The organism is Kouleothrix sp. (assembly GCF_046328425.1).
Classification (GTDB): domain Bacteria; phylum Chloroflexota; class Chloroflexia; order Chloroflexales; family Roseiflexaceae; genus Kouleothrix.
The window spans coordinates 229,144-285,825 of record NZ_JAXLWP010000007.1; the positions used below are offsets into that span (position 1 = coordinate 229,144).

Genomic DNA, 56,682 nt, shown 5'->3' on the forward strand with positions numbered 1-56,682 from the left:
CCCGGCGTGATACATACGATATGTCGCCGGGCATATACCTGAGGAACGTTTCAGCAGTAGGAACGAAGAACGGCTCGGCAGCCTGTTGAATAGCAACCCAGGTTTGTATGTCGCCTTCAGCGTAGAAGCGCATCCGGTAACCGCGCGGCAGCGAGAAGACAGGCGCGCGCTGCAAATGATGATGGATCATCCAGACGTCAATATTTGGCAATTGCTCGTTCATATTGAGTGGCGTGTTAGCCTGGCGCTTTGGCAAGGATTTGTAGCCTACTCTGATCACGCTATTCGAGGCGGCTACTGCTCAATACTCGGCCGATAAGGCTCTTCGCGAACGACATGCCCATACACAATCTTGATGAATAGTGCTGGCATCATCCATGCAAACCCTTGAACTGGCACAAGCAAGGATGCATTCACCAGAATTGCGGCGAGGATGCAAAGCATGGCCATCGGGCGCCGCAAATACAACGGGCTCTTGAGAACGAGCACGGTGCTGCCGATAAGCGCAAGGTACCACCCGAGGCCAAATCGCCAGTTTGGCGTATTGTACAGTAGGCCAATCAGCAACGAGTGGATGTGCAAAGCTGCAAAGATCAGCGGATTTTTTATGAGCTGGCTGAAGCGTGAATCCGACGGTTGTGCCGGGGTCAGATAGAACCGCTTGCATGAATTGAGGCTATTGCAGACGAGGCCACCTGCGACATCAAACCCGAGAAATGCAGCAAGGAGGTATTGCCAGAAAGCCCAGGGCAGAGCCTGCAGCAGGTAGAGGTAGCTATAGAAGAGGAAGCCGAGAGCAGCTGCGCCCCAGCCGAGGAGATACTCAGCACGGGTGGCGCCCGCTCCCACACTGTAGTCGGTTTTGCCGTGGTAGTGCCAATTAATGATCACGCTATCATCGCGCATCGTTGCCTCTGCAGAAGATCGCCCGAATCCAAAGCACGTAAGTGCAACCCCGTTCCCGCCCTCAGTCTGCCTTTGGCCCCATATACACAATCTCAAACAAAATATGGTCGGGGCTCTCGAACATCACCTGGTAGTACGTGCGCTCGGCGCTGCTAAACTCGGGGTTGTGGCGCGGAGTCCCGAACAGCGCCGGCACGCCGCGCTCGGCCAGGTAGGCCGCCGCCGCGTCGACATCCGACTGCGCCGGGACTTCCAGCGCCAGGTGGTTCATGCCTGGCCCGTCGTAGTCGTTTGCCACATCCTTGGCCGGCGCGCTAAACCACATGCTGGTCTCGTTCTCATCGCCGACGCCCAGGATGCCCTCGCCTTCGTGAAGCGTCTGCAAGCCGACGAAGGCCAGCAGATCGGTGTAGAACGGCAGATTGGCGGCCTGAACGTTGAACTGGAGGTGGCTAATTTTGCTTTGCATCGTTTTTCATTTCCACTGATGGTGCCATGCATCGAGCGAGAGCTTACGCAGTTGGCGCGCTCAGCCTTCGGCAGAGCGGTACTTTCCTTTTGGATGTGTCGATTTTCGTGCTGCGCGCGGAAAATCAACACACGATGCTGCCGCTGGCAACCTGCACGGCTTCGCGAAGCCGGATCACGCAAGTGCGTAGCTCCTATGATCTACGCCCCGGCCCTCGTGTTGGCACGGCGACGGAGCAAGCATAGCACAGTTTCGCGCAATGACAAGCGCCCTGGCTGCCAAACGCCGGCAGGAGGACGCGTGGTGCGCGCCAGGCGCCTGCGCTCCATGCGGCGCGTCAGCCGGTCGCCTCGGCCGCCCGCGCGCCAGGCGCCGTACCACGCGGCGATGTTCGCCTTTGTGCCGAGGTTGCCAGCACGGCCAGGAGTTTTGTGTAGGCTGCTCTTCCAAAGAAGTTGGCCGCTCTTCCAAACATGTAGGCTGCTCTTCCAAACATGTAGCAGTTCGCTCCAAACGTATCGCGCTACTCTTCAAAGCGCGCAGGCGAGCCATGATCATTGGCGCGCCCGGCGCACACTCGCGCGTGCGCGGCAGCGAGCTGCATACGCAAGGCCAGGCGGCGTGTCGACGCCCACTCTTCAACTATCAGGCGAAAAACCGAACAGGCTCGCCTGCGTAGCGGCTCGCATACCGCCCCACGATCAAAAACAGGATGCCGCCAAGCAAAAACCAGGGGTTCCAGATCAGCAGGCTCGCACCGATCAGCTCTCTGACCGCCTCCGCCGACATGGGCGTCGCCGGCGCCCCTGCCATCTGCTGCACCTGCGCCCAGCTGAGCATGCCAAGCGCTGCGAGCCCATGGACGACGTAGCCGTAGAGCGCGTGCAGGCTCAGCACGGCCCCTCCCGCCCAGGTGAAGAGCAGCATAAGCCGGCGTGGTAGGTGCTGGCCCCATGAATGGGTGAGCGCCAGCGCCACCAGCGCGCCAACAACACAGAGAACACCAGGCGCCAACGCCCAGTGGAAGCCATTCACGAAAAAGCTAAATAACACATAGGCGATGACCAGGGCGCCGCCCCCGAGGTTGGCTGCCCGCATGAGCCAGCGCGGGAAACACTGCGCGCGCGACTGAATGAGCGCCAGCGCGGCGATCGTGCCGATCACGCAAAGTGTGCCGATGCACAGCCACCAGGCCAGAGGGTCGACCTGCATGCCCTGGCTCTCGCGAGTGGCGGGTGACTGCTGCAATTCCGAGGCGAAGTGCAGGTACGCGAATAATAGCGACCAGGCACACATCAAGTGCCCTGCCCATCGCGCCCATCGCGGCGCACGCAGGCTGCCGGCCGGTTCAATATCGTAGCGGTGTCGATCGCTCCTCGTTGCCATGTGCGTCTCCTTCTGCGCGAGGTCACAGTCTTGCTAGCTTTATCACGAGCATACTGCAAGGACACCTGCCGAAAGCCTTTTGTGACAAGTTTGCGCTCGGCATGCCGGCAAGATACATCGCAGGTATGATCATTGTGTATCCTGTCACAAAACCAGGCCCATTTCTGTCTGTATATCAGGAGGTGAGTGATGATAGTTTCGAGGATCATGTTCGCCATCCTCCTGATGGCAGCCACCACACGCGCGCCCACGCCCAGCAGCGCGGCGGCTGCGCCCGACACCGGCGCGATCGATCGTTATGTGGCCGCGCAGCTTGCCGCGCAGCGGGTGCCGGGCCTGGCGCTGGCGATCGTCCACAACGACCGCGTGGTCTACGCCAAAGGCTACGGCTCCGCCGCCGACGGCCAGCCGGCTACCCCGCAGACCCAGTTCTTCATCGCCTCGCTCAGCAAATCGATCACCGCGCTGGCGGTGATGCAGCTCGCCGAAGCCGGCGCGCTCGACCTCGACGCGCCAGTGCAGCACTATCTGCCGGAGTTCACACTCGCCAACCCCGATCACGCCGCCCGGCTGACGCTTCGCCAGCTGCTGAACCAGGTCAGCGGCCTATCCGACGCAAGTTTCGCCGAAAGCGTGCTGCCGCAGCCGGCCAACCTGAGCGAGCGCGTGGCCGGCCTGCGGCGCGCTCGCCCGGTCGCGCCGCCGGGCGCGGAGTTTCACTACTTCAACCCAAACTACCAGGTGCTGGCGAGGGTTGTGGAGGTTGTGAGCGGCCAGCCATTCTCAAGCTATCTGCAGAGCCATATTTTCGCGCCGCTGCATATGAACGACACATTCAACGCCGACACGACTGCGGCGGGGATGCAGCGCGCCGTTCGCCTGGCGCAAGGCCACCTGGTGATCTTCGGGCAGCCCGTCGCGGCGCGCGAGCTTCATGGCTTTGTGAGCGGCGAGGGCGGCGTGATCTCGACGGCCGCAGACATGGCGCGCTTCCTGGTGATGCAGCTGAACGGCGGGCGCCTCGACGGCGCAGCCCTGGCGTCGCCTGCCGCAATAGCGGCGATGCACACCCCGCCACAACAGCCCGACAGCCACTACGCGATGGGCTGGTTCGCCCAGGGCGCGGGCAAATCGCGGACGATCGAGCACAACGGCGTGCTATCGACCTTCTACAGCGAAGCGGTGCTTCTGCCCGAAAGTGGGTATGGCTTTGTGCTGCTCGCGAATGCCAATGGCGCAAGCTCGGCGTTTGTCGGGTATTCCGAGATCAAGCGTGGGCTCATAGCCCTGCTGTCTGGCGCCACTCCCACGAGCGCGCCGGTCGGCGTAGGCACGCTCGGTTTGCTGCTGGGCCTGATCACGCTGATTGGCGGCGCGCTGGCGCTGCGCAGCCTGCTGCGCGCGCCGGGCTGGCTGCAGCGAGCGCGCGACAAGCCCTGGTACTGGCTGGCCGCCGCGATCGTGTGGCCATTGGTGCCGGGGATCGTGCTGCTCGCGCTGCCGGCGCTGCTGGTTCCGCTGGCCGACCGCTCCTTCGGCCACGGCATCCTGGCGCGCTCGATGCCGATGTGTTCATCTGGCTTGCGCTGTGTGGCACGCTCGGCGCGCTTCAACGCGGGCATCTGCCTTGTGCTGCTAGGCCGCGCCCGGAGCACGCGGCGCGTAGAGGCCCAGCAGCGAGCAATAGCAGTCTAATCACAAACTGCACACCTACAGGCAGCTTGTCTCTGGCTCAACAGATGACCGCTTACGAAATGCAGCGGCATAGCCACATCCTGGCAAGGTATGGATGCTCCTAGGGACTTCGGAAAGCCCACATCATCCCGCTTGGTGGAGGCGCGGGCGGCTTTGCCGCCTCGAGATGCCAGTTGTGGCAGAGCCGCGGCTCTGCCACAACGCGAAAAACGAATACCTTGAGGGTCTGCGACTCTCCAAACCTTCCGCTGGATGATTATCAATTTCAAGTCCCCTGGCTCTTGGCAGTACACAACGTCATCGACTGGAGTGGCGGGTGAGTAGCGTGATTTGAGGACTTTATTGGGAATAAAGCTGATCCAAAGATAACAAAATATTCACCGAACTATACTTACTAGTTTGTCTACAATAATATCTGCATATATTAGCACATATTTTCATTGCTTCACCCACTTAATATTAAAAATATTATAAGATTTACAAACAACATAGGCTTTTATGACCAACAATCGATTGAGGCCACTATGACTAGGCATTCAATATATCTCATCGTATTATTCATCGAATTATGTACGATCCCCACATCGGCCCATATACAACCAGTCGTTAAAACGCAATCGATATTGGCGCAGGCACAGCACCACCGCCGCGCCGACTATTTCAACAATGTTCGGTGATGGTCGTGATGGCGATATGCCTACCAGCGGCAATCTCGACAATATCAAGGTTGGCCTCGGCTCAGTCAACGCATCGGCTGGCTCCATGCGATCTCTGTATTAGACAAATATGCTATTTGGCGTATTAATCCCCTGGTGATTACGTGTTCCTGTACCAAACCCGGTGCTGGAGCAGGGTCATGGGAGCTTAACGTAGCGGTTTCGATATTACAGGTAATGGCGCCTTCCAATTGCTAAATCCCGCTTGTGTACACCTACACAACTAGTGGATATCAGTACCAAGCTCAGATCATGCGGGTAAGCTCCACAGTATGCCACCTGTAACGTTACAGGGCAATTGCTACCTTGCGCGCCTGGGATGGAGCGGTCGGCGGGATACCAGCGTCATGTGCCAATCTACGCTATACTGGCGAAATCAACGCCGATGGGTATGGGATTTCGGGGTGGATTGCCGGTAATGGCTATGCGACTGATCAATGGCAGGGTGAAGGCATCAAAGCCCCAGCGATCAGATTGTACATTACTACCAGACGCCAAATATCACACCTTCACCGCGTGGTGAAGCGCCGGAGCGGACGCCCGGCGGCGCGGTGGTGGCGGCGGCTATGGTGTTCATGCCGACGGCGATCATATTGGCGGCAGCACGTGGGGCCAAGGCGGGGAAGGCAAGGGGCGCCGGATCTTCCACAATGTTTTTTGTGGCGGTGGCGCAGGCGCGACCAGTATAAACCTGCAGTTGAAGTGCTCAAGGTGGCAGCGGCGGAAGCCATTCCATCTGTATTGCTCGGTCGCTTTCGTTGTCCGGGAAATCAGCACACAGGGCCTGCCATCGTCGGGAGTGATTTACGACGACGCGGGAACCAACCGGCGCGTGACGGCTGGGTCGGGCGGCGGCGGCAAGTGTTTACGCGTGAATAGCGCTAACCTTGGCAGCACCGGGGTGATTGCAATGGGCGGGCTATTAGCTCGTCCCACCAGTTGGCGGAACTGGCCGTTTTGGCGGCGGAGCGGCGGCGATGGACGTATTCGGATCGAATATTGTAGTGGCTTTCCTGCCGGCTCGAGTACGCCGCCAGCGAGCGTTCAGCCAATTGAAAGATGTATTGACGATCGCCTGGCGATTACTGGCGGCTGGTCGACGCAAATAACAACCGATTGCAGATGCGACTGTTAGCGTGGAGGTGGCCCATCAACGATGACAGCTGCGGATGGATCGTATAGCTTGAATAGCTTGATGCTCAGGCACATACACACTTACGGCGGCAAAATCTAATTACCGCTTGCGCCAACTTTACGCATTGTCACTGTGCCGCCAAGTGTATCCCAGCAGAATTTACTGGCACGGCTGCACACTTACTAATCTCAAATAAGTAGTGGATACGAATAATAACCCGATCGCTGATGACTATTACCACCGAGGGTGGCCCGACAGCATTAACTACCACGACGGATTTTATAGTGTCAATGGGCTATCGCCGGGCACATACACCCTCACAGCTACACAAGCAAAAGTATGAGTTTACACCAGCCTCACGTAGCGTTACCGTGCCCCCGAGCAAGGCCCAACACAATTTTGTTGGTACCAACGTATCCGCTACTGAAACATGGACATTTATTCTTTATCTAGCTGGAGATAATAACCTCGATACTGGATGCGCGCAGCAATTAAATCGCTCGAAGCAATGCCAGCCAATAATCGAATGAACATCATTGTCTTCGTATGATGGTGACGGCAATAATGACTGCGTCGTTTAGTGATCCAACCCTTAGGTAAGTATACCAAAGACGTAAATCAATGGGATATGGGCGAACTCAACATGGGCAACGCTCAGACACTAGCCGATCTGATTAGCTGGTCGTTTCAAAATTACCCGGCGCAATACTATTTATCCATTGCCGATCATGGTCGCGGCACAACAGGTACAGCATGGGATGAAACCAGTAATAATGATTATCTAACTCCGTCTGAACTACGTACAGCATTGAGTGCAGTGACAAACTTTGGCAACCGAAAGATTGATGTCTTGCACTTTGATGCTTGTCTCATGGGTTTGATCGAAGATGTATACCAAGTTAAAGAGTATGCAAACTACATGGTAACCATGGAAAACCTTGGTTGGTCGGTATTTGCCTACGACAAGTATATACAATCAGCGATTTCGGCTTCAGGGAGAATAGCGAGCCCACGCGAGCTAGCAATACATATTGCGGCGATGTATCATAGCCACGCTCAAATAACAAATTACCCACATACCATCGCAGCACTGGATCTATCCAAGACTGACGAACTAATGCAGGCGCTGAATATATTTTCTGAAGATGTACGTGGCGTTATTGACTCGAATCAAAAAACACTTCAAGATATTCGAACTGCAACGCAGAAGTTTGACTCTAGAGATTATATGGATATTACGCAAAAAGATGAATATCTAGATTTGTATGATTTAGCACAACGAACTTATCAGCGTATCAATAATTCCGCGCTGAGAATTCTGGCTCAAAAAGTAATGGATATCATCAGCGGCCAGTTTGTTATAGCCGAGTATCGCCAAAGTGCAGTGTATCAGAATAAATATATAGATTTAAACGATAGTCATGGAGTATCGATTTACTTTCCACAAAGTATCGACAAGATTACAGGCATGTGAATAGCCGCCTTTTTACCTTTACGAGCGATAGCACCTGGGACGAATTTTCACAGGAATATCCAGTACGATAGCATTGCCACCACATACTGATCCAGGTCGTGCGCTCATGCTTGCTCCACTAAAGCGAACACGTATATTCCACATCTTAAATATTGACCAAACACTCCAGGCGTCGGTCACATGTCAAGACGAATAGTTGCTCTGCTCTACTGTCTTAGCAGTTTAGTTGTCGCCAATTTCTTCATCGGCGAACGATCCGGCCCGGCCAGTTCATCGCGTCTGGCTATTAGCGAGGCGCAATCAACACCTGGCTTAGAGCCTTTGCGACGAAGATGTACTACGACACTCCCGCCTGACCAAGGCATCGTGTGCTGCGTATTTGGGTACATCATTGCGGATGGGCAAGTGATTCAAGGCGCACAGGTCACTGCACATACACCAGCGCATAGTATATCGACAACCTCCTCCACCGATGCAGAACAAGAACAACCGATCTACAGCCTTGAGCTTAACCCTGCGCTCGACATCCACCCCGGCGAAAACCTGGCTTTATCGGTTGAATATGCCGGCCACACTCACAGTATGTCGTACACTGTACAGGCTGATGGGCAGCAAGTCGATATCGTTATACCAATGACCGGCCAGCATGACTATATCTTCGAGCGTGCAATCCAGGTACAGCCCGAAACCCTCGTCGGCAATCTGCTGGGAGTTGCGGTCGATAGCAGCGGTACTACCTACATACTCGACAGTGGCGACGATAGCATAAGCGTCTTTGATTACAGCGCCAGCTCATTCGTAAAATCGATCTCATGGATCGTGTGCCCGACCAGTTTAACGCCAGTAGCATCGCCGTAGATACCACCGGCTGGATCTATGTGACTGATACAACGGCCAAAGAGTTCTCATCTTTACAGTCAAGGTACCTTCTTATCTGAGCTTACAAGCGGTTATAGCTCAGTCATCGCTCAATATTCCCAAAGGTATCGTGGTTGACACGCAGAAAAATGTGTGACTGATACCGGTAACAATCGAATCGTGATATTTACACCTAACCAGAACATACCTGGTATGGGGCAGTGCTGGGAATGAACCAGGGCAGTTTCAAACGCCAACCACTATTGCGATTGCGCCAGACAACACACTTGCGATCAGTGACCGTGGGAATAACCGCATTCAATTTTTTAACAAAGATGGCGGCTTTCTTGGCGCCATTGGGGAACCTGGTAGTGGCCCTGCCACCCGACGGGCCATATGGCGTTGCAGTTGATAGCGCGGGGAATATCTATGTGGCAGATACTGGCAATAACTGGAACTGAACTTCACGGCCCTGCGCATGCTGCTCGCAGCCTGGGGTACAAATCCGGGCCAGATATTGGTGAGTTTAATAGCCCGTACGGTATCGCAGTCGATCACAATGGTTTAGTCTATCTGGCTGACGCCGGAAAATCATCGCGTCCAGGTGTCGTCATCGACCCAACATCGCCCAAATTGCAACGATTACGCATCTCGCGCCGAGCGAAATACTGGCTGGTGACGTCGCCGGGACTGCGCTCGGCTTGGGGCAAGTCAGCGATAGCGCCAGCACTATTCAAACATATCGCTGGACTTTAGACCAGAAAATATTGCCAGGGAGTGATGCTACATCACAATCCTGCCAGAGGCTGTCACTTGGCGATCACGTGCTGCGCCTTGATGTCCAGGATAGCCAGGGGCAGTGGTCAGAGTTTCCAGTCAGTACCACGCATATACATAGCCATAATATTTATTCCGACAATCTTTTTAGATAGATAAATGGAAGTGATCGCATTAATTGCCTGTTCGAGCGTCAGTATAGGCTTTTCCTCGGCTACTTGATTTTCCTTGGATAGATTTTCTACTGGCTGAACAGCAATATTCGCTTTCATTTCCTGATAAGCATGTTTTCAGGACATGGTCTTGAGCTCCATGCCTCACGCTCGCTGTCTGCGATAAATAGCAGCTTATTCGCTAAGTTAAACCGTTTCTGGGCATATGCAACAGCAACAAATCCTTCTATTATACAGATTATGCCCCTCGCTGTCGTGCATCTCCTGAGCCAGTTGCAGGCCTTCTGGGAAGTATTGGCGGGCGTGCTCTATCTCATTCTGCAATAATGCATCAGACCCGCAGCTTTCAAGGGCCGCAGCAATAATCCAGGGTCATCTTGGGCACGGCTGCGCCCTGAAGCGATAGCATGGATTTCAACAGCTTGTTCGAGGTTACCTTGGTATCGATACACATCGCCAAGGCTTGTCTGGCACATCGCCAAGCTATGCTGATCATCCAATTGCTGGAGGATTGCAATCCCTTCACGCAGCTGGGTTTCAGCCAATTCATATAGGCATCGGTCGAGAGCGAGTATGCCCAGGTGGCAGAGCAAAAATCTCTACACCGTGTTGATTATTGAGCGCTCGATACAACTGTAAGCTTTGATTATAGTATTGCTCGGCTTCAGCTCGCCGCCCTTGATAAAATGCAACTGGTTCTTAAATTATTGTAAGTCGCAGCACAGCGAAGCTCGTCTTTCGCGATACACCACAAATGCCAACTGGCTTCAAATAGCTTTCTTGCCGTCGCATAATCTGCACGTTCGACGATAAACCGATTTCCGCCGAATGCCTGGGCTTGACGTATAACCACGGATATCGGTAGAGTATTGTTCTTAATCGAGATGACGATTTCCGCCACCTGCTTTAGATGCACCAACAAGGACTGTAGCTGTTCAACACTATTTGCTCGACCAAAGCACAAATATGTGCGAGAACTACTTCTCGGCTCGCATTTTCAGCTTCTACGTGATCCACAACCATAGCATTGGCAAACACGCTAATCAGCTGGTGCATACGCAACACCGCATTGTCGGCTACCTCCAGCAACCCAAGCGCTATTAAGCGGTCTAGCGCATTGGCACGTAGGCGGGTAATCGCTTCATCATCAGTAGGTTCGCCAAGTGTGGCGCAAAAAGCTCGCGCGGGAAGGGTTCGCCCGGCGCAAGCTGGGCAGCGCGCGCCAGCGCCGCCAGCGCCAAAGCATCAAGCGGATGCGGCTGGATCCAGGCGCATAAAGCCCAGCTGGAATGTGGCTCGGATACCTGCTCGTGCAGGGTGGGCGAGGGAAGCGGAGCCAGCGCCTGCCATTGAGCCAGCGGCGCAGCTCACGCTGAAGATTGGCATAATACTCTCCCGGCTTACCAAACGGATCGTCGCAGTATACTTCAGGATAACTGCCAGCCAGACTGAGCGCCAGGCAAATCGCCCAGCAGCTTGGCGATCGAGGCAGCCTCGGCCTTGCCCAAAGCAGGCTGGTAACACCGCAGGAGATCAATACTTTCAGGGCGGCTAAACGCACCCAACGGGTGCACTGTCAGAGCTCAGCCGCGTGACCAGCGCCCACGGCGGCTGGTAACCAGCAACGCGGCAGCCGCCGCCGATGGGCCGGTGTGCAGCCAGCAATTGCTCGGCAGTGGTGTCTTTGGTATCGTCGCAGTTGTCAAAGATCAGCGTTATGGCACATCTTCGTCCCAGGCCCGGCGCACCTTTGGCGACCTGCTCAGCCAGCGATAGACCTGCCGCGTCGGTGTAGAGTTCAAGTGCGCCGGCTCCTCCACACGCAGCGATCGCGGCGTCAACGCCGATGGATCGGCGAATCTGGCATCCAGAACACGCCACCAGCGAAGCGCTGGGCCGTAGCGATGAGCAAACTCGGCGGCCAGCTGGGTTTTGCCAACCCCGCCAATGCCGGTGGCGATCACAGCCGTTCGGCTGCTTGTGAACGCCTGTGCGAGCGCGCGTAGATCAGCATCACGGCCGGTGAAGAACGGATTAGGCCGCAGCGGCAGGCGCGAGCCGGCCGGCAGCGCTGTGGCCGGCGCCGGTACGGCATCCACTGAGAGGGCCGCAGAGGCGTGCGACACGCCTTCGGCATTGCCGCTCAGGTTGCGCACCAGCCGGGCCATCTCAGCTTCCCAGCGACTCGGATCGGTAAAATCTGCTGCTTCCAAATGTGCAAAGTATGCTGGCAGCTGGCACTTTTCGAGCAGAAGTGGAATGAGGCGCCGCTGGCGGCCACTCGGATTGAGCGACTGCGCCAGGAAGGCCTCAAACATGCTCCACTCGCCTGCAAGATAACGTGGTGTAAGCACAACCAGGGTATGGCGGCTGTTCTTCAGCGCCTGCTCACGATTGACCGACTTGGGCCACCCGATAGCTGCGTCGCGCTGATCTACATACATCTTGAAGCCAGCAGCTTCAAGCCGTGGCAGCAACCATTCCAGCGCCCAGCAATCGTCTGGGTCGTGGGAAAGGACAATATCATACTGCTTTGCGTCGTTAGTCATCTTTGGTTGAGCCACTATGCTGCCTGCGTTACCTCTTAAGAAGAACGAGCGTGTTGCCTTGAAAGATACGCCGAAAACAAAGCAACGCTGCTGGCAGGGCTTTCATCTTTTTCTCAGCGGCATGTGCTACCAGGCGCCCCAGCTCTCGCTCGGCGAGAACAATACTTTTCGATCGAAAAGCGCCTTGCTTGGCAGCCCATGGTATACTCTAGCGCATGACCATACCGCAGATTGTGCAGCAGCGCCTGCATAACCAACATCTGCTCGGGGCGCCGTTCGCACGGCCGGAAGCTGTGGTTCAGTGGCTCGGCGCAGTGCAAGCGCAGGAGTATCCCGGCGCGGCCTGGGGCATCGCCCAGCGCACTGGCGGCCTGACGCAGGCGGCGATCGACCAGGCCTATGCCGACGGCGCGATCCTACGCACCCACGCCATGCGCCCGACCTGGCATTTTGTCGCTCCCGCCGATATCCGCTGGCTGCTCAAGCTCACCTCGCCGCGCGTCCATGCCATAAACGCCTCGTACTACCGCAAGCTCGCGCTCGATGCTGCCGTGCTGGCGCGGGCTCACAGCGTGCTCGCCAACGCCTTGCAGGGCGGCACGCACCTGACGCGCAGCGAGCTGGCGGTGGCGCTCGAGCAGGCCGGCCTCCTGCGCCCGAGCGATGATCGCATGCGCCTGACCTACCTTGTGATGCATGCCGAGCTGGAGGGCTTGATCTGCAGCGGCACGATGCGCGGCAAGCAGCATACCTACGCCCTGCTCGACGAGCGCGTGCCGCCGGCCACAGCACTGGAGCGTGATCAGGCGCTGGCCGAGCTGGCCCGGCGCTACTTCACCAGCCATGGGCCGGCGACAATCAAGGATTGTGCCTGGTGGTCGGGCCTTACGGCTGCCGATGTCCGGGCCGGGCTGGAGCTGAGCCGGTCGCAGCTTGAGATGACTGTGATCGCGGGCGATACGTATTGGTCTGGGCCGTCCACCGAGCATACCAGAGCGGCAGCGCCGATCGCGCACCTGCTGCCGGCCTACGACGAGTACACGATCGCCTATAAAGACCACCGCGCCATCCTCGACCCAGCCTACCGCGAACTGGTGGTGGCTGCGTTCGGCATTGTGATCGTAATCGACGGCCGGATTGCCGGAATCTGGAAGCGGGTCGTCGAGAAAGACCATGTCCAGCTGACGCTCAGCCCATTCCGAGCGCTGGATGCGGCCGAGCAGCAGGCGCTGGCACAGGCGGTGCAGCGCTATGCCGCATTTCTCGGCAAGGCGATCATTCTGGCGGAGGCGCAGGCACCCTGACGACGGGTGAGCATGGAAGGCGCAAAGAGAAGGACGCACGTAGTCGCAACCCCGCGGCGGTGGGCTGATACGGGCATTCGTGAGAATAGGAGAACATTCGATGGCGCAGCCAACGCGTGACCAGCCGACGAGCGACTTTCCGGACGGGCTGGCGCGGCCGGCCCTACGAGCGCTCAGCGCGGCCGGCTACACCCAGCTAGCGCAGCTCAGCAAGGTCACCGAAGCGCAACTTCTGGCACTCCACGGCATGGGGCCGAAAGCGGTTGGCCTGCTCCGGGGCGCGCTGCAGGCCAGGGGCCTCGCGTTTGCCGACGCCGACAAGGGCTGAGGCACTGGGCAGCCCGAAACCTACGCCAACCGGCGGCTGGTCTAGGGTACCTGCGCGCCGATCGCCTCGACATACACCGCATACAGCGACTGCGTCGCGGTCATGAATAGGCGGTTCTTCTTCGCGCCGCCGAAGCAGATATTCGAGCAGGCCTCGGGCAGGTGGATCTGGCCAATCAGCGCGCCGTCGGGCGCGTAGCAGTGCACGCCGTCGAAGCCGGCCCCGCCCCACCCCGCAGCCGACCACAGATTGCCGTCGCGGTCGGTGCGGATGCCGTCGGATCCGCCCGGGCGCATGGTCACAAACACGCGGCCATTGCTCAGGCGCCCGTCGTGCACATCGAACACGCGAATATGCCCTGGCGCGCCGGTATCGACAACATAGAGCAGCCGCTCGTCAGGCGAGAAGCACAGGCCATTTGGCCGGTCGAAATCGCCGGCAACCACCGTCGCCACGCCGCTGTCAGGTTCGAGCCGGTACACATTGCGCGGCAGCTCGAAAGGCGCCTTGCCGCCCTCGTAGTCCATCAGAATGCCGTAGCCGGGGTCGGTGAACCAGACCGAGCCATCGGAGTGAACGACCACGTCGTTTGGCGCGTTGAGGCGCTTGCCTGCGAACTGGTCGAGCAGCACGGTGACACGGCCATCGTGCTCGGTGCGCGTCACGCGCCGCGCGCCGTGCTCGCAGCTCACCAGCCGCCCCTGGCGGTCGCGGGTGTGGCCATTGCTATAGTTCGAAGGCGCGCGGAACACCGTCACCGTGCCGGTTTCTTCGCTCCAGCGCAGAATTCGATTATTGGGGATATCCGAAAACAGCAGAAAGCGTCCGTCGCCAAACCAGACCGGCCCCTCCGCCCAGCGCGCGCCGGTCCACAGCCGCTCGACCACGGCCGAGCCGAGGCGATATGGCTCGAAGCGCGGGTCGTGGATCTCGATCGCCGGGTCGGGGCAGCGAACAATAGTGCGATCCTGGTGCCAGGCCAGCGCACCGGGGCTAGGGGCTGTCATACTGTGCTCCTTCGGCAATAGGGTGTACAGCGGGCAAAAAAAGAAAACCTCAGAGGTAGTATTACAACTACTCTAAGGCTTCTCGGTGCTTGGGGTGCCTGACGGGTTTCGAACCCGCAACCTCCTGAGCCACAGTCAGGCGCTCTGCCATTGAGCTACAGGCACCACGATTCAGGCGCAAAGAGTATAGCATAGCCGGTTACGATCGTCAAACCATGGCGAAATTGCACGAGCACCGGCATTGCGCAGGGCCAATCGCAGATTGTAACTGCGCGGTTGTACGATCAGGCCAACGCTGGGCCTGGAAGATACCGTATAATGGGCCGCTATGAACATCCATGTTTCGCCAGTTCCCGACGACGACGCGGTAGCCGCAGTGCTGGCCGCGCTCGAGCACTACCTGGCCGCCGAGCAGGCCGACGACGAGGCGCCCGCCGGCCCGCACGAGCCCTGGCGTACGGCCGGCAAGCTGGCCGCGCAGGGGCTGCCGCCGTCGCGCGCCGTGGCCGCCCGCTGGGGCAGCGCCGACCGCGCGCGCCGCGGCGAGCGCTGGAGCCACGGCATCGTTGGGCTCTAGAGCCAGTATTTTAGAAACTACGCACCTGCTCGAAACAACCGCGCACAGAATCATGGCGCGGCTTTCTTCCAGCGCCCGCGCGCCCCATTGGTAGGGTACGCTTTTCTGCAAAACGGAAGCGCATATGTTCGACACTGTTTTAATTGCCAACCGCGGCGAGATCGCACTGCGCGTAATGCGCGCCTGTAAAGAGCTGGGCCTGCGCACGGCCGCGGTGTACAGCGAGGCCGATCGCGACGCGCCGCACGCGCGCTATGCCGACGCAGCATTTCTGATCGGCCCGCCGCCCGCGCCCCAGAGCTACCTCAACGGCGAGGCGATCATCGCCGCAGCACGCTCGGCCGGAGCCGGCGCAGTGCACCCCGGCTACGGCTTTCTGGCCGAGAACGCCCCCTTTGCCCAGGCCTGCGCCGACGCCGGGCTGGTGTTCGTTGGCCCGCCGCCCGAGGCCATGGAGCGCATGGGCGGCAAAGTCGCGGCGCGCCGCGAGGCCACCACTGCCGGCGTTCCGCTGGTGCCCGGCTCGCTCGAGCCAGTCGAGTCGCCCGCGCAGGTCGCCACGCTGGCCGCGCAGTTCGGCTACCCCGTGGCGATCAAGGCGGTGGGCGGCGGCGGCGGGCGCGGGCTGCGCGTGGTGCGCGCGCCCGACGAGATCGCCGCAGCGTTCGAGAGCGCCCGCCGCGAGGCGGTCTCGGCCTTTAAAAACCCCGAGCTGTATGTCGAGAAATACCTCGAGAACCCGCGCCATATCGAGATCCAGGTGCTCGCCGATGCCTACGGCAATGTGCTGCACCTGGGCGAGCGCGACTGCTCGGTGCAGCGCCGCCACCAGAAGCTGATCGAAGAGTGCCCCTCCTCGGTGCTCACCCCGGCGCTGCGCGCGCGCATGGGCGAGGCCGCCGTCGCGCTCGCCAAGTCGGTTGGCTATGTCGGCGCCGGCACGCTCGAGTTTCTGTTCCAGGACGGCCAGTTCTACTTCCTCGAGATGAACACGCGCATCCAGGTCGAGCACACCGTCACCGAGATGGTCACCGGCATCGACCTGGTGCAGGCCCAGCTGCGCGTGGCGCGCGGCGAGCGGCTGTGGCTCACGCAGGAGCAGGTGACGCTGCGCGGCCACGCGATCGAGTGCCGTATCAACGCCGAAGATCCAGCCCACGGCTTTCGCCCGTCGCTCGGCACGCTGACCGAGTACGCCGAGCCGACCGGCTACGGCGTGCGGATCGACAGCGGCGTGCGGCCTGGCTACACCATCCCGCAGTTCTACGACTCGATGATCGCCAAGCTGGTGGCCTGGGGCGCCGACCGCGCCGAAGCGATCGGGCGCATGCGCCGCGCGCTGGCCGACTACCACATCGCCGGCATGGCCACGACGATCCCGTTTCACCAGGTGGCGCTGGCGCACCCGGCGTTCGCCGCCGGCGACGTGACCGTCAACTTCATACCGCGCTACCTGAACGACCAGCTCGCCAACCTGGCCTCGGGCGCGCCGACGCTCGCCGAGACGGGCGAGGCCGCCGCGCGCACATTTCTGGTCGAGGTCAACGGCAAGCGCTTCGACGTGCGCGTGGCCGAAACCGGCGCCGCCGCGCGCCCGCAGGCCGCCAACGGCAAGCGCCCGGCCGGCGGCGCGCGCGCTGGCGCGGCGCTCAAGCCAGCCGTCGCCGACGGCGTGCTCAGCTCGATCCAGGGCGCGGTGCTGGCGGTGAAGGCCACGCCCGGCCAGGCGGTCGAGGCCGGCCAGGTGCTGTTCATCATCGAGGCCATGAAGATGGAGAACGAGATCACCGCGCCACACGCCGGCGCCATCGGCGAGGTGCGCGTCCAGGTGGGCCAGGTGGTCGAGGCCGGCGCGGTGCTGGCGACGTACGCGCACGCGGGATAGGCGACATCCTGTATAATCTGGCGCATGCGTACCCCGCGCCGCGCGGGGCGATCAGGCCGTCTGCCGCATCCGGGCAGCCAGCACCCTGCGAGGACGATGAGCATCGCGCCACTGCCGGCATCATTCGATTGGCTCGGCCGGGCCGTCGCCGCACGGCTGCCCGGCCGCCCCAGGCTCGCCGCGATGTTCCGGCGCTGCTTCGCCAACACGCTCGAGACCACCGTGCGCCGCCAGCCCGATGGCTCGACGTTCGTGATCACCGGCGACATCCCGGCGATGTGGCTGCGCGACTCGGCCTGCCAGCTGCGGCCCTACCTCGCGCTCGCCCCCCACGACCCGGGGCTGGCCGCGCTGATCGCCGGGGCGATCCGCCGCCAGGCCGAGCTCATCCTGCTCGACCCATACGCCAACGCCTTCAACGAGCATCCTGGCGGCCAGCACTACAACGCCGCCGACGTGACCGACCTCCCGCTGCATCCGCAGGTGTGGGAGCGCAAGTACGAGCTCGACTCGCTATGCTTCCCCATCCAGCTGGCCTGGCTGCTCTGGCGCGCCACTGGCCAGACGGGCCACCTCGACGCCACATTCGCGCGCGCGGCGCACGCGATCGTCGCGCTGTTCCGCCGCGAGCAGCGCCACGCCGCCGAGTCGCGCTATTTCTTCCAGCGCACGGGCTGCCCGCCCTCCGATACGCTCTCGCACGGCGGCTATGGCGCGCCCGTGGCCGAGACCGGCATGATCTGGTCGGGGTTCCGCCCCAGCGACGACGCCTGCGTGTACGGCTACCTCATCCCCGCGAATATGTTCGCCGTGGTCGTACTCGGCTACCTGGCCGAGATCGCCCGCGCGGTGCTGCGCGACAGCGCGCTGGCCGACGCGGCCCTGGCGCTGCGCGCCGAGGTCGAGGCCGGGCTGCGGCGCCACGCGGTCGTCGAGCACGCCGAATACGGCCCGATCTACGCCTACGAGACCGACGGCCTGGGCAGCTATACGCTGATGGACGACGCCGGCGTGCCGAGCCTGATCTCGCTGCCATACCTGGGCTACTGCCCAGCCGACGACCCGATCTACTGCAATACGCGGCGCTGGGCGCTGAGCGCGGCCAACCCGTATTACTACAGCGGCACGGCTGCCGCAGGCATCGGCAGCCCGCACACGCCGCCGGGCTACGTCTGGCCGATCGCATTGGCGATGCAGGGCCTTACCGCCACCAGCGAAGCAGAGCGCCAGCAGATGATCGACCTGCTCGAGCGCACCGACGCCGGCACAATGCTGATGCACGAGGGCTTCGACGCCAACGACCCGGCGCAGTACACCCGCCCGTGGTTCGCCTGGGCCAACGCTTTGTTTAGCGAGCTTATTCTGGTATCATGCGGGCTGATCGACCCGACCAGCGGCCGCCTGGTAATCGCGCCAGGCTAGCGCCGCGCCGCCGCAGGCATCGTGCACGGCGCCAGAATGCGGCACTGCGCAACTGTATCACTCGTAGCAGAAAAGGAACACGCCATGGGAGAGCTGTTTGCCGCCAGCCTGACGCCGTTCGCCTCGCCGGCCGGCGGCGTCGACCACGACTGGATCCCCCGCCACCTGCGCTGGCTGGAGGCCAATGGTGTCGACGGCGTGGTGCCGTGCGGCACCACCGGCGAAGGCCCGTCGCTGGGCTTCGACGAGCGCAAAGCGGTGATCGACAGCGTGCTGGCGCATCGCGGCAAGCTGCGCGTGTTTGCGGGCACCGGCTGCGTGGCGCTGCCCGAAACCATCGCGGCCACGCGCTACGCGCTCGAGCGCGGCGCCGATGTCGCGCTGGTGCTGCCGCCCTACTACTTTAAAAACCCCTCCGACGCCGGCCTGCTGGCGTTCTACCGCGCGGTCTGCGACGCGCTGCCGCCCGGCGGGCAGATCATGCTCTACCACATCCCGCCGATCAGCCAGATCGCCATTCCCACGGCGGTGATCGACGGCCTGCTGGCTAGCCACCCCGCCGCAATCTACGGGCTGAAAGACAGCGGCGGCGACCCCGAGCACACCGCCATGCTGATCGCGCGCTACCCACAGCTGAAGATCTTCACCGGCGGCGCCCCGCTGCTGGCGCGCGCCTTGGCCGACGGCGCGGCCGGCGGGATCTTCGCGCTGGCAAACGTGTTCCCACGCGAGCTGCGCGCAGTGCTCAGCGCCCACGCCGCTGGCGACAACACAGCCACCGCCCAGCGCAAAGCCACCGCGCTGAGCGACCTGCTGAAAAAGCACGGCGCCATCCCGTCGCTCAAAGCGCTGGTGTCGCCGATCGCCGATCTGCCGGCTACGTCGCCGCGCGCCCCGCTGGTGTCGCTGGCCGAGGCCGACGCCGCGACCTTGCTGGCGCAGGCGCGCTCGGTCTAGCCCGGCTGATTTGACAGCTTTGGGACAAATGCAGATGACGCCCTCAGCCTTCGGCGGAGAGGACCAGGAATGACCGGCCAGCCAGTTGCGCTGATCACCGGGGCATCGCGCGGCATTGGCGCGGCCACCGCGCGCGAGCTGGCGCGGCGCGGCTACGCCCTGGTGCTGGCAGCGCGCTCGGCCGGCCCGCTGGCGGCGCTGGCCGGCGAGCTGCGCGCCGCCGCAGGCGCCACGCTGCCGATCGCAACCGACATCCGCAGCGCCGACGATCGGCGCGCGCTGGCTGAGCGCGCGCTCCAGGAGTTCGGCCGGGTCGACGCGCTGATCCTGAACGCCGGCATTGGCGGTGCCGGCGCGGTAGCGCGCATGCCCGAAGATGCCGCCGCCGCAACGATCGAAACCAACCTGCTGGCGCCGATCGAGCTGGCGCGGCTGCTGCTGCCGCAGATGCTGGCGCGCCGCAGCGGCGCGATTGTGCTGATCGGGTCGGTGGTAGGGCACATCGGCGTGCCCGGCTCGTCGGTGTACAGCGCCTCGAAGTTCGGCCTGCGCGGCTTCGCCGACGGCCTGCGCCGCGAGGTCGCGCGCCAGGGCATCGCCGTCACGCTGGTGTCGCCGGGGTTTGTGCGCACGGCAATCACCGCCGACATGCGCTTCCCCATGCCCGGCCCCGAGCTGGTAGCGCGGGCGGTCGCCAGGGCGCTGGTCAGGCCACGCCGCGAGCTGATCGTGCCAGGCTACTACCGGCCGCTCGCCTGGATCGCGCAGGCGCTGCCGTGGCTGGCCGACGCGGCCCTGCGCGAGCGGCGTTGACACACCCTGCAAAGCGCGGTATAGTACCTGCCATTATGGAAGATATCAGCATATCCACGGCGGAGCTGCCGGAAGCCATGCGTGCCTGGCTTACACTGCAGCCCGCCGTTGTTGTTGCGCTCGAGCAGATCGACGGCGACCGCGTGCTTGTGCGCCCGCTGCCCGGCATCGCACCCGAGCTGCTCGCGCGCGCGCAGGTGATCATGGCGCAGTACCGCGAGGCGCTGATGAACCTGACGTAGCGGGTACGCGCGCCGGGATGTTGGCTTTGCGTGGGCAGCAGCGCACCACGCGACTCTTTCAGCTCACACCATCTGAACCAATGCAGTATCTCACACCCGCCGATCTGCTTGCCATACACGAGCTGCTGCTCAGCGCGTTTGGCGGCATGCGCGGCGTGACGGCGGCCGGGTTTGGGCGGCTCGAGGCGGCGGCAGCCCAACCACGGGCGAGCATGTTCGGCCAGGAGATCTACCCGGCGCTTGGCGAGAAAGCCGCCGCCTTGTGCCTGGGTATCGCACGCGCACACCCATTCTCCGACGGCAACAAGCGCGTGGCGCTGGTGGCGCTTGGCGTGTTCCTGCAGCAGAACGGCGCCCGGCTCGACGCAACAAACGACGAAGCCTACGCGGCGATCATGGCGCTGGCGCGCGGCGAGCTGACGCACGCGGCGCTGGCCGCGTGGATCGAACAGCATGCCGAATTGTAGATTGCGGACTGCCGACTGCAGATCGCCCCGGCGTCATTTGCAATCTGCAGCCTATTCTCTGCAATCATCTATGGTCTACCTGACGCTTGACGATGTTCTGGCCATTCGCGATGCGCTCGCGGCGACACGCGCGGCCCATGGCGACGGCGACCGCTACGGCGTTCGGACGCTCAGCGGCCTGCTCTCGGCGCTGGCCGCGCCACGCCGCTCGGCGTTCGGCGCCGAGCTTTTTCCCACGCTTTCGGCGAAAGCCGGCGCGCTGGCGTTTAGCCTGGTTCAAAACCATCCGTTCTGGGATGGCAACAAGCGCATCGCCGCGGCCGCGCTGCGCCAGTTTGTCGAGCATAACGCCGCTCGGCTCGACGCCGACGACCATGCCCTGAAGCTGTTTACCGGCGGGATCGCGCGCGGCCAGATCCGCGACGAGGCGCTGGCCGAGTGGGCCGCACTACATATCGTCGGCGCGCCCTAGCTCGCCGGTTGGATTTTGGTGGTTCGCAGGTTGGTATGCTCAGCGGCGGCGCAGCGGCGCCACCAGCAAGTGAGCTGCCAGTTCACGCAATATAATGGAGGACATTTCCATGTCTAAAAAGTGGGTGTACCTGTTTAGCGAGGGCGACGCCAGCATGCGCGACTTGCTGGGCGGCAAAGGCGCCGGCGTAGCCGAGATGACGCGCTCGGGCGTGCCGGTGCCACCGGGCTTTACGATCACCACCGAGGCCTGCAACAGCTACTACGACAACAACAAGCAGTTCCCCGAAGGCCTGTGGGAGCAGGTGCTCGAAGCCCTGAAAGACATCGAGGCCAAGACCGGCAAGAAGTTCGGCGATCCCTCGAACCCGCTGCTGGTGTCTGTGCGCTCGGGCGCCAAGTTCTCGATGCCGGGCATGATGGACACCGTGCTGAACCTCGGGCTCAACCCCGAGACGCTGGCCGGCCTGGCCAAGCTCACCGACAACCCGCGCTTCGCGGCCGACGCCTACCGCCGCTTTGTGCAGCTGTTCGGCAAGATCGTGCTGGGCGTCGACGGCGAGAAGTTCGAGCACGTGCTGAACGAGGCCAAGGGCGATACCCGCCAGGACACCGACCTCAGCGCCGACGAGCTGACCGCGATCACCGAAGAATTCAAGCAGATCATCAAGCAGAGCGCCGGCGTCGACTTCCCGACCGACCCGTTCGAGCAGCTGCGCTATGCGATCGGCGCGGTGTTCAGCTCGTGGATGGGCCGCCGCGCGATCGACTACCGCCGCCTGAACAAGATCGCCGATAACCTCGGCACCGGCGTGAATGTGCAGTCGATGGTGTTCGGCAACATGGGCAACGACAGCGCCACCGGCGTGGCCTTCAGCCGCAACCCCTCGACCGGCGACCCGCATATCTATGGCGAGTACCTGGTGAACGCCCAGGGCGAAGATGTGGTGGCCGGCGTGCGCACCCCGCGCCCGATCGCCGAGCTCTCGCAGGAGATGCCCGAGGTCTACGCCGAGTTCGACGCGATCGCGCGCAAGCTCGAGGCCCACTACAAAGACGTGCAGGACATGGAGTTCACGATCGAGCGCGGCAAGCTGTGGATGCTCCAGACTCGCACCGGCAAGCGCACCGGCGCCGCCGCAGTGAAGATCGCCGTCGACCTGGTGAAGGAAGGCGTGATCGACGAGGCCACCGCCGTGCAGCGCGTCGAGCCGGCCGCGCTCGATCAGCTGCTGCACCCGACGATTGCCACCGCCGAAAAAGACGCCGCGCGCAAGGTCGGCAAGTTCCTCACCACCGGCCTGCCGGCCTCGCCCGGCGCCGCCACCGGCACCGTGGTGTTCGACCCCGACGAGGCCGAGCAGCTGGCCAAGGACGGCAAGAAGGTCATCCTGGTGCGCACCGAAACCGCGCCTGAAGATTTCCACGGCATGGTCGCGGCCCAGGCCATCCTCACCGCGCGCGGCGGCATGACCAGCCACGCCGCGGTGGTGGCGCGCGGCATGGGCAAGCCCTGCGTGGCTGGCGCGGGCGAGCTGAAGATCGACTACAAGGCCGGCGAGTTCACCGCAAATGGCCAGACGATCAAGCACGGCGACGCTATCTCGCTCGACGGCGGCACCGGCGAGGTGTTCGCTGGCGCGCTCACCACCTCCCAGCCGACGCTGACCGGCGACTTCGCCGCGTTCATGGAGTGGGCCGACGAGTTCCGCAAGCTCAGCGTGCGCGCCAACGCCGATACCCCGCACGACGCCCGCGTGGCGCGCGAGTTCGGCGCCCAGGGCATCGGCCTGTGCCGCACTGAGCACATGTTCTTCGAGGGCGATCGCATCGACGCGGTGCGCGAGATGATCGTGGCCGAGACGGTCGAGGAGCGCCGCACCGCGCTGGCCAAGATCGAGCCGCTCCAGCAGGGCGACTTCGAGGGCCTGTTCGAGGCGATGGATGGCTTCCCGGTGACGATCCGCACGCTCGATCCGCCACTGCACGAGTTCCTGCCGCACGGCGACGACGAGATCGAGGATCTGGCGCACAAGATGGGCATTGCCCCGAGCAAGCTCAAGGCCAAGATCGAAGGCCTGCGCGAGGCCAACCCGATGCTCGGCTTCCGCGGCTGCCGCTTGGGCATCATCTACCCCGAGATCACCGAGATGCAGGCGCGCGCGATCTTCAAGGCCGCCGCTGCCTGCAAGGCCCGCGGCATCGACGTGCACCCCGAGGTGATGATCCCGCTGGTCGGCGATGTCAACGAGCTGAAGGTGCAGGGCGAGCTGGTGCGCAAGGTCGCCGGCGAGGTGATCGAAGAGACCGGCCAGCAGATCAGCTATATGGTCGGCACTATGATCGAGCTGCCGCGCGCTGCGCTCACGGCCAACAAGATCGCCGAGGTGGCCGAGTTCTTCTCGTTCGGCACCAACGACCTGACGCAGACCACCCTGGGCATGAGCCGCGACGACGCCGGGCGCTTCCTGCCGCTCTACGTCGAGCGCAAGCTGCTGAAAGACGACCCGTTCCAGGTGCTCGACCAGGAGGGCGTCGGCCAGCTGGTGCAGATGGGCACCGATCGCGGCCGCAGCACCCGCGCGAACCTCAAGGTCGGCATCTGCGGCGAGCACGGCGGCGAGCCGAGCAGCGTGATGTTCTGCCACAAGGTCGGCCTGAACTATGTGTCGTGCAGCCCGTACCGCGTGCCGATCGCGCGGCTGTCGGCGGCCCAGGCAGCCCTCGGCGACGCGTCGCGCGATAAGTAGCCCGCGCTTTTGGCACACAGAGACGGCCCGCTGGGCCGTCTCTGTGTGCTGTTTGGAACAACCCCATGATTCACGGAACGCTGGTTCATCTCCGCCAGGTGGCGCCCGACGACTTGGATCTGCTTGAGCGCTGGAACATCGACCCGGATTTCGCCGGCGCGTTCAACTATTTCGGCCTGCGCCCGGCCGGCACCTACACGCAGCGCTTTGCCGAAGAGGGCATGCTCAGCGAGCGGCACGGCACGCTGCTGATCGTGCTGCCCGACGGCACGCCGATCGGCGACGTGAGCTACCACCAGGTAGCGTATGGCCCGAACGCCGGCGGCCGGGTGTATAACATCGGCATCGCGATCGCCCCGGCACACCGCGGCAAGGGCTACGGCCCCGAGGCCCAGCGCCTGCTGGCGGCCTACCTGTTCGATACCTACCCGATCATGCGCGTCGAGGCCTCGACCGACAGCACCAATATCGTCGAGCAGCGCGCGCTCGAGAAGGCCGGCTTCACGCGCGAGGGCGTGCTGCGCAAGGCGCAGTGGCGCAGCGGCGGCTGGCACGATCTGTTTGTGTACAGCAAGCTGCGCGGCGAGTAATACCAACTCCGTTTGATCACGTTCTTTTGTGATGCCATGCCCGGCTTCGCCAGGCAGGGCATCACAAAAAGAAATTCGGGGGCGGCGAAGCCGCCCCCGAACCCCCGCCATACAGCAAGCGTTCAGCCGAAGTTGGTATAAGCCGCGCGGCAGCCACACGCGAGCGCCTGGCTATTTCTGCCGCCTCGCGGCGCGCAGCCGCGCCAGCACCCGGTCGGCGGCGGCGCGCAGCCGGCGCTCCTCGTCGGCGCCGAGCGCGCGGCCGCTGTAGCGCGCCTCGCCCACAAGCTCCACCACGGCGCCAGTGTCGTCGGTTCCGCTGTGCGGCGCCAGCAAGCTCCCATACTCGTGCAGAGTCGCGCCGCGCGGCCATGCGATGCCCGCGCGCGCGCCGGCGCGCTCGAGGCTGCGCTGTACCTCGGGCACCAGCGCGCGCACCCGGCGCGCGCGGCGCCACCAGCCCAGCGCGCTCAGCCCGGCGACAGCCACCAGCACCAGCGCCCAGATCAGCGGGCCGCTGAACCGCGCCCGATCGGCTGGGGCAGCGGCGGGCGCGGGCGCGGGAGTTGGCGGCGCGCTGCTCGTGGTATCGCGGGCCGGCAGCGCGCGCACCGGCGTCGGCTCAAACGGCAGCCAGCGGCCGTCGATATACAGCTCGGGCCAGGCATGCGCGTCGGCCTGGCGCACCAGGTAGGCGCCGCTGGCTTCGTCGTACTCTCCAGTGGCGTAGCCGATCGCCAGGCGCGCCGGGATGCCCAATCCGCGCGCCATCACGGCCATGGCCGAGGCATAGTAGGTGCAGTAGCCCTGGCGCATCTCGAACAGAAACTGCTCGACCGCGTCGCCGCCGGCGGGGATGGGCCGCACCTGGTAGGCGTAGGGCAGGCCGCGCAGAAACGCCTCGAGCGCCAGCGCCTGCTGGTAGGGCGCAGTGCGAGCGCCCACCGTCGCGCGCGCCAGGTCGATCACACGCTGCGGGTAGCTCTTCGGCAGCACCAGGTAGCTGCTCATGTCGAGCGGCGGGCCGTCGACGCGCGGCGGCGCGGCCAGCTCTTGCGGCCGCGAGAGCACGCGGTAGCGCGGCGCGTCCGAGGCGCTGGTGAGCGCAGCCAGGCTGCCGTCGGGCAGGCGCTCGGACTGCGCGGCCATGTCCAGCCCCAGCACGTCGGGCAGAGCCACCAGGATGGCGCGCTCGTCGCGCAGATCCTCGATTTCCTGCACCACACCGCCCGGCAGCGCGTCGGGGTTGAGCTGGCTGGCCGGAAACGCGCCAACACGCGCGTTGGTCGTCCAGTCGCGGCCGGTGTAGAAGTTGAACACCCGCGCGCGCCAGTAGCGCGGCCAGGGCGCCGGCGGCAGCGGCGCTCCGGTATGCACGCGCAAGATCACCTGCTCGGGCGGCACGCCCTCGAGCGACTGGCCCAGTGGCAGCGCGGGCAGCTGCGAAATGCCAATATTGACGCGCGGCTGGCTCGGCGGGCGCGGGATGTTGCGCTCGAGCACGGCGATGCCCGACGGCAGCTCGACATCGCGCCAGAACAGGTCGGCTAGCGGGTTGCTCACCGGCGTAGGCACGACGAGCGCCAGGATCAGTATCATCACCACGCTGAGGCCACCCCACACCAGCGCGTCGGCGCCAAGCTCGTCGGAGAAATCGGCGCCGCCGCGCTCCCAGGCGCGCTCGCGCCGGCGCATGCCGGCGATCAGCGTCAGCACCAGCAGCAGCGCCAGGCCAAACACCAGCTCGGCGCCCGACCCGCCGCCGGCCAGCGTGGTAAAGCAGATCGCCACAAGCATGGGCAGCGCCCAGCCGAACAGGTTGCGGCCGCGTGCCAGCGCCCAGCCGAGCACCAGCGCGGCGAGCCATGTGCCAGCCACGCCAGCGGCCAGCACGATCAGGCGCGCGCCGGGCTCGCCGGCGGCAGGCGCGGCTAGCAGATCGGCCCACAGGCGCGGCAGCGTGGCGGCCAGAAACGCCAGGCTGTGCGCCTCAGGAGCTTCGGCCCATCCGGCGTCGCGCCGCAGCACCAGCCGCAGCCAGCCCAGCCAGGCGCGCGCGTCCTGGGCCGCCAGGCCGATCGGTGGCAGAGTGTTGGCGGCGGCGGCCACCAGCAGCGCCCCGCCGCCAAGCAGCAGCGCAGCCGCAGCTGCAAAGCCGATCGCGCGCAGCGGCAGGCGCCGCCGTCGCGGCGAGGGGCGCCCCAGCCGCAGGCCGATCGCCAGCCCGAGCAAGCCGGCCCACACAAAGCTGCTGGCCGGCAACCCCAGCCTGCTCACCGATGCAGCGTACGCCGGGCACAGCGCCGCCGCGAGCGCCAGGCCGAACTGCAGCCAGCCGACGCGCGGGCGCAGCCGCCGCACCAATCGCCACACGATCTCGTCCATAGCCCAGAGTATACGCCCAAGCCGCCGAACGCGCCAGGGCATGGTACAATGCCGCCGCACGCGGCTCGTCCGCCGCGCCAGGAGCAAGCATGATCACCACAAACCCTTTCACCGAGCGCGGCCGCATCACCAATGCCGAGCGCTTTGTCGGCCGCTGGAGCGAGCTCGGGCTGGTGTTCGAGCGGCTGGAGGCCACGCGGCCGGTGCTGATCGCCGGCACGCCGGGCATTGGCATGTCGTCGCTGCTGACGCATATCACGCAGGCAGCTGCGGTGAACCTGGAAGTGCCCGAGCTGCGCGCCTATTATCTCGACCTATACGCGGCCGAGGGCACGGCGCAGGTGTACGCGACGCTGGCGCAGGCGCTGGGGCAGCGCGGCGATACGCTCGCGGCGCTTGAGCTTGGCCTGGTGGCGGTGGGTGACCCGGTGCTGGTGTGCCTGGACAACGCGCACGCCGCGCTGGCGGCTGGCTGGGGCGAGGGGCTGCTCGAGGCGCTGGCGCGCGTCGCGCGCGGCGGGCAGCTGCTGCTGGTGTTGGGCCTGCGAGGCGCGGCGCCACAGCTCAGCGAGCGGTTCGCCACCTTGAAGCTCGGGGCATTCGCGCAGACCGAAGTGCGCCTGCTGGCCGAAACCTACCTCGACGGTACCGACGTCAGCTTTTCGCCGGCCGAGCTGCGCGACCTGATCGAGCTGAGCGCGGCTCACCCGGCGTATGTTCAGCGCGCGGCTTTCTACCTGTTTCAAAGCAAGCTCGATGCGGCGTTCGACTGGCGCGCCGCCTACCGCGCCGAGGTGCGTGATCGGCCGGTGCCCGGCGCGCCGCTGCCGGCGGCGGTGTTTGAGGGCGGCGGCCCGAGCCAGATCCAGCGTTCGAGCTATGGCGATACGGCCGAGGCCCGCGCGGCCCAGCCGCAGCAGCTGCGCCCGCTGCCCGAGATGCCGCCGCTGGTCAATATGCTGGTCGCGGTTGCGGCCGCGCTGCTGGGCTACCTGGCGAGCGGCAGCTGGCCGATCGCGCTGGTGCTCGGGCTGGTGGCAGTGGTGGCCTACACACTGTGGGCGCGGCCGCGCCGCGCGCCCTAGCGCGCGGCCACGCCTTCATTAAACCAGCGCAGCCGAGCGCTAGAGCATATAGGCAACAACGATCAGGGCGACCAGGATCAGGCCGACCAGCACGGCATAGTGCAGCTGCCGGCGCTGCCAGGGGTGCATGCGCGCCTGGTCGTACAGCGGCGCCAGATCGAGGCGCAGGTGCTCGCCGTAGAGCGTGATCGCGCGGCGCAGCTCGCGGCGCGGGATGTACGTCCAGTTCTCCTGCTCGATCGCCTGAAGAAACTCCCAGCGCACATTGCATGCGCGCTCGGCCTGGTGCAGGGTCAGGCCGCATTCCAGGCGCACCGCGCGCACCTGCTGGCCGCTGCGCGCCGGCTGGATCGGCCGGTCGGCGGGAGGGCCAGGCTGCGGCAGCACGCTCTCGGCCGGGGCGGGCCAGGCCGGCGCGCCGCCGGCTAGCGCTGTGGCAAGCGCCGGGGCCGGCGCCGCGCGCCGCAGCACCGCCTCGATCCGCGCGTGCAGCTGGGCCATGCTGAAAGGCTTGGTCAGGTAATCGTCGGCCCCGGCATTCAGCCCGGTCACAATGTCGACATCCGCGCCTTTGGCCGTCAGCATAATCACCGGCACCTGCGAGCAGGCGCGGATCTGCCGGCATACCTCCCAGCCGCTGATCCCCGGCATCATGACGTCGAGCAGCACCAGGTTGGGCTTGTCGGCCATCAGCCGCGGCAGCGCCTGAAGCCCATTCTGCAAATAGCTGGCCTGGTAGCCGAACTCGGCCAGCTGGTAGAGCAGCAGCTTGCCAATCGCCGGCTCGTCGTCAACCACCAGTATGCGCGTTGCCATTTCGTTATCCTCAGGAACTTACGCAGTTGGCGTGCTCTGCCTTCGGCAGAGCGGCGCTTTCCATTTGGACCTGTGTCCATTTTCCGCGCACAGCGCGGAAAATGGACACACGATGCTGCCGCAGGAACCACGCACGGCTTCGGGAAGCCGAACAGCGCAACTGCGTAAGCCATAATCCTACTGCAATGTCAGCTTGGCCTGCAGAGCCAGCAGCGCGCTGTCGCGGATGGCGGTGGGCTGCTTTTCGTCTTCGGCGAGGCGGCCGATCGCAACCCAGGCCGGGTGGCCGCCCAGCACGCCCAGCGCCTCGACGCAGCGAATGCGGATGGGCTGCGCCAGGTCGCCACGCAGCGCCAGCCGCACCAGCGAAGGCACCGCCGCCTGCCAGCGCAGCCTGCCGAGCGCCTGGGCGGCCAATGCGCGCAGCTGCGGCACATCGTCTTCGGTTTCGAGCAGCCGCAGCAGCAGCGGCGCGGCGGCTACGTCGCCGGCGAGGTACTCGATCAGGCGCAGCCGCAGCGCCGTCGGCCACTCGCGCTCGGCCAGCATCGCGCGAAGATCCTCCGGCGAAGCGTCGGCGCCGATCAGCGCCTCGAGCGCGAGCAGCCGGAATGGCAGCGCGCCCTGCTGCAGGTAGCTCATCAGCAGCGGGCGGTAGTCGCCGCCGCCGATCCGCAGCAGCGCTCCGGCCGCCTGCAGGCGCAGCGCGTGGTCGGCGCCACTCTGCTGCGCTATCGCCACCAGCTTCGGCGCGACGCTCGCATCGCCCAGGTCGGCCAGCGCATCGATCGCCGCCTGGACGATCGCGCCGCTGGTGTCCTGGCAGTACTGCAGCATGAGCTGCAGCGCCTCGTGGTCGCGAGCGCGGCCAAGCGTGCGCAGCGCGCCGATCACCAGCGGGGCCGGGCGCGGCTCGGCGCGCAGCAGCTCGCGCAGCATCCGGCGGCCCTCGGGGCTGAGCTGGTCGGGGAGATAATCGGCGGCCAGGCCGCGCAGGTTAATCTCTTCGCCTGGGTCGGCGGCGATGCGCAGCAGGATCGTCTCGGTGGTCGTGTCGTTCAGCAGCCCGAGGCCCAGCGTCGCCTGGGCGCGCAGGTGGCTATCGACGGCGCGGTCCTCGGCGAGCTGGCGCAGCAGCGGCAGGGCAGTGATCACCCGGCGCTGGCCGAGCGCCTCGGCCAGTGCGCCACGGGTAAAGGCGTCGAGCGCCGGGTTCATCAGCGCCCGCAGCATCAGCGGCTCGCCGGCCTCGGAATTGGCAAGGTGCTGAATCACCAGCCAGCGCGTCAGCGGGCTGATCTCGCCGGCTTCGAGCAGGTAGCCAAGCACATCGGTATCGTTCGGCCCGCCTGTCTCGGCCAGCGTGGCGATCAGGTCGGCCGCCGCGCCGCCGGCGGTGTCGTCGAGCAGCGCGCCGAGCAGCGCCGCGCGCGCCGCGTTGCCGCCTAGCGCCACCAGCGCCTGGGCGGCCGCCACGCGAATACGGTCGGCCTCGGCGGCCAGAAACTCGCCCAGCGTGGTCGGCTGAACTTCGGGCGTCACGGCGTTGGCCTGCATCACCGCGAGCTGTTCGATAATGCGCGGCGGCACGGCGCTATTGTCGAGGCTGGCTTCGATCGGCTGCTGCAGCAGGCGCGGCGCGAGGCCACGGCCGAGGCGCGCCTGCGCTTCGGCGCCGAGCAGCCGCGCCAGCACATCGCTGGCGCGCGCGTCGCCGATCTGCCCAAGCGCGCGCAGCGCCGCGCGGGTGAGCGCCGGGTCCTGGTAGGCGCGCTCGAGCAGCGCCAGCAGCGGCTCGGTGGCCTCGGGCTTGCGCAGCGCGCCCAGCGCATCGCAGCATGCTTCGAGCAAGACGCGCGACGTGGCTGCGGTTTCGACCAGCCGCACCAGGTCGCGCAGCGCCGGCTCGTAGCCAGCGGCGCCCAGCGCGCGGGCAACTGCGGCGCGGCCCACCTGCGAAAGCTCGCTGCGGCCAAGCAGCAGGTGCAGCTCGGCGTGGCCGGGCGCTTGCCGGCCCAGCGCGCCGATCGCGTAGAGCCGGACAAACAGCGGCAGGCGGGTGTCGAGCGCGCACTGGGCCAGCTGGTGCGCGGTGCTCTCGCTGAGGTTCTGCCCAAGGCTCTGGATCGCCGAAAGCCGCAGCTCCCAGTCGGCTGAGCGGTCGAGCGCGGCGCGGCCCCAGGCAATCGTGGCGCGATCGGGGGCGATCTGGCCGATCGCGCCCAGCGCAGCCTGGCGGATGTCGGGGTCGGGGTCGTCGGCGATGCGTTCGATCAGCGGCGCGGAGCTCTGCTGCCCGATCGTGCCTAGCAGCTCGAGCGCTGCGCTGCGGATTGGCGCGGCCAGCGCCGTGTCGCCGGCCAGCGCGGTGGCCGCGCGCAGCCTGCGCGCGTCGTCGGCCTGTGCGGCCAGCGCGCGCAGTGCGGCCTGGGCCATGGCCGGGTCGAGGGCGGCGCGCCGGCCGGTGTCGCGCAGCGCGTGCAGGTAGATCCAGCGCGCCAGCACGCGCTCATCGGATGGGATCGGCGCCGAGATCGGCAAGTTCAGGTCGTCGCGCTCGATCAGCCAGTCGGCTAGCTGCCAGCCGAACGCCGCTGGCGTGCCCGCGTGCAGCGCCAGGCGCAGCGCGCGCGTGGTGGCCAGGTCGGCCGGCAGCAGCGCGAGCAGGCGGTCGAGAAACTGGTAGACCGCCGGGTCGGCCGCGATCGCGCGCTCGAGCGCGGTGTCGAGCGCAGCCATGCACTCGTTCAGCAGGTACACGGCGCGCGCGCGCGTCGGGCCGGGGTACTCGCGCGCCACCTGCGCCAGCGCGGCGACGATCCGCAGCGCCCAGGCGGGATTCTGCGGGGCGCGCTCGCGCAGGCAGCATGCCAGGATCAGAATATGCTCGACGCTCTGGCGCGCCATCTCCCACAGCCGCGCGTACAGCGGCGCAGGGTCGTCGAGCAGCGTCGCCAGGAACAGCGCGAGCTCGCGCTGCTCGGGCAGCTCGACGTGGGCCAGCAGGTCGACGCGGTCTTCGGCCGCCAGCTGGCGCGCGGCCAGGTAGCGGCGGATCAGCGGGTGCCTGAAGTACAATCGGCCGTGCTCGCCCTGCACGACAAGCTCGGCCGGCGCGCGCGCCGGGCGCTCGTCGTAGGCTGCCAGCAGCTGCAGATCCGACACCAGCGGCGAGTTTTCCAGCCGCTCGGCCGGCGTCTCGAGCACCTGGGCCAGCGCCTGGGCATACAGCTCGGCGCGCGACTGCGCGATGCCGACGATCGGCGCCAGCCAGGCCAGCAGCGCGATCTCGAACAGGCGCTCGCCGAGCGGCTGCAGCGGCCGGTGTGGCCCGAGCACGCTGTCGATCGCGGCGCGGTGCTGCGGCGGCGTCAGGTGCTCGATCCAGGCGGTTAGCCCCGCCGGCGTCAGCCGAGCAATCGCCACCGGCGCGAACTCGGGCCACGGCGGCTCGTCTTCCGGCACGGCCACCACCAGATGCATGGTAGAATCACTGGCGGCGTGCTGCTGCAGCGTGGCGCGCCACGCCAGCCTGCGCTCGAGCGCCAGCTCGTCGAGGCCGTTGACGAGCACCACGGTGGAGCGGTATGCCGGCGGCTGCTCGGGCTGCGCGCGGCGAAACAGCGAGCGCTGCGGCACCACCGGCGGAACCGCGCCAGGCCCGGCGTTGCGCAGGTAGTTCGCCAGCAGCACGTCGGGGGGCGCCTCGCCGTTGTCGATGTGTTGCAGCCGCACCAGCACCGGCGCGCTGGCCGAAGGCTCGGCGCCGGTGGCCCAGCGCAGCGCGTACTGCAGCATCGCCAGCTGGCGGCCGCTGCCGGATGCGCCGGCCAGCGTCAGGTGGCGGTGCCGCTGAAGCAGAGCTTCGAGCCGGCACGGCGCGCCGTCGGCGTCGGCCAGCTCGAGCGGCAGATCGGCCAGGCCCGGCAGGCGATGCAGCAGCAGCTGCCCGGCAATATCGCTCGCCAACATCTGGTGATAGCTATCCAGGCCAGGCGGCTGACGCAAGCGTTCCACTCGATTCAAGGCGACCATAGCGTGCTCCATCCGGTTCACGAACAGTGCGCTCATGGTACCCACGAACGCCGCGCGCGAGAAGCCGGGCAAATTACATCGGCATTACAGCAACTTTGCGATCGGATCACAATGCGTATCCTGTGGCTCGATCCCTTCCATAGCGGCTCGCACGCCGCCGTCGCCGACGGCTATATCGCGCATAGCCGCCACGATGTCGCGCTGCTGGCGCTTTCGGCGGCGGGCGGCTGGCGCTGGCGCATGCGCGGCGCGGCGGTGACGCTGGCGCGCATGCTGCGCGAGCGCCCGCAGCACTTCGACCTGCTGGTTGCCACCGATATGCTCGACCTGGCGACGTTCCTCGGGCTGACGCGCGACCTGCTGGGCGATCTGCCGGCGGTGCTGTATGTCCACGAGAACCAGCTGACCTACCCGCTGCCGCCCGGCCGCGCGCGCGACATGGCGTTCCCCTGGATCAACTACACCAGCGCGCTGGCCGCGCACACGGTCTGCTTCAACTCGGCGTTTCACCGGCAGGCATTTCTCGAAGCGCTGCCCGGCCTGCTCGGGCGCTACTACGATCACCAGGAGCTCGATCTGATCGATACGATCGCGGCCAAGGCGCGCGTGCTGCCGCCGGGGATCGACCTGGCGCGGCTGGATGTGCCCGCGAGCCGCCGGGCCGAGCATCAGCCGGATACGCATGGCTCGCGGCCGCCGCTGATCCTCTGGAATAGCCGCTGGGAGTACGACAAGGGGCCAGAGCTGTTTTTCGCGGCGCTGCGCGCGCTGGAGGCGCGCGGCGTCGATTTTCGGCTGGCGGCGCTGGGCGCGCACGTCGACCCGAACGAGCCGAATTTTCGCGCGGCGCGCGAGTGGCTCGGCCCGCGCGCGCTGGCCTGGGGCTACGCGCCGGGCGCGAGCTACCGCGATTGGCTGTGGCGCTCGGATGTGGTGGTGAGCTGCGCGACCCAGGAGTTTTTCGGCATCAGCGTCGTCGAGGCCATGTACTGCGGCTGCGTGCCGATCCTGCCGCGTCGGCTGAGCTACCCCGAGCTGCTGCCCGCCGCCGAGCACGCCGCGTGCCTCTACGACGGCCACGACGACCTGGTCGAGAAGCTGCACGCCGCTATTCTCGGCCTGCCCGCGCTGCGCGAGCGCGATTTCCGCGGCGCGGCGGCGCGCTACGACTGGAGCGTGCTCGCGCCCGAGTACGACGCGCTATTCGCCAGCGTGGCCTGAGCGCGGCTATGGTACAATGGGGCGCCTGGCCGATAGCCCATACGTCGCATGCAAAGGAGCCCCGATGCTCACCCCGAAGTCTGCCCGTCTGTTGATGCTTGTGCTGCTCAGCGGATCGCTGCTGGCTGCCTGCGGCGGTGCGCCGGCCGCTCCTGCGCCCACTACGCCGCCCGCGCCGGCTACGTCGCTGCCGCCAACCGCCGCGCCTACGGCTGCTCCCACCGCCGCGCCTACGGCCGCGCCTACGGCTGCGCCCACCGCCGCACCCGCCGCAACCGCCACGCCCGAGCCGGTGGCGCCGACGGGCGCGCCGGGGCTAGCGCGCGGCAGCGTGCGCAAGCGCCCGCTGGTGGTGATGATCGACAACCACCCCGACGCCTACCCGCAGAGCGGGATGGGCCAGGCGGCGCTGGTGTTCGAGGCGCTGGCCGAATTTGGCGTCACGCGCTTCATGGCGGTGTTTGAGCCGGGCGTTACGCCCGAGGTTGCCAAGATCGGCCCGGTGCGCAGCACGCGGCTGTATTTCGCGCAGTGGGCCATGGGCCTGCACGCGCTGTACGCCCACGCCGGCGGCTCGCCCCAGGGCCTCGAGCTTGTCGAGAGCACCGACCAGCTGGTGAACCTCGACGCGCTGCACAGCGGCGGCAGCCAGTACTTCGCGCGCTCCGACGATCGCGACGCGCCGCATAACCTGTACACCAGCAGCGCCTGGCTCGAGCAGGCCGCCGCAAACCAGGGCGTGAGCGACCTGAACGACCCGGCGATCGGCTTTGTGTTCAAGCCCGACGCGGCCGAGAGCCTGCGCCCGCGGCAGCAGCAGCTGAACTACTTCTTCATCTACCAGGAAGACGACGCCGGCTGGACGTACGACCGCGCGACGAATGGCTACCTGCGCCTGCGCCGTGGCCAGCCCGCGCGCGACGCCGAGACCGGCAAGCAGCTGTGGACGAAAAACGTGGTGGTGATGGAGGTTCAGGAGGCCAAGATCCCCGACGATCCGAAGGGCCGGATCGAGCAGGCGGTGGTTGGCGAGGGCCGCGCGCGCGTCTTCGCCGACGGCGTCGAGCGCGAGGTGCGCTGGCGCAAAGACGCGCCGGCCGGGCAGCTCGGCTTTTTCGACACCGACGGCAGCGAGGTGCGCTTCAACAGCGGCCCGGCCTGGATCGCGGTGCTGCCCGCGCTCGATAACCTGACCGTCACCGGAACGTAGCCCTACAGCTCGCGCCGGCCCTCAAGCGCCGAGCCAAGCGTGGATGGGTCGGCCCACTCCAGGTCGCCGCCGGTCGGCAGCCCGCGCGCCAGGCGCGTCACCTTCACGCCCAGCGGCGCCAGCGCGCGGTGCAGGTGAAACGACGTCGCCTCGCCCTCAAGGTTCGGGTTCGTGGCCAGCAGCACCTCGTCGACCTGCTCGGTGCGCACGCGGTCGACCAGCTCGTCGAAGCGGATGTCTTCGCGGTTCATGCCCTCGAGCGGCGCGATGCGGCCGTGCAGCACGTGGTACACGCCGCGCCAGGCGCTGGTGCGCTCGATCGCCAGCACGTCCAGCGGCTCCTCGACCACGCAGATGCGCGCCTGATCGCGCGCGGGGTTGCTGCAGATCATGCACGGGTCGCTCACGGTGATGTTGAAGCAGCGCGAGCAGAAGCGCACGTTGTCTTTCAGGCTGGCCAGCGCCTCGGCCAGCGCGTGGGCCTGCTCGTCGGGGGCGCGCAGCAGAAAGAACACCAGCCGCGAGGCCGTCTTCGGGCCAATGCCGGGCAGGCGGTTGAACTCTTCCATGAGCCGCGCCACCGGCTCGATCAGCCCCTGTTGTTCGAAACCATTACTCATATCAGTTTTGTCTGTTCACTTGGGCCAGGTAGCGCCCGCACGGCTGCGCTCCCGGTACAGCGAGGCTGCAGCCTGCGGCAGCTCGGTAGCTGGCCATCCGGGGTTCGGGGGCGGCTTCGCCGCCCGAATTCTTTTTGTGTTGCAGTGCGTGGCTTTGCCACGCACTGCAACACAAACTATAAGCGATCAAGCGAACAGCGTATAATACCAAATTCGCTTGATGACTTACACTTTGGTGGGGGTTTGGGGGCGGCTTCGCCGCCCCATTTCTTTTCTTGTGCGGCGCCCGGCTTGCCGGGCGCCGCACAAGAAAACACAAGTAATCAAACGGAGTTGGTATAACACGGTACGGGCGAGAAATTGCGCCGGTACGCATGCGATGCAGCGCGCTAGAACAGGCCCGGCATCTTCATGCCCTGGGTGAGCGGGCCCATGCGCTGCTCGGCCAGCGCCTGCGCCTTGGCGCTCGCGTCCTTCACGGCGGTGACGATCAGATCCTGCAGGGTGTCGACATCCTCGGGGTCGACGACGTCGGGCGCGATTTTGATCGACAGGATCTCGCGGTGGCCGTTCATGGTGACGCTGACATAGCTGCCGGCGTTGCCCTCGACGGTGGCGTTGCCGAGCTCTTCCTGGATCTTGGCCATCTGCTTTTGCATCTGCTGGGCCATCTGCTGGAGCTGGCGCGGGTTCATAGTATCTCCTTTTGTTCGATATCGACAATATCGGCGTCGAAAATATTGATCGCGGCTTTGATGTGCGGGTCCTTGCGGCTGTCGCGGATCTGCTCGCGCCGCACGTTCGGGCTCTCGCGGTGCTGGGCCTCGGCCACGCAGCCAATGCGATAGTTCGCGCCCATGTGCTTGCTGAGCACCTTTTCGATCAGGCGGCGCGGGTTGGGCTGCTCGATCCGCTTGATCTGCCACTCGTTCTTGACCTCGAACACAACCATGTCGTCTTTGATGTCGATCGGGCGCATGCCGTCGCTGCTGGTCATCAGCACGAACAGCGTGCGATCCTGCGCCTTGATGCCTAGCAGCACGTCTTGCCAGACGCTCTCGATCCGCTCGAGCAGCTCGGCGGCGGCGTTGTCCGACGCGATCGCGCTGGCGTCGGCGGGCGGCAGCGTCGGCGCGGCGTGTGGTGGCGGCGCTGCCTGTGCCGGCTCGGACGCTGGCGCCTCGGCCGGCGCGGCGTGTGCTGGCTCGGGCAGGGGCGCCTCGGGCGCGGCGGGGCGCGACTGAACAGGCGCCGCGCGAACCTCGGGCGCCGGCGCGGGCGGGGCGGCGCGCGACTGAACAGGCGCGGGCGTTTCGGCCGGCGGGCTGGGGCGCGGCGCGGGCGTGGCGGGGCGCGCTGCCGGCACGGCGGCGCGCGGGGCGGCGGCGGGCTGGGGCGCGGCACTCGCCTCGACGATCGCCAGCTCGAGCGGCAGCTGGCCGTAGGTGCTGGCGCGCAATTGCTGGTCGAGCCCGCTGAACAGCTTCACCCAGCCGAGCAGCGCGCCCAAGTCGGCGGCGGCGGCTTGGCGCTGCAGCTGCGCGATCTCATCTTCGGTCACCTCGAGCAGCGTGGGCACACCGCCGGCCTTCAGCAGCAGCAGCGCGCGCAGCCGCTCGACCAGATCGCGGGTGAACTGGCGCAGGTCGGCGCCCTGCTCGGCCACGCCGTTGAGCGCGCGCAGCGCGCCGGTAAGATCCGCCGCAATCAGCGCCTCGGCCAGCGCGGCAACCTCCTGGGCCTCGGTGGCGCCGAGCAGCCCCTGCACCTGCGCCAGCGTGATCGTGCCGCTGCCGTAGGCCATGAGCTGATCGAGCAGGCTCAGCGCGTCGCGCATGCTGCCGGTGGCGGCGCGGGCGATCGCCTCGGCCACGCCGGGCTCGAGCCGCACCTGCTCTTCGGCGGCCACGGCGTGCAGGTGCGCGGCGGTGGCGCCGACAGTGTGGCGACTGAAGGTGAAGCGCTGGCAGCGCGACAGGATCGTGGCCGGCACTTTATGGTTCTCGGTGGTGGCCAGAATGAACAGCGCGTGCCCCGGCGGCTCCTCAAGCGTCTTCAGCAGCGCGTTGAACGCCGCCGTCGAGAGCATATGCACTTCGTCGATGATGTAGACTTTGTACGCGCCGCTGGCGGGCCGGAACTGCACGCGCTCGATGATCTCGCGCGCGTCTTCGACGCTGGTGTGCGAGGCTGCGTCCATCTCGATCACGTCGACGGCGCGGCCGTCGGCGATCGCGCGGCACGAATAGCACACGCCGCAGGGGCGCTGCGCCGGCTCGGCGCTGCAGTTCACCGCCTTGGCCAGCAGCCGCGCTACCGTGGTTTTGCCGACGCCGCGCGGCCCGGTGAACAAGTAGGCGTGCGCGATCCGGCCCTCGGCGATGGCGTTTCGTAGCGTCTGAACAATATGTTCCTGGCCGACCAGCTCGCCGAATGTCTGCGAGCGATAGCGGCGATATAGTGCCTGGGAAGCCATGCGCGCTCTCTTGTGCGTGTGCACCGGGCATTATACCCCAGGCCAGAGTGGGTCGCAAGCACAGATTTTCGAGATACCGGGCGGCTCGCGCGCGCTAGCGCGTGGCCGGCAGCTCGGGCGCGTAGCGCCGCAGGTCGTCGCGCAGCTGCAGCAGCGCCAGGTCCTTGAGCTTGCTCTCGAGCATGATGTCGAAGTCGCGGGCGCCGGCCGCGCCGCGCAGAAAGCTGATGAACTCGAACGGGTTGATGTAGTCGGAGTGGCCGCTCCATACCGGCCGCGCCTGCACCAGCTCGGTTTTGCCGGTGTGGCGGTTCTTGCGCTCGAGCGTGCGCTGCTCGGTGCGCGGCGAGCTGTAGTGGATCTTGGGCGTCACGCCGGCGGGCCACGTCGCCAGGCACATGCGCAGCGCCTCGTGCTGATCGAGGCCGGCGCGGTTGACGCACCAGTGGTGCAGGTAGTCGAAGACCAGCCGCACGCCGCTGCGCTCGTGGATCCACAGAATATCGTCCACGCCGTAGCGCGTGTCGTCGTTCTCGAGCACCAGCCGGCGCCGGGCCGGCTCGGGCAGCCGCGCATAGGCGCGCACCCAGCGCTCGCGGCCGGCCGCGAGGTCGCCATACACGCCGCCGACATGCGTCACCACCACGGCCTCCGGCCCCTGGCCCATGGCGTCGAGCATGCGCGCCTGCGCGTCGAGGTCGCGCATGCTCTTGTTCACCAGGTCGTCGTCGGGGCTGTTCAGCAGAATGTACTGCGAGGGATGAAACGAGAGCCGCAGCCCCTGCGCGCTGGCGGCCTGGCCCAGGCGCGCCAAGTCGGCGGCGCACTCGTCGAGCTGGCCGTGAAACTGCGGCAGGTCGGGGTGCGTGAGGTACGGCGCGATGTCTGAGCTGATCCGGTACATCGTGATGCCCATGGCGCCCAGGTACGCGAAGATCGCCTCGAGGTAGCCGAGGCTGACGCGCAGGTGCGGCGCGCTCTGCCAGCGCCGCGCGTCGTTCGAGGGCAGGCCCGGCTGCCCTAACACTTTCACCGCAAAGCCCAGGCGCATACACAGCCCTTTCTCGCGAGCCGCAGGCGCGGCAAGCGCGCAGTATGCAAAGATCATGCCGCCAGGCGGAACCACAGCGGCCGCGCCGCCGTCATTTCAGCAGCGAAATACTTTCGGCGCGGCTACAGGCGCAATCGAGCGCGCCGCTATGTGGGTGAGGAGCATACCAATGAAGCACAAACGTCTCATCGCTCTGATCGGGTTGGCGCTGCTGCTGGCGGCCTGCGGCGCCTCGTTCGCCCAGCGCGCCGGCATGACCGCCGCGGCGCCTACCGCGGCGCCCGCAGCCGAGGCGCCAGGCGCGCCGGCGGCAATGTCGGGCGGCGCCAGCGCGCTCGAAGGCTACAATAGCGGTTCAAACGTACCGGCCAAGCAGACGGATGCACAGGCGCCCGAGCGGCTGGTGATCAAAACTGCCGACATCTCGCTGCAGGTTGCGAGCGCGCGCGACGCCGAAGCCCAGCTGCGCGCGCTGGTCGGCCAGCTCGGCGGCTACGTCGTGAAAGTCGAGACCACCGGCGCCGACGAGCAGATGGCCTCGCGGGTGATCTTCCGCGTGCCGGCCGAGCGCTTCGAGCAGGCGCTGACGGGCGCGCAGGGCCTGGCGCAGAAAGTGCTCGCGCGCACCGTCGGCGGCGACGACGTAACCGAAGAGTTTGTCGACCTCGACTCGCGGCTGCGCAACCTCGAGGCCACGCGCGACCGGCTGCTGGCGTTTTTGCAGAAGGCCGAGAGCGTCGAGGACGCGCTGAAGGTCAACGATTCGCTGACGCAGATCCAGGGCGAGATCGAGCAGATCCAGGGCCGCCGCCAGTTTCTGCAGCGCAGCGCGGCGCTCGCCACTATTAGCGTGTATCTGTCGCCGGTGCCGACGACGCCGATCCTCGCGGAGGATGGCTGGCAGCCGATCGTGGTAGCGCGCGGCGCGCTGCACGACCTGCTGGCGTTCGGGCAGGGCCTGGCAAACCTGGCGATTGTCGTGCTGGTGTGGCTGCCGGTGTGGCTGCCGCTGCTGCTGGCGGCGCTGTGGTTCGGCCGCAGGCGGCGCCGCCGTGGCCAGGCCGCGCCGCCCAGCACGCCCGAGGCGGCGTAGCGCTTCGGCGCCGCGTGGCGTAGGTGCCGCCGCCGCCGCCGCGCTGGAATGCCGCGCGCGCCTACGACCCGCGCGCGAGCAACCGATTACCAGTGCTCTACACGTTCTGTGAAGCTTGTCTACACGTTCTGTAGGCTCGTCTATCATTTTGTAAGACAGGCTACACGTTCCTGTAGGCTCGTCTACATGTTTGTAAGACGAGCCTACACGTTCTGTAGGCTCGTCTACATGTTTGTAAGACGAGCCTACACGTTCTGTAGGCTCGTCTACATGTTTGTAAGACGAGCCTACGGTTCTGAGCGGGAAGATTTTATGCTGCAAACACCGGGGCTCGTGCGATGGCGGTTACCTCACCCCCTAGCCCCTCCCCTGCCGGGGAGGGGAAAGGCGGCGCGGTGGTTTCGGCAAAACGAAGCCCTATCCTGCAGGGGAGGGGAAGGCAGCGCGGTGGTTTCGGCAAACGACCCGCTACATTTGCCTACCTCTCCCCCTGCCAGGGGAAAGGCAGCGCGGTGGTTTCGGCAAAACGAAACCGCTACGTGCGCACATCTCTGGTGCTAGGGGAGGAAAAGACGCGTGGCGGTTGCGACAAGCCTGCTTATACGCTGCAACAAAGCGGGGACATGATTTATGCGTATCCTCAGCAGCCCACCGAGCGTTTATGCCGTTAGGTACATCAAGTAGAGCGCGTACTTTATAAATAGGAGTTACACACTTGCCCTGTTCGGCTTCCCGAAACCGTGCATGTTGCCTGCGCTTTTGATCATCGTGTGCAGTTTTTCCGCGCTCCGCGCGAAAAACTGCACACGATACAGAGCATATAGTACCGCTCCGCCGAAGGCTGAGAGCGCCACCTGCGTAAGTCCTTGAAATATTCGCGGCAGCCCGAATGCGTTGGAGCGCATGTTGCCGCTTGTCGTATTCCGCATACCTATGCTATATTTGTCAGGAGAAGACGTGTCATCACGCGCGACGGCGTACCTATGAAGAACGACGCTGCCATCGACACTAGCTTGATCTCCACGGCTCCCTCGCTTGCAGCCACACTTTCGGCCCCTCTCGCTCAGAACTCTGCTGCGGTCTACCTGGCAAGCCTCGGCGCGGGCTCGTGGCGCACCAAGCGCACGGCGCTGAATATGATCGCCAGTCTGGTCGGTATGGGCAATGTACTAGATGCTGAGGGCATGGCGTGCGAACTCTAGCAGTACTGAAGCATACGAAAGAGCACTATGCCGACTGTTCGGAAAATAAATCCGCCTGGTGCCACCGAGACAAAGAAGAGTCTACCCATGGCTCATGGCAACGCTTCAAAACCAGCTCGCCTGGAAAAAGCCGCTAGTCCATCGCCGCAGTTCCAAGGCCAGCTTTCTATGTTCCAGCTTTCGCTCTCCGAGCTAGAAAATCATCTCTTCGAAGCTGCGAACATCCTGCGTGGGCCTGTCGACGCAGCGGATTTTAAGACGTACATCTTTCCACTGCTGTTTTTCAAGCGCATCTCTGACGCCTACGATGAGGAAACCCAGCTCGCTCTAAACGAGTCTGACGGCGACCACGAGTATGCACAGTTCCCTGAAAATCATCGTTTCCAGCTACCAGAGGGCTGCCACTGGAAGGATGTACGAGCCAAGACAACCAACGTCGGCCAGGCGATCCAGTATGCTCTCCGCGAGATCGAGAAGGCTAACCAGCAGACGCTGTACGGTATCTTTGGGGATGCACAGTGGTCGAATAAAGACCGGCTCTCGGATGCGCTGCTGTGCGATCTGATTGAGCATTTCTCGCAGCTTTCGCTTGCCAATCGCGATGTTCCCGCCGATGTGCTGGGCCAGGCATATGAGTACCTCATCAAGAAATTCGCGGATGCGACGAACAAAAAAGCCGGCGAGTTCTACACCCCGCGCAGCGTCGTCCGCCTCATGATTCATATGCTTGATCCCAGGGAAAGTGAGGCGATCTACGACCCGGCCTGCGGCACGGGCGGCATGTTGCTGGAGGCAGTGCATCACGTTCGCGAACGCGGCGGCAACATTCGAACGCTCTGGGGCAAGCTCTTTGGCCAGGAAAAGAACCTGACAACTTCGGGTATCGCTCGCATCAACCTGTTCTTGCACGGCGTCGAGGATTTTCAGATCGTTCGCGACGATACGCTGCGCAGCCCAGCTTTCTTTGTGGGCGATCGTCTGGCGAGCTTCGACTGTGTGATTGCCAATCCACCGTTCTCGCTGGAGCAGTGGGGCGATGAGCTGTGGCTCAAGGATCCGTATGGCCGCAACTTTGCCGGCCTGCCGCCGCGAACCAGCGGCGACTATGCGTGGGTCCAGCACATGCTCGTCTCAATGGCGCCGAAAACTGGGCGCATGGCCGTCGTACTGCCCCACGGTGTGCTATTCCGGATGGGCGCTGAAGGTGAGATCCGGAAGCGTATCGTCGAGCGCGACCTGCTTGAGGCAGTGATTGGCCTGGGGCCAAACCTGTTCTACGGCACCGGCCTGGCTGCCTGCATCCTGGTGTTTCGCGCACGCAAAGCAGACGAGCGCCGCGGGCAAGTGCTGATGATTGATGCCTCGCGGCTCTTTAAGAAGGGCCGCAACCAGAATACCCTTGAGCCAGAGCACAGCGTGCAGATCTTTGAGTGGTATAGAGCCTACCGCGATGTCCCCGGCGCGGCTCGCGTAGTCGCGCTCGACGAGATCGCCCACAACGACTGGAACTTAAACATCCCGCGCTATGTTGAGCCGGTCGCACAGGAAGAGACGATAACTGTTGCAGAGGCGCTGATCAACTTGAAGACTGCCCTGGCGGATGCGTACGCCGCTGAAGATCGGCTGAACATACTGCTCAACCAAGCTGGACTCACTAGCGAAATAAGGTAGAGTGCCATGCCTACAGCGATTACTGATCTTCTACGGGGAAAACCCGAGCCAGTTACTGCAACGCTAGGCGCAAATATCAAGGACGTTCTGGCGGAAATGATCAACCACAACTATAGCCAGCTGCCTGTTGTCGACGACGAGGGCAAGCCAATTGGACTGATCACCAGCGACTCGATTGTGCGTGCTTTACACAACTTTGGAGTGAAAACCGAAGAGCTCTCGGTCAAGGATGCGATGCTCAAGAAGCCGGCGACCTACTATCCGAATGATGATGTCTTCGACCTGCTCGATGACCTTAAGACTGACGAGGTCATCCTGATTATCGATGCCCAGGGCAAGCTGATCGGCGTCATCACGACCTATGACACGACGACCTATCTTCGCCGGCGCTCCGAGGATATTATGGTGGTGCGCGAGATTGAAGAGATGGTCAAGGAGTATATAAAGGCCAGCTTCAAGGACACGGTCGGCAACGTTGATCAGCAGCAGATCAACAAATCAGTTGAGGAGATTACCCCTTCCAATGCGGCAGATAAGAACAAGTTTCGCAGAGCCATTCAACACTACCTGACCCAGCAAGGTTCGCCGACGCCGCAGATTGATCAGGCGGCTTTGGATGCAGCATTCACTACACACCTCTACTACAAGCCTCCAGCGCGGCCATTCGAGAGGCTAACGCTTGGCGAGTATGTCAACCTGCTGTTACACGACAATCGCTGGAAAACATATAGCCCCGTGTTTGGCCTTGATCGAGGAGCGGTTCGGCGCCTACTCGATCGGGTGCGTGATACGCGCAATGCACTCGCCCACTTTCGTGATGAATTTATCACTGAAAAGGAGCGAGAAGAGCTGCGCTTCTGCAAAGAGTGGCTGGCTCGCCACGAGAAGGCTGTCAACCTAGCCTTTGGTATAACCAACGGTACGGGGGTTACGCGCAATCCTAGCAGTGTGAATACCAACGAGCAGCCGGTGCCGGTGACTGGTGACGATGCAGCTCCCATTGGCACTCCGACTGATTCCACCACGAGCTCGCACGGTACGCGCGAGGGCGGTCAATCTTCTGCAGATATACCTGCAACACCCAAAGATAGTATGTCTCGGCCAACCGCGGATCCTGCTGTATTGAGCGGGGAGCTGGCGCCAGAGCCTATTGATCTGACGACCACCACAGCGACTGGGCGCTATGCACCGCTGGTTCGGCGCTTGATCGCGCAGCCTGCTAGTGTCGATAAATTGTCGCTCACATTTGATGAGATCGATGCGTTACTGGGCGAGCACCAGCTGCCTGATTCGGCGCGCAAGTATCGCGCCTGGTGGGCCAACGACACGGTTAGCCATGCTCACTCTCAGCAATGGCTCGAGGCTGGCTGGCGCGTAGCGAATATTAATATGTCTGAGCAGCGGGTCGTATTTGCGCGCATTACCGACAACGAGCAGAGCTTTCTTACATTCTTCACCGCGCTTCAGGAAGAGCTGGAGCGCGCGGCGCCGGGAGAGTTCCGTATGGCATCGTCGGGCGGGCGCTACTGGCTGACCGTGGATTACCTGCGGGCTGGCAACAAGACTGTAGCCACCTTCAACTGCTCGTTCACTCGCACCAAGCGCTTTCGGATCGAGCTGTATATCGATACGTATGATCAGAGAACAACCAAGCAGCTGTTCGATGGGCTGTATGGGCGGAAAGAGCAAATTGAGAGCCAGGTGGGCGAGAAATTGAGCTGGGAGCGGCTTGATGAAAATCGTCCGTCGCGGATCGCGCGCTATTACCCTGGCAGTATCACCGATACCACAGGGGCGCTGACGAATCTGCGCGCACGGGCGGTAGAGGCGGCCCAGCGCTTCGTGCCCGTGCTGCGCCAGCACCTTACTGAAATCATCCCTGATGTGCTGGGCAGCTCTGCGTCTGAACCTGTTCCGGAGACGATACAATGACCATGGCCTTCCAGCACATGCCAATCTCGCAGCAGCAGCTTGAGTCGTACCTCTGGGGCGCGGCGACGCGCTTGCGCGGTGTGATCGACGCTGGCGACTATAAGCAGTTCATCTTTCCGCTGCTGTTCTTCAAGCGCCTCTGTGACGTCTACGACGAAGAATACCAGCGTGCGCTGGATGAGTCGGATGGCGATATCGATTATGCCAGCTTCGACGAGAATCATCGCTTCCGTATCCCCGCCGGCGCACACTGGCACGACGTGCGCGCTGTAGTCAGCAATGTTGGCCAGGCGATCCAGAGCGCGATGCGCGAGATCGAGAAGGCGAATGAGCGGCTGTACGGCATCTTCGGCGACGCACAGTGGACCAACAAGGATCGGCTCTCCGACGCAACGCTGCGCGACCTGATCGAGCACTTCTCGACCTACACCCTCTCGATCGCCAATGTGCCGGAGGATGAGCTTGGCCAAGCCTACGAGTACTTGATCAAGAAGTTTGCCGACGACAGCGGCCATACCGCTGCCGAGTTCTATTCGAATCGAACCGTGGTTCACCTGATGACGCTGATGCTGGAGCCGCAGCCTGGCGAGAGCATCTACGATCCAACCTGCGGCTCGGGCGGCATGCTGCTCTCGGCGGTGGCCGAGGCGCGGCGGCGGGGGGCTAGCCAGGATTGGCGCACGCTCAAGCTGTACGGCCAGGAGCGCAACCTGATGACATCGGCGATCGCGCGCATGAACCTGTTCCTGCACGGGATCGAGGATTTCCGGGTCGAGCGCGGCGATACGCTGGCCGAGCCGAAGATACTGGAGGGCGACCGGCTGAAGCAGTTCGACGTGGTATTGGCGAACCCGCCGTACTCGATCAAGCAGTGGAACCGCAAAGCCTGGGAGAAAGATCCGTACGGCCGCAACCTGTATGGCACGCCGCCACAGGGCCGCGCCGACTATGCCTTCTTCCAGCACATTGTTGTGAGTATGAAGCCGGCATCTGGCCGCTGCGCGATCTTGTTTCCGCACGGCGTGCTGTTCCGCGACGAGGAGCAGCACATGCGCGCCAGGTTGGCCGAGCAGGATATTGTGGAGTGCGTGCTGGGGCTCGGGCCGAACCTATTCTATAACTCGCCGATGGAGGCCTGCGTGGTGATTTGCCGGACGCGCAAACCGGCTGAGCGGCGCGGCAAAGTGCTATTCATCAACGCGGTGAATGAGGTAAGCCGCGAGCGTGCGCAGAGCTTCCTGGAAGAAGGCCATATTCAGCATATCGCTGCAGCGTATCGAGCGTTTGCCGACGAAGACGGCTTCGCGCGTGTTGCCTCGCTCGACGAGATTCGCGCCAATCAGGCGAACCTGAACATCGCACTCTACGTCCGCCCCGCCGCCAATAGGAATGGCGACGGGCAGACGGAGAAGTCCCTCGCTACGGTGATTGCCGAATGGCAGCACAGCTCGCGTGCTCTGCGTGAGTCGATGGACGAGCTGTTTGCAACGTTGGAGCGGGCTGGTGTTTCCTAGGATAGATGTGCATATTTGGATCCTCATCTCAGATTCACCCCAGGAGCCTGTACTGAAATCGACGCGAGGAAATGCGTGACTGTTGATACCACTGTCAAGGCCCAAACACGAACTGAGCTTCGACCCGGCTGGCGCGTCGTGCGCTTCGGTGATGTGGTTCGCAACGTAGATGTCAATGAGCGCAACCCGCGAGAGGCTGGGATTGAGCGCTATGTTGGGCTGGATCACCTCGATCCCGAATCTCTCCATATCAAACGATGGGGCCTGGTCGAAGAAGGGACGACGTTCACACGGAAGTTCACTCCAGGACAAGTGCTCTTCGGCAAGCGCCGCGCCTACCAGCGTAAGGCTGCGGTAGCGGCATTCGATGGCATTTGCTCGGGAGATATTCTAGTCTTCGAGCCATCGAACGGTGAGCTTATCCCTGAACTTCTGCCGTTCCTTGTTCAGTCGGACGGCTTCTTTAACCACGCACTCGGTACATCGGCTGGCTCACTCTCACCACGCACCAAGTGGAAAGACCTTGCCGCGTACGAGTTCGCTCTGCCGCCCCGCGACGAGCAGCGCCGCATCGCCGAGATCTTGTGGGCGGCGGATGAGGCGATCCTTAAGGCCAAAGGCGTTGTGCAAGCCTTAGGGCAATATCGTTCGATCTTCTTTGAAACCACGATTGAACAAGGCTTGAAGAATGGTTGGTCTCAAGTAGCCTTTGGTTCTTTATGGAAGGCTAGCCCACAAAGCGGTTACTCTGCTGTGCCATCTACCCACGAAACTGGCCATTATGTGCTCGCTCTTTCGGCACTAACACCGCGAGGCTATCAAGAAGGTGAGTTGAAATCGGTAGAGACCTGGTATCTTAGGCAGGACGAGTATGGATCGAGTATCCTAGACCCAAAGGCGATCTATTGATTTCCCGTTCAAACACGCTCGAGCTTGTGGGTTTAGCTGGGATATTTGATGAAGATCGTGAAGATGTTTCTTTTCCAGACACGATGATGTTGGTTCGTGTTGACGAAGCAAGAATCGACAAGCCCTTCTTGATGCATTTTCTCTTATCAAGAACGGGCAGGTCTCAAATGCAGCGTATAGCAGCGGGTACAAGCGCTAGCATGAAGAAGATAAATCGTGTTGGATTATCCTCAATCAAAATACCTCTGCCCGAGCTAACAGTTCAGAAGAATGTAACGGAGCTAATCAGAAAATGCAGCAGCAGCATGGAATATGCTGAGGCCAAACTAACTCAGACACGTACTCTCTACCACGCACTACGTGAAGGTTTCAGCCGTGATGGCTTCAAGAACATATAAAAGCCGATTCAACGAAGCTAACTCCGTCGAAAACTGCATAGGTGACCTCTCCCCGCCGCTGCCGCGGCACCCCTCTCCTGAAGGAGAGGGGTCGGGGGTGAGGTGAGGTTCGATGTTCATCGCAGGAGAGGGGCCGGGGGTGGGGTTCGATGTTCATCATCGCAGGAGAGAGGCCGGGGGTGAGGTTCAATGTTCATCGCAGGAGAGAGGCCGGGGGTAAGGTTCGATGTTCATCGCAAGAGCGGGGCCGGGGGTGAGGTTCGATGTTCATCGCAGGAGAGGGTCGGGGGTGAGTAAGTTCGATGTTCATCGCAGGAGAGGGGTCGGGGTGAGGTGAGGTTCGATGTTCATCGCAAAGAGAGGCCGAGGGGTGAGGTTCAATGTTCATCGCAAGAGAGGGGCCGGGGGTGAGGTTCAAGGTAGCGCGGCGATGCAATGAAAAGCAGGGCAACACTCCCCTCTCCTTCAGGAGAGGGGCCGGGGGTGAGGTTCAAGGTAGCGCGGCGATGCAATGAAAAGCAGGGCAACACTCCCCTCTCCTTCAGGAGAGGGGTCGGGGGTGAGGTTCCATGAGCAAGCCAAAAGGCATCATCACTGGCCAACGCGTAAGCGCCGCGAAGGCCGAGCGGGCGCGCGAGCTGCGGCGCGAGATGACGCCTGCCGAGCGCCTATTGTGGGAGCGGCTGCGCGGCGGGCGGCTCAACGGGCTAAAGTTTCGTCGCCAGCAGGTGATCGACGGCTTCATCGCCGACTTCTACTGCCACGCGGCTGGCCTCGTGGTCGAGGTCGATGGCGCGGTGCATCGGGCGCAGACTGCGTACGACGAGCAGCGCACGCAGGTGTTGAAAACGCGCGATCTGCGGGTGCTGCGCTTGTCGAACGATCAAGTCGTGCAAGATATTGAAGGCGCCTTGGAACGCATCGCAGAGCAATGTGAAGTGTTCCGCGCTTCTGCGGAAAAGCGCGACGGTCTAGACAGTTACCAGAGTAGGCTGACGGAGTAGGCTCTGAACTTGCCGTCTGCGCCGACCACGGTCATCAGCTCGGCCAAGGCTTGCGCGATGATCAGGCGATCAAAAGGATCTTTGTGGTGCTGAGGCAAAGCGGCGAGCCCATAAATATGCGCTGGCTCAATGGCAAGCAGGCGCATCCATTCACATGCTGCTGGTTCTGTACAAAGTCGGGAAGGGGTTTCGAAAGCGTTAACTTGCCGAGTTGAAGCTTGATTTGCAGCTCCCAAATACTCGCCACGCTCAGATACAGCGTGTTTGCCCCATCGCGCAAGGCGCTATCGGCGGCGGGCGATAGTTTGGCAGGCTCGGCTGCCCACCAGAGAAATGTGTGGGTGTCAAGAAGCAGGTTCATGCTCGCCGCCAAGCCAAAATTCGTCGGGGAGCTCGTCGTCAAAATCACTGCTCATCCACACCGCGCCCTGGTCGAGGCCGGCAATCCGTTGAGTGGCGCTGGGAGCGGGCCATACGGCCGCTTCGCTATACTGCTGTAGCTCGTGCGACAGCTCCTGAATAATCTTAAGTTTCTCGGCCGGTGATAGCTGGCGTGCAGCGGCGATCACATCGTCTACAGTGGTCATAAACATTACTCCTATGTCGCTCGGTATTATACCGCGAAACGGCCAATTCAACTTTTTTGGAGCGTTCCCATGTTCAACGAAGCCAACTCCGTTGAAAACTTCATCCGCGACCTCCTCGCCGGCGTGCCCAAGTCGGTGCGCGACAGCCGCGAGGGCTACGGCCGCGACAGCGCCGCCCTGAGTGCCGCTGGCCTTGGCTGGCGCTATATTCCGTACGACCAGCTGCCGCGCCAGCAGACCGAGGTGCTGGTCGAGGCGTACCTGCGCGACGCGCTCGTGCGGCTCAACCCCGAGATCGCGGCGCAGCCCGACCGCACCGACGAGGTTCTGTACAGGCTGCGCGCGATCATCCTGGCAGTGCGCGGCGACGGCCTGGTGCGCGCCAACGAGGAGTTCACCGCCTGGCTGCGCGGCGAGCGCACTATGCCGTTCGGCCCGAACAACCAGCACACCACCGTGCGCCTGATCGACTTCGACGAGCTCAAGAACAACCAGTTCGTCGTCACGACCCAGTACACCTTCAGGGCGCCTGAGAAGCGCTTCGATCTGGCGCTGCTGGTGAACGGCGTGCCGCTGGTCATCGGCGAGGTCAAGACTCCCGTGCGGCCATCGATCAGCTGGGTCGACGGCGCGACCGATATTGCCGACTACGAGCAGAGCGTGCCGGCGATGTTCGTGCCGAATGTCTTCTCGTTCGCGACTGAGGGCAAGACCTATCGCTACGGCAGCGTTCGCATGCCGGTCGACATCTGGGCGCCCTGGCGCGAGAGTGATGGCGAGACACCCGGTGGACTTGGCGAGGTCGAGCAGGCAGTGCGCGGCATGCTCCGGCCGGCGGTGCTTCTCGACATCCTGCGCTCGTTCACGATCTTCTCGACCGACCGGCAGCGCCGCAAGATCAAAGTGATCTGCCGCTACCAGCAGTACCATGCTGCCAACCAGATCGTGCAGCGCGTGGTCGAAGGCCGTGTCAGGAAGGGTCTGATCTGGCACTTTCAGGGCTCGGGCAAATCGCTGCTGATGCTGTTCGCGGCCCAGAAGCTGCGCCTGCACCCCATACTCAAAAACCCGACCGTGCTGATCGTCGTCGATCGGCTCGACCTCGACACCCAGATCAGCGCCACTTTCAACGCCGCCGATGTGCCCAACACGGTGCCAGCCGCAACGCGCGAGGAGCTGCAGCGCCTGCTGGCCCAGGACGTGCGCAAGATTATCATTACCACGATCTTCCGCTTCGCCGAGATCGACGGCAAGCTCAACGACCGCTCGAACATCATCGTGCTGGTGGACGAGGCCCACCGCACTCAGGAAGGCGATCTCGGCCGCAAGATGCGCGATGCACTGCCGAACGCGTTCCTGTTCGGCCTTACCGGCACGCCAATCAACAAGCGCGACCGCAATACCTTTTACGCCTTCGGCTCGGACGAGGACGAGCAGGGCTATATGAGCCGCTACTCGTTCGAGGAGTCGATCCGCGACAAGGCCACGCTACCGCTGCACTTCGAGCCGCGGCTGGTTCACCTGCACATCGAGAAGGAGCAGCTGAACGAAGCCTTCGCCGAGATCACTGGCCACCTGAGCGAAGAGGAATACAGCACGCTGACCCAGCAGGCCGCCAAGATCGGCGTGCTGGTCAAGAACCCCGAGCGTATTCGCGCGGTAGTCAAGGACATCGTCGCACACTACCAGTCCAAGGTCGAGCCGAACAGCTTCAAGGCCCAGGTGGTCTGCTACGATCGCCACGCCTGCGTGCTCTATAAGCAAGCCATGGACGACCTGCTGCCAGAAGCAGCCAGCGCCGTCGTCATGACCGTCAACTCCGGCGAGTCCGAGTACCAAGAGTATAGCCGGCGCAAGGACGAGGAAGAGCAGCTGCTTGACCGATTCCGCGATCCGAAAGACCCGCTGAAAATCCTGATCGTCACCTCGAAGCTGCTGACCGGCTTCGACGCGCCGATCTTGCAGGCGATGTACCTCGACAAGCTGCTGAAGGAGCACACGCTGCTCCAGGCGATCTGCCGCACCAACCGGCCCTACCCCAGCAAGACCCACGGCCTGATCGTAGACTATCTCGGCATCTTCGACGATGTGGCGCAGGCGCTGGGCTTCGACGGCGGCGCGATCAAGGCGGTGATCTCGAACCTGGACGAGCTAAAACAAAAGCTGCCAGCCGCAATGGCCGCCTGTCTCGCGCATTTCCCCGGCGTCGACCGAACCGTAGGCGGCTACGAGGGCCTGCTGGCCGCGCAAGAGCACCTGCCGAACAACGCGACCCGCGACGCGTTTGCGAAGGACTTCTCGGTGCTCAGCCAGCTCTGGGAGGCGCTCTCGCCCGACAGCGTGCTCCAGCCCTACGCCGACGACTACCGCTGGCTCAGCCAGGTCTACGAGTCGGTCAAGCCGCCGAGCGGCAACGGCCGGCTGCTGTGGCACAGTCTAGGCGCCAAGACGCTTGAGCTGATCCACGAGCATGTTCATGTCGAAGCCGTGCGCGACGACCTGGCGACGCTGGTGATGGACGCCGACGTACTGGCCGACCTGCTAAACGATCCGAACCCAAAGAAGGCCAGGGAGATCGAAATCAAAATCATCGCACGCCTGCGCCGGCACCAGGGCAACCCGCGCTTTGTCGAGCTGGGCCAGCGGCTCGAAGAGCTGCGCGATCGGCATGAGCGCGGGATGGAAAACAGCATTAGCTTTCTCAAGCGCCTGCTGGAGATTGCCCGCGAGGTCGTCGAGGCCGAGCAGCAGGTCGCCCCCGAGGAAGAGCAAGATCGCGCCATCGCCGCCCTGACCGAGCTATTCAACGATGTTCGTGGGCAGAACACGCCAGTGGTCGTCGAGCGCATCGTCGCCGACATCGACGCGATCGTGAAGGTCGTGCGCTTCCCCGGCTGGCAGCAGACGATCGCCGGCGAGCGCGAGGTCAAGCAGGCGCTGCGCAAGACGCTGCTGAAGTACAAGCTCCACCAGGACCAGGATCTGTTCGATCGGGCATACGGGTACATCGCGCAGTATTACTAATTCCACTCCGTTTAGGATTCAACCACCATCTTCTCTCCTGGCAGTGCGACTATGCCTGACTCATCGCTTCAAGCATAGAGGCGTGAGCAAATATTGGCGGCCCGACTGCTGGTCTCATTCTTGCCTCTCAATCTAGGCTTACCCTGTACCAAGCCTGGCGCAAGGAGAGGTTATGAAATACTCATATGTCTATGTGCTCGACAGCTACGCTGACTGGGAGCTCGGTTATGTCACAGCAGAGCTCGAATCGCGCCGATACTTTAGGAGCCCAGAAACACACTACCCTGTTCGGACTGTGAGTGCGACCAAAGAGCCTATCAGGACAATGGGCGGCCTAACTATTTTCCCCGACACAACTCCCGACGAGCTAACGCCCGAGAATGTCGCAGTGCTCCTCCTGCCAGGAGCAGACACCTGGCACGAGCCACAACACGCACCAATCATTGCAAAAACCAAAGAGCTACTCGACAGCCATAGCAACATTGGCGCAATCTGTGGTGCAACTGTTGCGCTTGCAAATGCTGGCCTGCTAGATAAACGCCCTCACACCAGTAACAGTCTCGATTACCTCAAGCACGCATGCCCGCATTATCACGGCGCTAGCTTCTACGAGGACAAAAAGGCAGTCGCCGATGCGAATCTTGTCACGGCAAATTCAGCAGGTGGGCTGCTTTTCGCGCGGTACATCCTTGCACGGCTAGGTGTATTTTCTGAGGACACACTGGCTGAGTGGTATAATTTCTTTCAGACAGGCCAAACTCAGCATTTCCTGGCATTAATGCAAACGTTGCCAAAGCAGGGCCCCACTGAGGGGTAAGCCTCCCGGTTTTCAATCGTACCGAGTACGATATCACTCTGTAGATCATCGGGAATCAGGCAAACTATGTCAGAAGATTTTTCCTCCTGGTTTCCCAACCAATTCACGGCTTCGCTGTTCATATTCGTCTTCTTCGTCTGGGCCGCCAGCGAGGTATATAATAGGCGCGGGTTCCATCGCTCTCGCCATATTCCGGGCCTCCAGCGCAGCGACCGATGGTCGTACTGGGCTATTTTACTGGCTGTCTGGAGCTCGGTGCTCGTTTCCCTGCTGCTGCGTTCGTTCCACGTGGGCATTTTTCATAACAGCTTGCAATATGCTGGTCTTGGCGTTGAGATGCTCGGCATCGCTCTGCGAGAATGGGCGGTCATCTCATTAGGCTCGCTTTTCACGGTGGTTGTGTCTATTATTCCCGGTCAAAGGCTGGTTCGGCATGGGCCCTACCGCTGGCTACGCCATCCGGCGTATACCGGCAGCATGCTTACCTTCGTTGGCTTTGCCCTGGCGCTCGGAGCCTGGGCCGCCGGCTTAGTGATCTTTTTCGTTTGCCTCTCTGCGTTTTTGTATCGCATCCGGGTAGAAGAAGCTGTGCTGCTGAAGGTCTTCGGGAAAGAGTACCTCGAGTATATGCAGCACACCTGGCGCCTCTTCCTGGGCTATAAATACCACGAGTTATACCAACTCCGTCTGATTACTTGTGTTTTTGTGCTGGGCAGGCACATGCTGATGGTGATGGTGCGGCGCGGCGAAGCACGAACCCCACCGGGAATGATTTTGGCTTGCGCCCTCCAAGCCTCCCGCGCGAGGATACCGCGCTTATGTGAAGCAGCGGTATGGTATAGATTGTGCTACATATTTCACATAAACCTGGAAATGCCAGTGTAGTCCACAGCTCTGGGCGACGTAGCAATGATGGAGCGTGACCGATGAAGCAAGCGAAGAACACGATTTGCCTCTGGTACAATGGCGACGCCGAGGAGGCGGCGCGTTTCTACGCCGCGACCTTCCCCGACTCCTCTGTTGACGCGGTTCATCGCGCGCCGGGGGACTTTCCATCCGGCAAGCAGGGCGATGTGCTGACGGTTCAGTTTACCGTGATGGGCATCCCCTGCCTCGGCCTCAACGGCGGCCCGATCTTCCCGCACACCGAAGCATTCTCGTTTCAAATCGCCACCGCCGACCAGGCCGAGACCGACCGGTACTGGGATGCGATCGTCGGCAACGGCGGCGAAGAGAGTGCCTGCGGCTGGTGCAAAGACAAATGGGGTTTGTCGTGGCAGATTACGCCGCTGGCGCTGACGCAGGCGATCACCGATCCCGATCCCGCTGCCGCCAAGCGCGCATTCGACGCGATGATGCAGATGCAGAAGATCGACATCGCCACCATCGAGGCGGCGCGCCGTGGCTCATAGCCCAAGCAGATAGTGCCGCGAAATTGTTGGCGTGGTAATGCGGTCGCTTTGCGACCGCACCACCACGCCAACCAGCGCAAGCGCGTAACCCCTACTCTTCTACCATTGCAGCGACGAGAGAAAGACGATCATCGCGCGATTTACCGCCTCCGGCTGCTCTTCATGCACCATATGGCCGGCCTTGTCGATGATCGTGAGCGAGGCATTCTTGATGTCCCGGCTGAAACGATGTGCCACATCGGTGCTGACAACCTTGTCGTTGTTGCCCCAGACGAGCAGCGTAGGAGCCGCGACCGAGCGAATGCGCCCAGGGTCGGGCAGCGAAAAACTCCAGTTCAGGGCTTGTGGCATCCAGTACCAGGCCGCCCGGCTGTTCGGGGTGCGGTTGATGTCACATATCTCCCCGATAAGCTCCGGGTCGTTTTGAAAGGGCGCGGGGTCGTAATAAAGCTCGTTCAAGAAGCTTTTTACGACGAACGGGTACGACGAAAACGACATTACGATGGCGCTGGGGAGCGCGTAGCGGTTGAGTGAAAGGCTGGCCGGTTTGTCTGCCTGCGGGTAGCCACCGGCGGCAATCAGTATCAGCCCAGCGGTCTTCTCCGGATAATCCAGGCTAAACTCAAGCGCAACCGTCCCGCCGAGCGACTGCCCTGCCACAACCGCGCGCTGGATCCCCATTGTTTCCATGAAGTCCTTGACAAATGCGGCGTAGGCTTTGTGCGTGTAGGCAAACGTCGGCGGCTTCTCAGAAAAGCCCGAACCAGGCAGATCCACCGTCCACACCTGGTACTTCTGGCTGAGCGGGCCGATATTATTGCGCCACGTGCTGGTGTGGCTCCCGCCGGCCGGGATCAAGATCAGCGGCGCACCAGAGCCGTAGGTCTCATAGTAGGCGTCGATCCCCTGAACCGAGACGAAACGCCCTTTTTTCGCCAGCGCGTGCGTAGGGATGGGCGGGATGAGCGACCAGATTCCCCAGTGCATCAATAGGAGCAGCACAACCGCCCCCGCTGCCATCGCGCCTCGTGTCACCAAAAACTTGATCAGCCGGTACGCGTTTCGCAGCGCCGATGCGTTTGAAACGCGAACGCCCGCATTGCTCGACATACATCACTCCTATGTCTCCAGAAAAAGCTTACGTAGGCAGAAGAGAACGCCGCGTAATACCAAATTCGCTTGATTACGTACACTTTGGTGGGGGTTTGGGGGCAGCTTCGCCGCCCCCGAAATTTCTTTTTCTTGTGCGGCGCCCCGCCAACCCCGGCG

At 63.5% G+C, this 56,682-nt stretch carries 51 protein-coding genes and 1 tRNA gene (1 of these 52 only partly in view); 33 read left to right on the plus strand and 19 right to left on the minus strand.

Annotation, left to right across the window (positions count from 1 at the left end):
• The 4 genes from U0177_RS08305 to U0177_RS08320 all read right to left on the minus strand — a co-directional run.
• A protein-coding gene (locus U0177_RS08305) for a GNAT family N-acetyltransferase (protein ID WP_409570142.1) crosses the window boundary here: on the minus strand, positions 1–223 show its 5' end (the start). The gene continues 335 nt to the left of window position 1, outside the view; 223 of the gene's 558 nt are visible here — the first part of the coding sequence; the start codon lies at positions 221–223; the stop codon falls past the left edge of the window.
• 71 nt (positions 224–294) lie between these two features.
• The gene (locus tag U0177_RS08310) at positions 295–906 is read right to left on the minus strand and encodes a hypothetical protein (protein ID WP_409570143.1); all 612 of its coding nucleotides are present in this window, start codon (positions 904–906) and stop codon (positions 295–297) included.
• A 61-nt stretch (positions 907–967) separates the two neighbouring features.
• Entirely contained in the window at positions 968–1,375 is a 408-nt protein-coding gene (locus U0177_RS08315) for a VOC family protein (protein ID WP_409570144.1), read from the minus strand.
• A gap of 645 nt (positions 1,376–2,020) precedes the next feature.
• Positions 2,021–2,761, minus strand: coding sequence for a DUF3995 domain-containing protein (locus U0177_RS08320; protein WP_409570145.1), 741 nt, complete (start codon positions 2,759–2,761; stop codon positions 2,021–2,023).
• Between the two features lie 189 nt (positions 2,762–2,950).
• On the opposite strand from U0177_RS08320, the gene U0177_RS08325 reads away from it, so the two are divergent.
• The 6 genes from U0177_RS08325 to U0177_RS08350 all read left to right on the plus strand — a co-directional run bounded on the left by U0177_RS08325 (position 2,951) and on the right by U0177_RS08350 (position 9,395).
• On the plus strand, positions 2,951–4,456 hold the full coding sequence (locus tag U0177_RS08325; protein WP_409570146.1) for a serine hydrolase domain-containing protein: 1,506 nt from the start codon (positions 2,951–2,953) through the stop codon (positions 4,454–4,456).
• 2,431 nt (positions 4,457–6,887) lie between these two features.
• A complete protein-coding gene (locus tag U0177_RS08330; protein ID WP_409570147.1) occupies positions 6,888–7,781 on the plus strand; it encodes a clostripain-related cysteine peptidase in 894 nt (297 codons plus the stop codon).
• A gap of 180 nt (positions 7,782–7,961) precedes the next feature.
• Positions 7,962–8,639, plus strand: coding sequence for a hypothetical protein (locus U0177_RS08335; RefSeq protein WP_409570148.1), 678 nt, complete (start codon positions 7,962–7,964; stop codon positions 8,637–8,639).
• 208 nt (positions 8,640–8,847) lie between these two features.
• Positions 8,848–9,051: a hypothetical protein gene (locus U0177_RS08340; protein WP_409570191.1), complete on the plus strand. Its 204-nt coding sequence runs from the start codon at positions 8,848–8,850 to the stop codon at positions 9,049–9,051.
• Positions 9,011–9,100: an SBBP repeat-containing protein gene (locus tag U0177_RS08345; RefSeq protein ID WP_409570192.1), complete on the plus strand. Its 90-nt coding sequence runs from the start codon at positions 9,011–9,013 to the stop codon at positions 9,098–9,100. The genes U0177_RS08340 and U0177_RS08345 overlap by 41 nt, the downstream gene beginning before the upstream one ends.
• Positions 9,069–9,395, plus strand: a complete 327-nt coding sequence (locus tag U0177_RS08350) for a hypothetical protein (protein ID WP_409570149.1) — start codon at positions 9,069–9,071, stop codon at positions 9,393–9,395. The genes U0177_RS08345 and U0177_RS08350 overlap by 32 nt, the downstream gene beginning before the upstream one ends.
• A gap of 107 nt (positions 9,396–9,502) precedes the next feature.
• On the opposite strand, the gene U0177_RS08355 is transcribed toward U0177_RS08350, so the two are convergent.
• The 3 genes from U0177_RS08355 to U0177_RS08365 all read right to left on the minus strand — a co-directional run bounded on the left by U0177_RS08355 (position 9,503) and on the right by U0177_RS08365 (position 12,138).
• The gene (locus U0177_RS08355) at positions 9,503–9,688 is read right to left on the minus strand and encodes a hypothetical protein (protein ID WP_409570150.1); all 186 of its coding nucleotides are present in this window, start codon (positions 9,686–9,688) and stop codon (positions 9,503–9,505) included.
• 209 nt (positions 9,689–9,897) lie between these two features.
• On the minus strand, positions 9,898–10,182 hold the full coding sequence (locus U0177_RS08360; protein ID WP_409570151.1) for a tetratricopeptide repeat protein: 285 nt from the start codon (positions 10,180–10,182) through the stop codon (positions 9,898–9,900).
• 1,122 nt (positions 10,183–11,304) lie between these two features.
• Positions 11,305–12,138, minus strand: a complete 834-nt coding sequence (locus U0177_RS08365) for a TIR domain-containing protein (RefSeq protein WP_409570152.1) — start codon at positions 12,136–12,138, stop codon at positions 11,305–11,307.
• Between the two features lie 215 nt (positions 12,139–12,353).
• On the opposite strand from U0177_RS08365, the gene U0177_RS08370 reads away from it, so the two are divergent.
• A complete protein-coding gene (locus U0177_RS08370) occupies positions 12,354–13,442 on the plus strand; it encodes a winged helix DNA-binding domain-containing protein (protein WP_409570153.1) in 1,089 nt (362 codons plus the stop codon).
• 100 nt (positions 13,443–13,542) lie between these two features.
• Positions 13,543–13,770 (plus strand): DNA-binding protein, encoded by a 228-nt coding sequence (locus tag U0177_RS08375; RefSeq protein WP_409570154.1) that lies wholly within the window; start codon positions 13,543–13,545, stop codon positions 13,768–13,770.
• A 41-nt stretch (positions 13,771–13,811) separates the two neighbouring features.
• On the opposite strand, the gene U0177_RS08380 is transcribed toward U0177_RS08375, so the two are convergent.
• Both U0177_RS08380 and U0177_RS08385 read right to left on the minus strand, forming a co-directional pair.
• Positions 13,812–14,777, minus strand: a complete 966-nt coding sequence (locus tag U0177_RS08380; protein WP_409570155.1) for an SMP-30/gluconolactonase/LRE family protein — start codon at positions 14,775–14,777, stop codon at positions 13,812–13,814.
• 90 nt (positions 14,778–14,867) lie between these two features.
• A tRNA-His gene (locus tag U0177_RS08385) sits at positions 14,868–14,942 on the minus strand.
• Positions 14,943–15,105: 163 nt separating this feature from the next.
• On the opposite strand from U0177_RS08385, the gene U0177_RS08390 reads away from it, so the two are divergent.
• The 10 genes from U0177_RS08390 to U0177_RS08435 all read left to right on the plus strand — a co-directional run bounded on the left by U0177_RS08390 (position 15,106) and on the right by U0177_RS08435 (position 24,951).
• Positions 15,106–15,354 (plus strand): hypothetical protein, encoded by a 249-nt coding sequence (locus U0177_RS08390; protein WP_409570156.1) that lies wholly within the window; start codon positions 15,106–15,108, stop codon positions 15,352–15,354.
• A gap of 124 nt (positions 15,355–15,478) precedes the next feature.
• The gene (accC, locus tag U0177_RS08395) at positions 15,479–17,239 is read left to right on the plus strand and encodes an acetyl-CoA carboxylase biotin carboxylase subunit (protein WP_409570157.1); all 1,761 of its coding nucleotides are present in this window, start codon (positions 15,479–15,481) and stop codon (positions 17,237–17,239) included.
• A 96-nt stretch (positions 17,240–17,335) separates the two neighbouring features.
• Positions 17,336–18,661, plus strand: coding sequence for a glycoside hydrolase family 125 protein (locus tag U0177_RS08400; RefSeq protein ID WP_409570158.1), 1,326 nt, complete (start codon positions 17,336–17,338; stop codon positions 18,659–18,661).
• An 84-nt stretch (positions 18,662–18,745) separates the two neighbouring features.
• Positions 18,746–19,618 (plus strand): dihydrodipicolinate synthase family protein, encoded by an 873-nt coding sequence (locus tag U0177_RS08405; protein ID WP_409570159.1) that lies wholly within the window; start codon positions 18,746–18,748, stop codon positions 19,616–19,618.
• 69 nt (positions 19,619–19,687) lie between these two features.
• Entirely contained in the window at positions 19,688–20,431 is a 744-nt protein-coding gene (locus U0177_RS08410; protein ID WP_409570160.1) for an SDR family NAD(P)-dependent oxidoreductase, read from the plus strand.
• 77 nt (positions 20,432–20,508) lie between these two features.
• Entirely contained in the window at positions 20,509–20,673 is a 165-nt protein-coding gene (locus U0177_RS08415; protein WP_409570161.1) for a hypothetical protein, read from the plus strand.
• A gap of 80 nt (positions 20,674–20,753) precedes the next feature.
• Entirely contained in the window at positions 20,754–21,140 is a 387-nt protein-coding gene (locus U0177_RS08420; protein ID WP_409570162.1) for a type II toxin-antitoxin system death-on-curing family toxin, read from the plus strand.
• Positions 21,141–21,210: 70 nt separating this feature from the next.
• Entirely contained in the window at positions 21,211–21,612 is a 402-nt protein-coding gene (locus U0177_RS08425) for a type II toxin-antitoxin system death-on-curing family toxin (protein ID WP_409570163.1), read from the plus strand.
• 109 nt (positions 21,613–21,721) lie between these two features.
• Complete coding sequence (gene ppdK / locus U0177_RS08430; protein WP_409570164.1) at positions 21,722–24,361, plus strand: pyruvate, phosphate dikinase; 2,640 nt, start codon at positions 21,722–21,724, stop codon at positions 24,359–24,361.
• Positions 24,362–24,426: 65 nt separating this feature from the next.
• A complete protein-coding gene (locus U0177_RS08435) occupies positions 24,427–24,951 on the plus strand; it encodes a GNAT family N-acetyltransferase (protein ID WP_409570165.1) in 525 nt (174 codons plus the stop codon).
• A 171-nt stretch (positions 24,952–25,122) separates the two neighbouring features.
• Here U0177_RS08435 and U0177_RS08440 read toward each other — a convergent pair whose 3' ends face one another.
• Complete coding sequence (locus U0177_RS08440) at positions 25,123–27,336, minus strand: DUF3488 and DUF4129 domain-containing transglutaminase family protein (protein ID WP_409570166.1); 2,214 nt, start codon at positions 27,334–27,336, stop codon at positions 25,123–25,125.
• 89 nt (positions 27,337–27,425) lie between these two features.
• Between U0177_RS08440 and U0177_RS08445 the strand changes: the two genes are divergently transcribed.
• On the plus strand, positions 27,426–28,421 hold the full coding sequence (locus U0177_RS08445; protein ID WP_409570167.1) for an ATP-binding protein: 996 nt from the start codon (positions 27,426–27,428) through the stop codon (positions 28,419–28,421).
• Positions 28,422–28,460: 39 nt separating this feature from the next.
• On the opposite strand, the gene U0177_RS08450 is transcribed toward U0177_RS08445, so the two are convergent.
• Together U0177_RS08450 and U0177_RS08455 are read right to left on the minus strand one after the other, a co-directional pair.
• Positions 28,461–29,237 carry a response regulator gene (locus U0177_RS08450; RefSeq protein WP_409570168.1) on the minus strand — a complete coding sequence of 259 codons (777 nt, stop codon included), beginning with the start codon at positions 29,235–29,237 and terminating at the stop codon, positions 28,461–28,463.
• A 177-nt stretch (positions 29,238–29,414) separates the two neighbouring features.
• Positions 29,415–33,245: a HEAT repeat domain-containing protein gene (locus tag U0177_RS08455; protein ID WP_409570169.1), complete on the minus strand. Its 3,831-nt coding sequence runs from the start codon at positions 33,243–33,245 to the stop codon at positions 29,415–29,417.
• 138 nt (positions 33,246–33,383) lie between these two features.
• On the opposite strand from U0177_RS08455, the gene U0177_RS08460 reads away from it, so the two are divergent.
• Both U0177_RS08460 and U0177_RS08465 read left to right on the plus strand, forming a co-directional pair.
• Positions 33,384–34,493 carry a DUF3524 domain-containing protein gene (locus U0177_RS08460; protein WP_409570170.1) on the plus strand — a complete coding sequence of 370 codons (1,110 nt, stop codon included), beginning with the start codon at positions 33,384–33,386 and terminating at the stop codon, positions 34,491–34,493.
• Positions 34,494–34,557: 64 nt separating this feature from the next.
• Entirely contained in the window at positions 34,558–35,703 is a 1,146-nt protein-coding gene (locus U0177_RS08465; protein ID WP_409570171.1) for a DUF3048 domain-containing protein, read from the plus strand.
• Between the two features lie 2 nt (positions 35,704–35,705).
• On the opposite strand, the gene recR is transcribed toward U0177_RS08465, so the two are convergent.
• The 4 genes from recR to uvsE all read right to left on the minus strand — a co-directional run bounded on the left by recR (position 35,706) and on the right by uvsE (position 39,850).
• Positions 35,706–36,323 (minus strand): recombination mediator RecR, encoded by a 618-nt coding sequence (gene recR / locus U0177_RS08470; protein ID WP_409570172.1) that lies wholly within the window; start codon positions 36,321–36,323, stop codon positions 35,706–35,708.
• A 389-nt stretch (positions 36,324–36,712) separates the two neighbouring features.
• Entirely contained in the window at positions 36,713–37,018 is a 306-nt protein-coding gene (locus U0177_RS08475) for a YbaB/EbfC family nucleoid-associated protein (RefSeq protein ID WP_409570173.1), read from the minus strand.
• A complete protein-coding gene (gene dnaX, locus U0177_RS08480) occupies positions 37,015–38,799 on the minus strand; it encodes a DNA polymerase III subunit gamma/tau (RefSeq protein ID WP_409570174.1) in 1,785 nt (594 codons plus the stop codon). The genes U0177_RS08475 and dnaX overlap by 4 nt, the downstream gene beginning before the upstream one ends.
• A 94-nt stretch (positions 38,800–38,893) precedes the next feature.
• The gene (gene uvsE, locus U0177_RS08485; protein ID WP_409570175.1) at positions 38,894–39,850 is read right to left on the minus strand and encodes a UV DNA damage repair endonuclease UvsE; all 957 of its coding nucleotides are present in this window, start codon (positions 39,848–39,850) and stop codon (positions 38,894–38,896) included.
• A 169-nt stretch (positions 39,851–40,019) separates the two neighbouring features.
• Here uvsE and U0177_RS08490 point away from each other — a divergent pair, with 169 nt between their 5' ends.
• The 8 genes from U0177_RS08490 to U0177_RS08525 all read left to right on the plus strand — a co-directional run bounded on the left by U0177_RS08490 (position 40,020) and on the right by U0177_RS08525 (position 49,573).
• A complete protein-coding gene (locus tag U0177_RS08490) occupies positions 40,020–40,943 on the plus strand; it encodes a DUF4349 domain-containing protein (protein WP_409570176.1) in 924 nt (307 codons plus the stop codon).
• 983 nt (positions 40,944–41,926) lie between these two features.
• A complete protein-coding gene (locus U0177_RS08495; protein WP_409570177.1) occupies positions 41,927–42,145 on the plus strand; it encodes a hypothetical protein in 219 nt (72 codons plus the stop codon).
• A gap of 168 nt (positions 42,146–42,313) precedes the next feature.
• Positions 42,314–43,816, plus strand: a complete 1,503-nt coding sequence (locus tag U0177_RS08500) for a type I restriction-modification system subunit M (RefSeq protein ID WP_409570193.1) — start codon at positions 42,314–42,316, stop codon at positions 43,814–43,816.
• A gap of 6 nt (positions 43,817–43,822) precedes the next feature.
• Complete coding sequence (locus tag U0177_RS08505; protein WP_409570178.1) at positions 43,823–45,748, plus strand: DUF4268 domain-containing protein; 1,926 nt, start codon at positions 43,823–43,825, stop codon at positions 45,746–45,748.
• On the plus strand, positions 45,745–47,262 hold the full coding sequence (locus U0177_RS08510) for an N-6 DNA methylase (RefSeq protein ID WP_409570179.1): 1,518 nt from the start codon (positions 45,745–45,747) through the stop codon (positions 47,260–47,262). The genes U0177_RS08505 and U0177_RS08510 overlap by 4 nt, the downstream gene beginning before the upstream one ends.
• Positions 47,263–47,337: 75 nt before the next feature.
• The gene (locus U0177_RS08515; protein ID WP_409570180.1) at positions 47,338–48,171 is read left to right on the plus strand and encodes a restriction endonuclease subunit S; all 834 of its coding nucleotides are present in this window, start codon (positions 47,338–47,340) and stop codon (positions 48,169–48,171) included.
• Positions 48,168–48,569 carry a hypothetical protein gene (locus tag U0177_RS08520; RefSeq protein WP_409570181.1) on the plus strand — a complete coding sequence of 134 codons (402 nt, stop codon included), beginning with the start codon at positions 48,168–48,170 and terminating at the stop codon, positions 48,567–48,569. Before U0177_RS08515 ends, U0177_RS08520 begins: the two co-directional genes overlap by 4 nt.
• Before the next feature lie 569 nt (positions 48,570–49,138).
• Positions 49,139–49,573 (plus strand): endonuclease domain-containing protein, encoded by a 435-nt coding sequence (locus U0177_RS08525; RefSeq protein ID WP_409570182.1) that lies wholly within the window; start codon positions 49,139–49,141, stop codon positions 49,571–49,573.
• Positions 49,574–49,634: 61 nt separating this feature from the next.
• On the opposite strand, the gene U0177_RS08530 is transcribed toward U0177_RS08525, so the two are convergent.
• Together U0177_RS08530 and U0177_RS08535 are read right to left on the minus strand one after the other, a co-directional pair.
• Complete coding sequence (locus U0177_RS08530; RefSeq protein ID WP_409570183.1) at positions 49,635–49,934, minus strand: type II toxin-antitoxin system VapC family toxin; 300 nt, start codon at positions 49,932–49,934, stop codon at positions 49,635–49,637.
• Entirely contained in the window at positions 49,918–50,160 is a 243-nt protein-coding gene (locus tag U0177_RS08535) for a hypothetical protein (RefSeq protein WP_409570184.1), read from the minus strand. The genes U0177_RS08530 and U0177_RS08535 overlap by 17 nt, the downstream gene beginning before the upstream one ends.
• A 69-nt stretch (positions 50,161–50,229) precedes the next feature.
• Between U0177_RS08535 and U0177_RS08540 the strand changes: the two genes are divergently transcribed.
• From U0177_RS08540 to U0177_RS08555, 4 genes are all read left to right on the plus strand, one after another.
• On the plus strand, positions 50,230–53,184 hold the full coding sequence (locus tag U0177_RS08540) for a type I restriction endonuclease subunit R (RefSeq protein ID WP_409570185.1): 2,955 nt from the start codon (positions 50,230–50,232) through the stop codon (positions 53,182–53,184).
• Positions 53,185–53,356: 172 nt separating this feature from the next.
• A complete protein-coding gene (locus U0177_RS08545) occupies positions 53,357–54,001 on the plus strand; it encodes a type 1 glutamine amidotransferase family protein (RefSeq protein WP_409570186.1) in 645 nt (214 codons plus the stop codon).
• A gap of 66 nt (positions 54,002–54,067) precedes the next feature.
• Complete coding sequence (locus U0177_RS08550; protein ID WP_409570187.1) at positions 54,068–54,886, plus strand: methyltransferase family protein; 819 nt, start codon at positions 54,068–54,070, stop codon at positions 54,884–54,886.
• Between the two features lie 41 nt (positions 54,887–54,927).
• Positions 54,928–55,413, plus strand: coding sequence for a VOC family protein (locus tag U0177_RS08555; protein WP_409570188.1), 486 nt, complete (start codon positions 54,928–54,930; stop codon positions 55,411–55,413).
• Between the two features lie 99 nt (positions 55,414–55,512).
• Here the strand turns inward: U0177_RS08555 and U0177_RS08560 are convergent, their stop codons facing one another.
• The gene (locus U0177_RS08560) at positions 55,513–56,523 is read right to left on the minus strand and encodes an alpha/beta fold hydrolase (protein WP_409570189.1); all 1,011 of its coding nucleotides are present in this window, start codon (positions 56,521–56,523) and stop codon (positions 55,513–55,515) included.
• Positions 56,524–56,682 lie beyond the last annotated feature (159 nt).

Bases quoted from the DNA above. Each gene is read 5' to 3' on its own strand.
- accC (WP_409570157.1), top strand. From the start codon at position 15,479: ATGTTCGACACTGTTTTAATTGCCAACCGCGGCGAGATCGCACTGCGC.
- U0177_RS08490 (WP_409570176.1), top strand. From the start codon at position 40,020: ATGAAGCACAAACGTCTCATCGCTCTGATCGGGTTGGCGCTGCTGCTG.
- U0177_RS08475 (WP_409570173.1), bottom strand. From the start codon at position 37,018: ATGAACCCGCGCCAGCTCCAGCAGATGGCCCAGCAGATGCAAAAGCAG.
- U0177_RS08545 (WP_409570186.1), top strand. From the start codon at position 53,357: ATGAAATACTCATATGTCTATGTGCTCGACAGCTACGCTGACTGGGAG.
- U0177_RS08370 (WP_409570153.1), top strand. From the start codon at position 12,354: ATGACCATACCGCAGATTGTGCAGCAGCGCCTGCATAACCAACATCTG.
- U0177_RS08550 (WP_409570187.1), top strand. From the start codon at position 54,068: ATGTCAGAAGATTTTTCCTCCTGGTTTCCCAACCAATTCACGGCTTCG.
- U0177_RS08495 (WP_409570177.1), top strand. From the start codon at position 41,927: ATGAAGAACGACGCTGCCATCGACACTAGCTTGATCTCCACGGCTCCC.
- U0177_RS08435 (WP_409570165.1), top strand. From the start codon at position 24,427: ATGATTCACGGAACGCTGGTTCATCTCCGCCAGGTGGCGCCCGACGAC.
- U0177_RS08450 (WP_409570168.1), bottom strand. From the start codon at position 29,237: ATGGCAACGCGCATACTGGTGGTTGACGACGAGCCGGCGATTGGCAAG.
- U0177_RS08445 (WP_409570167.1), top strand. From the start codon at position 27,426: ATGATCACCACAAACCCTTTCACCGAGCGCGGCCGCATCACCAATGCC.
- recR (WP_409570172.1), bottom strand. From the start codon at position 36,323: ATGAGTAATGGTTTCGAACAACAGGGGCTGATCGAGCCGGTGGCGCGG.
- U0177_RS08415 (WP_409570161.1), top strand. From the start codon at position 20,509: ATGCGTGCCTGGCTTACACTGCAGCCCGCCGTTGTTGTTGCGCTCGAG.
- U0177_RS08530 (WP_409570183.1), bottom strand. From the start codon at position 49,934: ATGAACCTGCTTCTTGACACCCACACATTTCTCTGGTGGGCAGCCGAG.
- U0177_RS08425 (WP_409570163.1), top strand. From the start codon at position 21,211: ATGGTCTACCTGACGCTTGACGATGTTCTGGCCATTCGCGATGCGCTC.
- U0177_RS08510 (WP_409570179.1), top strand. From the start codon at position 45,745: ATGACCATGGCCTTCCAGCACATGCCAATCTCGCAGCAGCAGCTTGAG.
- U0177_RS08460 (WP_409570170.1), top strand. From the start codon at position 33,384: ATGCGTATCCTGTGGCTCGATCCCTTCCATAGCGGCTCGCACGCCGCC.
- U0177_RS08390 (WP_409570156.1), top strand. From the start codon at position 15,106: ATGAACATCCATGTTTCGCCAGTTCCCGACGACGACGCGGTAGCCGCA.
- U0177_RS08310 (WP_409570143.1), bottom strand. From the start codon at position 906: ATGCGCGATGATAGCGTGATCATTAATTGGCACTACCACGGCAAAACC.
- U0177_RS08560 (WP_409570189.1), bottom strand. From the start codon at position 56,523: ATGTCGAGCAATGCGGGCGTTCGCGTTTCAAACGCATCGGCGCTGCGA.
- U0177_RS08440 (WP_409570166.1), bottom strand. From the start codon at position 27,336: ATGGACGAGATCGTGTGGCGATTGGTGCGGCGGCTGCGCCCGCGCGTC.
- uvsE (WP_409570175.1), bottom strand. From the start codon at position 39,850: ATGCGCCTGGGCTTTGCGGTGAAAGTGTTAGGGCAGCCGGGCCTGCCC.
- U0177_RS08355 (WP_409570150.1), bottom strand. From the start codon at position 9,688: ATGAAAGCGAATATTGCTGTTCAGCCAGTAGAAAATCTATCCAAGGAA.
- U0177_RS08410 (WP_409570160.1), top strand. From the start codon at position 19,688: ATGACCGGCCAGCCAGTTGCGCTGATCACCGGGGCATCGCGCGGCATT.
- U0177_RS08315 (WP_409570144.1), bottom strand. From the start codon at position 1,375: ATGCAAAGCAAAATTAGCCACCTCCAGTTCAACGTTCAGGCCGCCAAT.
- U0177_RS08540 (WP_409570185.1), top strand. From the start codon at position 50,230: ATGTTCAACGAAGCCAACTCCGTTGAAAACTTCATCCGCGACCTCCTC.
- U0177_RS08500 (WP_409570193.1), top strand. From the start codon at position 42,314: ATGTTCCAGCTTTCGCTCTCCGAGCTAGAAAATCATCTCTTCGAAGCT.
- U0177_RS08400 (WP_409570158.1), top strand. From the start codon at position 17,336: ATGAGCATCGCGCCACTGCCGGCATCATTCGATTGGCTCGGCCGGGCC.
- U0177_RS08535 (WP_409570184.1), bottom strand. From the start codon at position 50,160: ATGACCACTGTAGACGATGTGATCGCCGCTGCACGCCAGCTATCACCG.
- U0177_RS08505 (WP_409570178.1), top strand. From the start codon at position 43,823: ATGCCTACAGCGATTACTGATCTTCTACGGGGAAAACCCGAGCCAGTT.
- U0177_RS08525 (WP_409570182.1), top strand. From the start codon at position 49,139: ATGAGCAAGCCAAAAGGCATCATCACTGGCCAACGCGTAAGCGCCGCG.
- U0177_RS08335 (WP_409570148.1), top strand. From the start codon at position 7,962: ATGTCAAGACGAATAGTTGCTCTGCTCTACTGTCTTAGCAGTTTAGTT.
- U0177_RS08320 (WP_409570145.1), bottom strand. From the start codon at position 2,761: ATGGCAACGAGGAGCGATCGACACCGCTACGATATTGAACCGGCCGGC.
- dnaX (WP_409570174.1), bottom strand. From the start codon at position 38,799: ATGGCTTCCCAGGCACTATATCGCCGCTATCGCTCGCAGACATTCGGC.
- U0177_RS08365 (WP_409570152.1), bottom strand. From the start codon at position 12,138: ATGACTAACGACGCAAAGCAGTATGATATTGTCCTTTCCCACGACCCA.
- ppdK (WP_409570164.1), top strand. From the start codon at position 21,722: ATGTCTAAAAAGTGGGTGTACCTGTTTAGCGAGGGCGACGCCAGCATG.
- U0177_RS08380 (WP_409570155.1), bottom strand. From the start codon at position 14,777: ATGACAGCCCCTAGCCCCGGTGCGCTGGCCTGGCACCAGGATCGCACT.
- U0177_RS08375 (WP_409570154.1), top strand. From the start codon at position 13,543: ATGGCGCAGCCAACGCGTGACCAGCCGACGAGCGACTTTCCGGACGGG.
- U0177_RS08420 (WP_409570162.1), top strand. From the start codon at position 20,754: ATGCAGTATCTCACACCCGCCGATCTGCTTGCCATACACGAGCTGCTG.
- U0177_RS08350 (WP_409570149.1), top strand. From the start codon at position 9,069: ATGTGGCAGATACTGGCAATAACTGGAACTGAACTTCACGGCCCTGCG.
- U0177_RS08405 (WP_409570159.1), top strand. From the start codon at position 18,746: ATGGGAGAGCTGTTTGCCGCCAGCCTGACGCCGTTCGCCTCGCCGGCC.
- U0177_RS08555 (WP_409570188.1), top strand. From the start codon at position 54,928: ATGAAGCAAGCGAAGAACACGATTTGCCTCTGGTACAATGGCGACGCC.
- U0177_RS08465 (WP_409570171.1), top strand. From the start codon at position 34,558: ATGCTCACCCCGAAGTCTGCCCGTCTGTTGATGCTTGTGCTGCTCAGC.
- U0177_RS08325 (WP_409570146.1), top strand. From the start codon at position 2,951: ATGATAGTTTCGAGGATCATGTTCGCCATCCTCCTGATGGCAGCCACC.